The organism is Halopseudomonas litoralis (assembly GCF_900105005.1).
Classification (GTDB): Bacteria; Pseudomonadota; Gammaproteobacteria; order Pseudomonadales; family Pseudomonadaceae; genus Halopseudomonas; species Halopseudomonas litoralis.
In genome coordinates, this window is sequence record NZ_LT629748.1 from 3438801 (window position 1) to 3496471 (window position 57671).

Annotated in this window: 55 protein-coding genes and 1 pseudogene (2 of these 56 cut by a window edge); 31 read left to right on the plus strand and 25 right to left on the minus strand. The window is 58.9% G+C overall.

Annotated features, from left to right (window positions below):
* Together BLU11_RS16390 and BLU11_RS19335 are read left to right on the plus strand one after the other, a co-directional pair.
* Positions 1-1731, plus strand: the 3' portion of a protein-coding gene (locus tag BLU11_RS16390; RefSeq protein WP_090275228.1) for a hypothetical protein. 2067 nt of this gene lie to the left of the window's left edge; only the last 1731 of its 3798 coding nucleotides appear in the window; its start codon lies beyond the left edge, outside the window; its stop codon occupies positions 1729-1731.
* A complete protein-coding gene (locus tag BLU11_RS19335) occupies positions 1731-2762 on the plus strand; it encodes a hypothetical protein (protein ID WP_157718708.1) in 1032 nt (343 codons plus the stop codon). Before BLU11_RS16390 ends, BLU11_RS19335 begins: the two co-directional genes overlap by 1 nt.
* A 263-nt stretch (positions 2763-3025) precedes the next feature.
* Here BLU11_RS19335 and uvrD read toward each other — a convergent pair whose 3' ends face one another.
* Complete coding sequence (gene uvrD / locus BLU11_RS16405; RefSeq protein ID WP_090275234.1) at positions 3026-5206, minus strand: DNA helicase II; 2181 nt, start codon at positions 5204-5206, stop codon at positions 3026-3028.
* Between the two features lie 188 nt (positions 5207-5394).
* On the opposite strand from uvrD, the gene BLU11_RS16410 reads away from it, so the two are divergent.
* Complete coding sequence (locus BLU11_RS16410; RefSeq protein WP_172828697.1) at positions 5395-8220, plus strand: putative bifunctional diguanylate cyclase/phosphodiesterase; 2826 nt, start codon at positions 5395-5397, stop codon at positions 8218-8220.
* Between the two features lie 18 nt (positions 8221-8238).
* On the opposite strand, the gene zwf is transcribed toward BLU11_RS16410, so the two are convergent.
* Entirely contained in the window at positions 8239-9705 is a 1467-nt protein-coding gene (gene zwf / locus BLU11_RS16415; RefSeq protein WP_269433212.1) for a glucose-6-phosphate dehydrogenase, read from the minus strand.
* 94 nt (positions 9706-9799) lie between these two features.
* On the opposite strand from zwf, the gene hexR reads away from it, so the two are divergent.
* The 8 genes from hexR to BLU11_RS16450 all read left to right on the plus strand — a co-directional run bounded on the left by hexR (position 9800) and on the right by BLU11_RS16450 (position 17285).
* On the plus strand, positions 9800-10675 hold the full coding sequence (hexR, locus tag BLU11_RS16420; protein ID WP_090275239.1) for a transcriptional regulator HexR: 876 nt from the start codon (positions 9800-9802) through the stop codon (positions 10673-10675).
* A gap of 4 nt (positions 10676-10679) precedes the next feature.
* Positions 10680-11540, plus strand: coding sequence for a DUF2071 domain-containing protein (locus tag BLU11_RS16425; protein WP_090275241.1), 861 nt, complete (start codon positions 10680-10682; stop codon positions 11538-11540).
* A gap of 38 nt (positions 11541-11578) precedes the next feature.
* Positions 11579-11857, plus strand: a complete 279-nt coding sequence (locus BLU11_RS16430) for a peptidylprolyl isomerase (RefSeq protein ID WP_090275243.1) — start codon at positions 11579-11581, stop codon at positions 11855-11857.
* A gap of 121 nt (positions 11858-11978) precedes the next feature.
* On the plus strand, positions 11979-12104 hold the full coding sequence (locus BLU11_RS19725; RefSeq protein WP_269433213.1) for a hypothetical protein: 126 nt from the start codon (positions 11979-11981) through the stop codon (positions 12102-12104).
* A gap of 12 nt (positions 12105-12116) precedes the next feature.
* Entirely contained in the window at positions 12117-12977 is an 861-nt protein-coding gene (locus BLU11_RS16435) for a c-type cytochrome (RefSeq protein ID WP_090275245.1), read from the plus strand.
* Between the two features lie 57 nt (positions 12978-13034).
* Complete coding sequence (locus tag BLU11_RS16440; RefSeq protein ID WP_090275248.1) at positions 13035-14405, plus strand: cbb3-type cytochrome c oxidase subunit I; 1371 nt, start codon at positions 13035-13037, stop codon at positions 14403-14405.
* Between the two features lie 79 nt (positions 14406-14484).
* Positions 14485-15225, plus strand: coding sequence for a CbbQ/NirQ/NorQ/GpvN family protein (locus BLU11_RS16445; RefSeq protein WP_090276610.1), 741 nt, complete (start codon positions 14485-14487; stop codon positions 15223-15225).
* An 11-nt stretch (positions 15226-15236) separates the two neighbouring features.
* Positions 15237-17285, plus strand: coding sequence for a nitric oxide reductase activation protein NorD (locus BLU11_RS16450; RefSeq protein ID WP_090275250.1), 2049 nt, complete (start codon positions 15237-15239; stop codon positions 17283-17285).
* Between the two features lie 82 nt (positions 17286-17367).
* On the opposite strand, the gene BLU11_RS16455 is transcribed toward BLU11_RS16450, so the two are convergent.
* The 3 genes from BLU11_RS16455 to BLU11_RS16465 all read right to left on the minus strand — a co-directional run bounded on the left by BLU11_RS16455 (position 17368) and on the right by BLU11_RS16465 (position 19427).
* Positions 17368-17856, minus strand: a complete 489-nt coding sequence (locus tag BLU11_RS16455) for a GFA family protein (protein ID WP_090275252.1) — start codon at positions 17854-17856, stop codon at positions 17368-17370.
* Between the two features lie 28 nt (positions 17857-17884).
* The gene (gene sodC, locus BLU11_RS16460; protein ID WP_090275255.1) at positions 17885-18406 is read right to left on the minus strand and encodes a superoxide dismutase family protein; all 522 of its coding nucleotides are present in this window, start codon (positions 18404-18406) and stop codon (positions 17885-17887) included.
* 94 nt (positions 18407-18500) lie between these two features.
* Complete coding sequence (locus tag BLU11_RS16465; RefSeq protein WP_090276612.1) at positions 18501-19427, minus strand: DUF808 domain-containing protein; 927 nt, start codon at positions 19425-19427, stop codon at positions 18501-18503.
* 153 nt (positions 19428-19580) lie between these two features.
* Between BLU11_RS16465 and BLU11_RS16470 the strand changes: the two genes are divergently transcribed.
* Entirely contained in the window at positions 19581-20903 is a 1323-nt protein-coding gene (locus BLU11_RS16470) for a hemolysin family protein (RefSeq protein ID WP_090275257.1), read from the plus strand.
* Between the two features lie 71 nt (positions 20904-20974).
* On the opposite strand, the gene BLU11_RS16475 is transcribed toward BLU11_RS16470, so the two are convergent.
* The 3 genes from BLU11_RS16475 to BLU11_RS16485 form a co-directional block, all read right to left on the minus strand.
* Positions 20975-21496, minus strand: a complete 522-nt coding sequence (locus tag BLU11_RS16475) for a cytochrome b (RefSeq protein ID WP_090275260.1) — start codon at positions 21494-21496, stop codon at positions 20975-20977.
* Between the two features lie 155 nt (positions 21497-21651).
* The gene (locus BLU11_RS16480; RefSeq protein WP_090275262.1) at positions 21652-22446 is read right to left on the minus strand and encodes an SDR family NAD(P)-dependent oxidoreductase; all 795 of its coding nucleotides are present in this window, start codon (positions 22444-22446) and stop codon (positions 21652-21654) included.
* Between the two features lie 29 nt (positions 22447-22475).
* A complete protein-coding gene (locus BLU11_RS16485) occupies positions 22476-23291 on the minus strand; it encodes a DODA-type extradiol aromatic ring-opening family dioxygenase (protein ID WP_090275263.1) in 816 nt (271 codons plus the stop codon).
* A 105-nt stretch (positions 23292-23396) separates the two neighbouring features.
* On the opposite strand from BLU11_RS16485, the gene BLU11_RS16490 reads away from it, so the two are divergent.
* A complete protein-coding gene (locus BLU11_RS16490; protein WP_090275265.1) occupies positions 23397-24296 on the plus strand; it encodes a LysR family transcriptional regulator in 900 nt (299 codons plus the stop codon).
* Between the two features lie 103 nt (positions 24297-24399).
* Here the strand turns inward: BLU11_RS16490 and BLU11_RS16495 are convergent, their stop codons facing one another.
* Both BLU11_RS16495 and BLU11_RS16500 read right to left on the minus strand, forming a co-directional pair.
* Positions 24400-24828 (minus strand): type II toxin-antitoxin system death-on-curing family toxin, encoded by a 429-nt coding sequence (locus BLU11_RS16495; RefSeq protein ID WP_090276616.1) that lies wholly within the window; start codon positions 24826-24828, stop codon positions 24400-24402.
* 7 nt (positions 24829-24835) lie between these two features.
* Complete coding sequence (locus tag BLU11_RS16500) at positions 24836-25057, minus strand: AbrB/MazE/SpoVT family DNA-binding domain-containing protein (RefSeq protein WP_090275267.1); 222 nt, start codon at positions 25055-25057, stop codon at positions 24836-24838.
* A gap of 192 nt (positions 25058-25249) precedes the next feature.
* On the opposite strand from BLU11_RS16500, the gene BLU11_RS16505 reads away from it, so the two are divergent.
* Positions 25250-26839: an ABC-F family ATPase gene (locus tag BLU11_RS16505; RefSeq protein ID WP_090275269.1), complete on the plus strand. Its 1590-nt coding sequence runs from the start codon at positions 25250-25252 to the stop codon at positions 26837-26839.
* Positions 26840-26849: 10 nt separating this feature from the next.
* Here BLU11_RS16505 and BLU11_RS16510 read toward each other — a convergent pair whose 3' ends face one another.
* The 3 genes from BLU11_RS16510 to BLU11_RS16520 all read right to left on the minus strand — a co-directional run bounded on the left by BLU11_RS16510 (position 26850) and on the right by BLU11_RS16520 (position 29879).
* Positions 26850-27233 carry a DUF6746 family protein gene (locus tag BLU11_RS16510; protein WP_090275271.1) on the minus strand — a complete coding sequence of 128 codons (384 nt, stop codon included), beginning with the start codon at positions 27231-27233 and terminating at the stop codon, positions 26850-26852.
* Between the two features lie 148 nt (positions 27234-27381).
* Positions 27382-28521, minus strand: coding sequence for a glycerate kinase (locus BLU11_RS16515; RefSeq protein WP_090275272.1), 1140 nt, complete (start codon positions 28519-28521; stop codon positions 27382-27384).
* A complete protein-coding gene (locus tag BLU11_RS16520) occupies positions 28521-29879 on the minus strand; it encodes a GntP family permease (protein ID WP_090275274.1) in 1359 nt (452 codons plus the stop codon). The genes BLU11_RS16515 and BLU11_RS16520 overlap by 1 nt, the downstream gene beginning before the upstream one ends.
* Before the next feature lie 140 nt (positions 29880-30019).
* Between BLU11_RS16520 and BLU11_RS16525 the strand changes: the two genes are divergently transcribed.
* Complete coding sequence (locus tag BLU11_RS16525) at positions 30020-30220, plus strand: PA3496 family putative envelope integrity protein (protein WP_090275276.1); 201 nt, start codon at positions 30020-30022, stop codon at positions 30218-30220.
* Here BLU11_RS16525 and BLU11_RS16530 read toward each other — a convergent pair.
* The gene (locus tag BLU11_RS16530) at positions 30192-31124 is read right to left on the minus strand and encodes a LysR family transcriptional regulator (protein ID WP_090275280.1); all 933 of its coding nucleotides are present in this window, start codon (positions 31122-31124) and stop codon (positions 30192-30194) included. The two genes, BLU11_RS16525 and BLU11_RS16530, sit on opposite strands and share 29 nt — an antisense overlap.
* Before the next feature lie 134 nt (positions 31125-31258).
* On the opposite strand from BLU11_RS16530, the gene BLU11_RS16535 reads away from it, so the two are divergent.
* The 9 genes from BLU11_RS16535 to BLU11_RS16575 all read left to right on the plus strand — a co-directional run bounded on the left by BLU11_RS16535 (position 31259) and on the right by BLU11_RS16575 (position 42532).
* Complete coding sequence (locus BLU11_RS16535; protein WP_090275283.1) at positions 31259-32674, plus strand: acetyl-CoA carboxylase biotin carboxylase subunit; 1416 nt, start codon at positions 31259-31261, stop codon at positions 32672-32674.
* A gap of 44 nt (positions 32675-32718) precedes the next feature.
* Positions 32719-34530 carry a sodium-extruding oxaloacetate decarboxylase subunit alpha gene (oadA, locus tag BLU11_RS16540; protein WP_090275285.1) on the plus strand — a complete coding sequence of 604 codons (1812 nt, stop codon included), beginning with the start codon at positions 32719-32721 and terminating at the stop codon, positions 34528-34530.
* A gap of 54 nt (positions 34531-34584) precedes the next feature.
* The gene (locus BLU11_RS16545; protein WP_090275287.1) at positions 34585-35271 is read left to right on the plus strand and encodes a carbonic anhydrase; all 687 of its coding nucleotides are present in this window, start codon (positions 34585-34587) and stop codon (positions 35269-35271) included.
* Between the two features lie 354 nt (positions 35272-35625).
* On the plus strand, positions 35626-37269 hold the full coding sequence (locus tag BLU11_RS16550; RefSeq protein WP_090275289.1) for a tetratricopeptide repeat-containing response regulator: 1644 nt from the start codon (positions 35626-35628) through the stop codon (positions 37267-37269).
* Positions 37266-37961, plus strand: coding sequence for a sensor histidine kinase (locus BLU11_RS16555; RefSeq protein WP_090275292.1), 696 nt, complete (start codon positions 37266-37268; stop codon positions 37959-37961). Before BLU11_RS16550 ends, BLU11_RS16555 begins: the two co-directional genes overlap by 4 nt.
* A 111-nt stretch (positions 37962-38072) precedes the next feature.
* Positions 38073-39731: a long-chain-fatty-acid--CoA ligase gene (locus BLU11_RS16560; protein WP_090275294.1), complete on the plus strand. Its 1659-nt coding sequence runs from the start codon at positions 38073-38075 to the stop codon at positions 39729-39731.
* Between the two features lie 281 nt (positions 39732-40012).
* Positions 40013-40591, plus strand: coding sequence for a hypothetical protein (locus BLU11_RS16565; protein ID WP_090275297.1), 579 nt, complete (start codon positions 40013-40015; stop codon positions 40589-40591).
* 3 nt (positions 40592-40594) lie between these two features.
* Positions 40595-40915: a hypothetical protein gene (locus tag BLU11_RS16570; protein ID WP_090275299.1), complete on the plus strand. Its 321-nt coding sequence runs from the start codon at positions 40595-40597 to the stop codon at positions 40913-40915.
* Positions 40916-41563: 648 nt separating this feature from the next.
* Positions 41564-42532, plus strand: a complete 969-nt coding sequence (locus tag BLU11_RS16575; protein ID WP_090276209.1) for an IS5 family transposase — start codon at positions 41564-41566, stop codon at positions 42530-42532.
* Between the two features lie 408 nt (positions 42533-42940).
* On the opposite strand, the pseudogene BLU11_RS19835 reads toward BLU11_RS16575, so the two are convergent.
* A pseudogene (locus tag BLU11_RS19835) lies at positions 42941-43055 on the minus strand (pilin); the annotation flags it as partial.
* Positions 43056-43451: 396 nt separating this feature from the next.
* On the opposite strand from BLU11_RS19835, the gene purE reads away from it, so the two are divergent.
* The 7 genes from purE (at position 43452) to BLU11_RS16615 (ending at position 48161) form a co-directional block, all read left to right on the plus strand.
* Complete coding sequence (gene purE / locus BLU11_RS16585) at positions 43452-43943, plus strand: 5-(carboxyamino)imidazole ribonucleotide mutase (protein ID WP_090275303.1); 492 nt, start codon at positions 43452-43454, stop codon at positions 43941-43943.
* A gap of 10 nt (positions 43944-43953) precedes the next feature.
* Complete coding sequence (locus BLU11_RS16590; protein ID WP_090275305.1) at positions 43954-45033, plus strand: 5-(carboxyamino)imidazole ribonucleotide synthase; 1080 nt, start codon at positions 43954-43956, stop codon at positions 45031-45033.
* A gap of 28 nt (positions 45034-45061) precedes the next feature.
* Positions 45062-45589 (plus strand): DUF3299 domain-containing protein, encoded by a 528-nt coding sequence (locus BLU11_RS16595; RefSeq protein WP_090275307.1) that lies wholly within the window; start codon positions 45062-45064, stop codon positions 45587-45589.
* Between the two features lie 95 nt (positions 45590-45684).
* Positions 45685-46614 carry an alpha/beta hydrolase gene (locus tag BLU11_RS16600; protein WP_090275309.1) on the plus strand — a complete coding sequence of 310 codons (930 nt, stop codon included), beginning with the start codon at positions 45685-45687 and terminating at the stop codon, positions 46612-46614.
* Positions 46615-46617: 3 nt separating this feature from the next.
* Positions 46618-47307: a tRNA (N6-threonylcarbamoyladenosine(37)-N6)-methyltransferase TrmO gene (tsaA, locus tag BLU11_RS16605; protein WP_090275311.1), complete on the plus strand. Its 690-nt coding sequence runs from the start codon at positions 46618-46620 to the stop codon at positions 47305-47307.
* A 1-nt stretch (position 47308) separates the two neighbouring features.
* Entirely contained in the window at positions 47309-47674 is a 366-nt protein-coding gene (locus BLU11_RS16610; protein ID WP_090275313.1) for a DUF3301 domain-containing protein, read from the plus strand.
* Positions 47675-47804: 130 nt separating this feature from the next.
* Positions 47805-48161: a hypothetical protein gene (locus BLU11_RS16615; RefSeq protein WP_090275316.1), complete on the plus strand. Its 357-nt coding sequence runs from the start codon at positions 47805-47807 to the stop codon at positions 48159-48161.
* A 7-nt stretch (positions 48162-48168) separates the two neighbouring features.
* Here the strand turns inward: BLU11_RS16615 and BLU11_RS16620 are convergent, their stop codons facing one another.
* From BLU11_RS16620 to BLU11_RS16665, 10 genes are all read right to left on the minus strand, one after another.
* Positions 48169-48675: a DUF192 domain-containing protein gene (locus BLU11_RS16620; RefSeq protein WP_090275318.1), complete on the minus strand. Its 507-nt coding sequence runs from the start codon at positions 48673-48675 to the stop codon at positions 48169-48171.
* Positions 48675-49502, minus strand: a complete 828-nt coding sequence (locus BLU11_RS16625; protein WP_090275320.1) for a flagellar brake protein — start codon at positions 49500-49502, stop codon at positions 48675-48677. Before BLU11_RS16625 ends, BLU11_RS16620 begins: the two co-directional genes overlap by 1 nt.
* Positions 49503-49593: 91 nt before the next feature.
* Complete coding sequence (gene cfaB, locus BLU11_RS16630; RefSeq protein ID WP_090275322.1) at positions 49594-50778, minus strand: C17 cyclopropane fatty acid synthase CfaB; 1185 nt, start codon at positions 50776-50778, stop codon at positions 49594-49596.
* A gap of 86 nt (positions 50779-50864) precedes the next feature.
* A complete protein-coding gene (gene glmU / locus BLU11_RS16635; RefSeq protein ID WP_090275327.1) occupies positions 50865-52235 on the minus strand; it encodes a bifunctional UDP-N-acetylglucosamine diphosphorylase/glucosamine-1-phosphate N-acetyltransferase GlmU in 1371 nt (456 codons plus the stop codon).
* A 194-nt stretch (positions 52236-52429) separates the two neighbouring features.
* Positions 52430-52852, minus strand: coding sequence for a F0F1 ATP synthase subunit epsilon (locus tag BLU11_RS16640; protein WP_090275329.1), 423 nt, complete (start codon positions 52850-52852; stop codon positions 52430-52432).
* A gap of 44 nt (positions 52853-52896) precedes the next feature.
* Positions 52897-54273 carry a F0F1 ATP synthase subunit beta gene (gene atpD, locus BLU11_RS16645; RefSeq protein ID WP_090275331.1) on the minus strand — a complete coding sequence of 459 codons (1377 nt, stop codon included), beginning with the start codon at positions 54271-54273 and terminating at the stop codon, positions 52897-52899.
* Positions 54274-54324: 51 nt separating this feature from the next.
* On the minus strand, positions 54325-55185 hold the full coding sequence (atpG, locus tag BLU11_RS16650) for a F0F1 ATP synthase subunit gamma (RefSeq protein ID WP_090275333.1): 861 nt from the start codon (positions 55183-55185) through the stop codon (positions 54325-54327).
* 74 nt (positions 55186-55259) lie between these two features.
* A complete protein-coding gene (atpA, locus tag BLU11_RS16655) occupies positions 55260-56804 on the minus strand; it encodes a F0F1 ATP synthase subunit alpha (RefSeq protein WP_090275335.1) in 1545 nt (514 codons plus the stop codon).
* A 15-nt stretch (positions 56805-56819) separates the two neighbouring features.
* Complete coding sequence (locus BLU11_RS16660; protein WP_090275337.1) at positions 56820-57356, minus strand: F0F1 ATP synthase subunit delta; 537 nt, start codon at positions 57354-57356, stop codon at positions 56820-56822.
* Between the two features lie 11 nt (positions 57357-57367).
* Positions 57368-57671 carry the 3' portion of a F0F1 ATP synthase subunit B gene (locus tag BLU11_RS16665; protein ID WP_090275339.1) on the minus strand. 167 nt of this gene lie beyond the right edge of the window, so the window shows 304 of its 471 coding nt (coding positions 168-471); its start codon lies beyond the right edge, outside the window; its stop codon occupies positions 57368-57370.

Below are 57671 nucleotides of genomic sequence, written 5' to 3' on the forward strand. Positions count from 1 at the left end.
GACCGCGCCGCACTGGAGCAAGCCACCGCAGCCAGGGTCAAGCTGCACGGCATGACCGCAGAACACCTACGGCAAACCATGCCTCGGGCGTTTGCCGGCGCGCTGTTTATCGACGCAGGTAACAGCAGCGGCAATCAGCGCTACCTGTTCGGCCTGGAAGATCTGCCTGAAGTCGACCCCCAGGCCGCCAGAGAAAGACTGTATGGCAAATATCTGGACGGTGCCGGCAATCGACTGGCTACCACCAATGGCCACTCGGCACGGCGCTCGGGTCAGCCGATAGTGCCGGAATCAGGCGTCTACTTTGCCATTCCCCGCAACAGCGACACCGCACGCATACTGAGCAACCTCAATCAGGCCCACAACCAGGAAGCACTGGCTGGCTCGACATTACTCGCCTCGCGGGCGAATGCGGAACAGCTGGGTTGGGCCTCGCAGCGGGCTACAGAAAGCGCGCAACGAGCGCAGGAAGGCCGGGTACATAGAGCCTTGAATAGCAGACCTTTCTCTGCCGCTATTTTGATGATGGAGATGTGGAATGTGCAGGTGGCGATGGCAGAGGCGGAGAAAGTCATTCGTGAAAGAGGAGATATCCGATTTATCGCTGGATATGCTGGGGTCGGACTTGACGCCGTTATAGCCCTTGAGGTCTTGTTACGCAAGGTCGCGGGCAACCAAACCATCCTTGGCAGAACCGCTAACAAAGCCTTTTTTGAAATCTCTGATGATTTCGCTAAAAAATTCCTCGGTTCTCGCATAGCGGAAAATATCGTCAAGGCTGTGACTGTAAGAATCGCCGCCCAGATTGTTGCAGGTACTATTTTTGCCGGTCTCAGCGTATCCGATGCCATCCATTCCGCCCAATGGTCCGACAATGCCGTCTGGGGTCATTCCATGATGGCCGTTGGCGGCATAATCGGTGCCGCTGCCCCTCTGTTTACCGGCTCGGCGCTCTTTGGGCCGATGGGCGTTATCGCGGTAACCCTGATCATCGGCGGTGCCATACTCGTCGCACACCTGAGCAATACGTCCTTTGAAGACTGGCTGGCCGGTAGCATCTTCAATCAGGAAGGCGGCTTTAGCGACACACGCAGTGTGCCAGGACAGCGGGTGCCCGAGACAGATTCCAGCGCAAGCCATCTGAAAGCCTCTGATGAGGCGTTCTACCGGCTGGTAGGCTTGCTAACCGGCGTCACCATCCAGATAGCAGATAACCCGGACTACGACCCCCGCGTGCTGAATGATGGCTCCCGCTCTGAGACAGTGCTCCGGAAAAGAGCCAATACACTGATCACCGTCCGCTCCAACGTGAACGGCATGATGTCAGCACTGGATAGTGCAGACAGTATTGTCAGATGTCTGCTGGTACGTAATGAAGTTCATCAGTCAGGCTCTCTCAACATTGAGCGTAATATACGGAGGGACCAACCGGATCGCAGTACACCTTTGTTGCAACACATCACCTCTGATGCCTGGGTGCTTTATGTCAATACGCCCGTCAACCCACCGCAAATCCACGCCTTTCATAAGCCTGACAACTACCATTGGGAAGTACGGGCGCAATTCAGATTTCAGGACCCGCAAAACAACAGAACCTGGATCTTTCCAGCACCGGGCCCCAAGGTCGAGCTAACAGGCGCCGCACGCAAAACAGAACCTGATTTCCAACGGATCAATCAACCACTGTGGGCCGATCAGGAAACCCATGCCGCCAAGGGAGCCGCCGGCTGATGACTTTATCCCGCTACGCCACGACAGCCTATTCACCCGCCGCCCTGAAACGCCAGCCTTCAGGAAGACCCCGTTCAGGATTGAAGCGCCTAACGGGGCAACGCCTGCCCTGGGGTAATACCCAAGAAGTAGTGCCAGATATCTTTATGACACCGACGCCAGAAAGCCTGAGGTTGTGGGAGAAGGCTGCGAAAGAAAAGGCGGAGCAACAGGCTAAAGGCACCTATAAGCCAGCTCCTATGGAGCATATAGACTTTCACGATCGGTGTGATCATGAGCATTATCGACATGCTCCTTGGGCGGCTAGGGCGCAGTTCTGGATATATGTGGCTTCTTTAGGAAAGAGCGGGGTTTTTATTGTCGTCGTGCTTACAATAATTGTGCAATTAATGCTCAGCGCAACACCCACAGCGAGCGCCCCAAGTGCTTTCAGGGCCGCAACGATTATGTTTCTTTATTTTCTGCTCCCATGTCTTTTAGCTTGGGCCCTCGGCTCTCTGGTCATCCACAAATTCCCCCGCCTCTGGGTCAAACCCGGCAAAGGCCCCAAATGGGAACTCAACCGCCGCACCGGCATGGTGACCGTATTCAAGTACCGCCACGGTGAAGCAACCGAACACTGCTTCCCGTTCCATGAGTTCGATGCCTATATCAACACCGCCACCGACCGTCAGGGCCTGCCCATGAACATCCTCAGCCTGGAGCACCGCTACTCGGATATTCACATCCGCTTCGGCGACCTCCAACCACCGGGTCCGACCGTCAGCCAACCCTTTGCGCTCTGGGACTTTATTCAGAACTACATGGACATCAGCCATCCGCTGCCCGATGCGCCGCTGTTTGAAGAACACCGCCACAAGGATCCCACCACGGTAGAGCACGATAAAGCCACCGGGCGTAACCCCCGCTACTGGATAGACATGAGCGACGAGACCTTTAAACAGATCAAGCACGAGATGTTGGGTCAGGTCGACAGGATCAACACCCAGACCCGACCGAATCTGATGGCCCAGTTTGTGGAATATCAGTGAATGAATGACCCTACTCGCGCGGATGCAATACTTTGGACAACTTCTGATGAGACGCAATGCAGTCTACATGAACAGAAAAACAACCGAACCCGGCTCTTTCCAGTACCGGACCCCAAGGTCGAGCTAACAGACGCCGCACGCAAAACAGAACCTGATTTCAAACGCACCAACCGTCTACTGTGGGCCGACCAGGAAACCCCTGCTGGCGACACCGGGACGTTTCTGCACTTCTCAGGCTTAAAAGGAGCTGCCGCACCAAGCGTTCAGATCGCTTCCAACTTCGCATACGCCACCATCAACCACTTGCTGCCTTCATCATCGAAGTTCACCTGAATCCGCGCTTGGGCGCCGTTGCCTTCGTAGTTCAGCACCACGCCCTCGCCGAACAACGAGTGCATGACCCGCTGGCCCAGGGCAAAGCCGGTGCTTTCGGTAGCTTCCTGGGTGAACATGCTGCCCTTGCCCTTGGCGGGGCCGAAGGGGCGACTGACCTGGTTACCCAGGCGCACCTCACGAATGAGTTCGGCGGGAATTTCCCGGACGAAGCGCGAGACCTTGTTGAAGGTTTCGCTGCCGTACAGGCGGCGGGTTTCGGCCCAGGTGATGATCAGCTGCTGCATGGCACGGGTGATGCCGACGTAAGCCAGGCGACGCTCTTCTTCCAGGCGACCGGGCTCTTCCAGGCTCATCTTGTGCGGGAACAGGCCCTCTTCCACGCCGGCCAGGAATACCAAGGGGAATTCCAGCCCCTTGGCGCTGTGCAAGGTCATCAGCTGGACGCTGTCTTCAAATCGATCAGCCTGGGTTTCACCGGCTTCCAGCGAGGCGTGGGCGAGGAAGGCCAATAAGGTATCGCCCTCCTCGTCCTCGTCGGCCATCTCATTTTCGAAGGCGCGGGCGGCGGAGACCAACTCTTCCAGGTTTTCCACGCGGGCCTGGGCTTTCTCGCCCTTTTCCTTCTCATGGAAGGCCAGCAGGCCGCTGTGCTCGATGGTCTGCTGGGCCATGCTGTACAACGGCACACCCTCCACTCGCTCAGTCAGTTGTTCGATCAACTGCATGAAGGTCTGCACTGCATTGGCAGCGCGGCCCGGCAGGCCCTTGTTATCGAGCAGATCGCAGCCGGCCTGCCATAGCGACACATCCTGCTGGCGGGCATGCTGGCGCAGCACTTCCACGGTCTTGTCGCCGATGCCCCGGGTGGGGATGTTGATGATGCGCTCGAGCGCGCCGTCATCGCCGCGGTTGGCGATCAACCGCATATAGGCCATGGCGTTCTTGATTTCGGCACGTTCGAAGAAGCGCTGACCACCATAGATGCGATAGGGAATCGCCGCGCGCAGCAGAGCCTCTTCCAACACCCGTGATTGGGCGTTGGAGCGGTACAGAATGGCGATTTCGCTGCGCGCCATGCCCTCACTTACCGCCTCGCTGATGCGATCAACGATGAAGCGCGCTTCATCCTGCTCGTTGAAACCAGCGTATAGCGAAACCGGCTCGCCATCCTTGTCATCGGTCCACAGCTCCTTACCCATGCGCCCCGCGTTGTTGGTGATCAGCGCGTTGGCGGCCTTGAGGATGGTCGCGGTGGAACGGTAATTCTGCTCCAGGCGGATCAGCTCGGCGGCCGGGTAATCCTGCTGGAACTGCTGGATGTTCTCGATGCGCGCGCCGCGCCAGCCGTAGATCGACTGGTCGTCATCACCGACCACCATCAGGCTGGGATTGTTGCCGGCAATCAGCCGCAACCAGGCGTATTGCACCGCATTGGTATCCTGGAACTCGTCGACCAGCATGTGCTTGAACCGCGCCTGGTACTGCTCGCGCAGGGGCTGGTTGTCACGCCACAATTCCAGGGAGCGCAGCAGCAGTTCGGCGAAATCAACCACGCCGGCGCGGGCACAGGCTTGTTCGTAGGCCGTATAGATTCGCAACATGGTGGTCAGAAACAGATCACCAGCGGCCTGAATGTGCTGCGGGCGCAGGCCTTCGTCCTTCTGGCCATTGATCCACCATTGCGCCTGACGTGGCGCCCACTGGTTTTCGTCCAGCCCCAGTTCGCGGACCACCCGTTTGACCAGCCGCAGCTGATCATCGCTGTCGAGGATCTGGAACTGTTCGGCCAATCCAGCTTCGCGCCAGTGCGCGCGCAGCAGCCGGTGCGCCAGACCATGGAAGGTGCCGACCCACATACCTTGTGGCGAGATGCCCAGCAGCTGCTCGATGCGCTGACGCATCTCGGCAGCGGCCTTGTTGGTAAAGGTGACGGACAGAATGCTCCAGGGCGAGGCTTTTTCCACCTCTACCAGCCAGGCGATGCGATGCACCAGCACCCGGGTCTTGCCGGAGCCGGCACCCGCCAGCACCAGCTGCTGACCGGTGGATGCAGTGACGGCCTGGCGCTGGGCGTCGTTGAGCGAATTGATCAAGTGAGAGATATCCATCGCGGCATTCTACCGCGCCGGCGCCAGCGCCGGAAGGAAGACTGCCGGCGAAGCGGGTCAACCATCCGATTTGTATCAGCCGGGACTGTGCCGGATCGGCGCGCTGGTGTATGGTTTGCCGATGGATTGCAGTCACATGGAAGCGTCATGACAGTAGACTCGAGCCGGCGCACAGGGTGTGCGCCCGCATGACCAACAGTGAAAAGAGTATCGATGCCGCGACTATCCGGCAGCGGCTACACCAGCTCGATCTCCTCTTCGAGTATTCCCGGCTGCCGCAATGGCTGGTCATGCTGGCTGCCTGCGTGGTCACTGTCCTGGTCTGGGAGCATGCGTCGCAGACGCTGGCATTGAGCTGGCTGGTGCTGGTCTGCCTGCTGACCCTGCTGCGTATTCGTCTGGCCCGCTGTTACCAGCGCAGCCCACCCGAGCAGCGCTTGCGTCCGCGCTGGCCTGCGTTGTTCTACATCGGTAATGTCGTGTCCGGGCTGGCCATGGGTCTGGTGCATGTATTGCTGGTGCCGGTGGACACTTTCAACCTGCAGGCTGGCGCCTATGCTGTTACCACGGGTGTGATTCTCTGTGTCAGCATCATCTATGCACACCGCTTCAGCGCATTTCTGACCTTCGCCTTGCCCAGTTGGCTGCCGCCCACGCTGTTTCTACTGGCCCAGGACGACCCTTCCAGCCCGTATTGGGGTTTGATGGGTATCACATTGTTTTCCTGCATGTTGCTGGCAGCGGCCTTTATCAACCGCTCTGCCAGCCATACCCTGCAAAGCAATATTCGCAACGAAGCTCTGCTCTACCGGCTGGATGAGGCACGCCAACAGGCCGAATCATTGAATATCCAGTTGACCCGTGAGATCCAGCACCGCCGCCAGGCCGAACAGCAGTTGCGCGAGAGTCACGAGGCGCTGGAGCATCGTGTCGTCCAGCGCACCACCGAACTGCAGCAGACCCAGGCGCGTCTGAGCATGGCACTGGAAGCCAGCGCACTGGGATTATGGGACTGGGATCTGCGCTCCGATGAGGTACACCATTCCCACCTCAAGGAAATCTTCGGACTGACCGACACTCGCCTGACCATGCACGGCAGCCTAAAGCCACGCGTGCACCCGGAAGATGTCGCGCGCGTGCGTGACGCCATGATCAGCCACTTCAAGCACGCCACGCCATACTGCGTGGAGTACCGGGTGAAGCATCAGGACGGACATTGGGTGTGGGTCGAGGATAACGGCCGCGCGGTCGAGCGGGACGGCGCTAGACGTACCTTGCGCATGATCGGCACCCGCCGCGACATCACTACGCGGCGCCACCGGCATGAACAGGAGCGGTTGGCCGCAACGGTGTTCGAGGCCACCTCCGATGGCATCTTCATTCTGGACCCAGAGCGTCGGATATTGGCGGTGAACCAGGCCTTCAGTGTCATTACCGGCTACCCTGCCCGCGACGTGGTAGGTGAAGTGATGCCTTCTACCAGCAACGACCCGGACACCCTTGCCGCCTACTCGCGCATGCGTACAGCGCTGCTCAGTCATGATCGCTGGGAAGGTGAAATACAGGAACAGCGGCGCAGCGGCGAGCGTTACCCGCAGTGGCTGCAGCTGACAGTGGTACGCAACCAGGTCGGCGAAATTACCCACTATGTGGGTTTCTTCGCTGATCGCACTATCAGCCGGCAGACCGAGGAACAGCTGCGTTACCTGACCGATCACGACCCGCTGACGCATCTGGCCAACCGCAGTCTGTTTACCCGCAAGCTGGGCGAGGCTATCGGTCAAACACGCGCTCAGGGCAATAGCCTGGCGCTGCTGCATATTGATCTGGATCGTTTCAAGAATATCAATGACACGCTGGGCCATGTGCAGGCCGACGCCCTGCTGCGCGAGATGGCCGACCGGCTGAATACCCTGCTGCCGAATGCCTTCATTCTGGCGCGACTGGGCGCCGATGAGTTCGTGGTCGTCAAGCAGAACATGCCAATGCCGGCGCTGGCCGAGCTGGCCAGCCGGCTGCTGCAGACATTCGGTGAACCGGTCCGGATTGGCGACACGGAACTGATTGTTTCCGCGTCCATCGGCATCAGCCAATTTCCCGCGGAGGCGCGTAGCAGCCTGCAGCTGATCAATCAGGCTAGTCAAGCCATGCAACATGCCAAGCATCTGGGTGGCAGCTGTTTCCAGTTCTATTCCGCCGAGTTGCCAGCGCGTAATACCGATCGCCTGCGCCTGGAAAATGAGCTGCGCAAGGCGATTGCCGAAGGACAGCTGCAGATCCACTATCAGCCCAAACTGCACTTGGCATCGGGCACCATCGGTAGCGCCGAGGCGCTGGTTCGTTGGCAGCACCCGACCCGCGGCATGCTGCTGCCGGGAGAATTCATCACCATCGCCGAGGAAACCGGACTGATTCTGACCCTGGGCGAACAGGTTCTGCGGCTGGCCTGTGTGCAGGCCAGCCAATGGTTGCATAAGGGGCCAATGGCCGTGCGGGTGGCGGTGAACATGTCGGTACAGCAGCTGCGCCAACCGCAGCTGGCCACCCAGGTTGAAGACGTTCTGCGCACTACCGGGTTGCCAGCCAGCCTGCTGGAACTGGAGCTCACCGAGAGCATGCTGCTGGAGCACAGCGATACCGTGGAAGCTAATATCGCTGCGTTGCAAAAACTGGGGGTGGAGCTGTCCGTGGACGACTTCGGTACCGGCTATTCTTCGCTGGCCTACCTCAAGCGCTTTCCGATCCACAGCCTGAAAATCGACCGCACCTTTATCAACGAACTGGATGAGCAACCCCGCGATGCCGCTATCGTGCGCGCCATCATTGCCATGGCCCACAGCATGAATCTGCGCGTGGTGGCCGAAGGAGTGGAGCAGCAAAGCCAGCTGAGCTTTCTGCGCAACCAGGGCTGTGACGAAGTGCAGGGTTTCCTGATCAGCAAGCCGGTTTCTGCTTCGGCATTTACCCGGCTGTTGGAGTCACGGCTTTACAGCAGCGCCACAGAGGCGCCCTAGGCTCTGTACGAAAAGTGCCTAGCGCTCATCAAACCAGACATGCCCATTGCGCTCCAACAGACTGTCTGCCGCTTCCGGGCCCCAGCCGCCGGCAGCATAGCGTTTCGGCGAGCGGTAGACCTCGCGCCAGCCACGAATGATCGGATCGACCCAGCGCCAGGCGGCTTCGATTTCATCGCGGCGCATGAACAGCGTGGCGTCGCCCTGAATCACATCCAGCAGTAACCGCTCATAAGCGTCCCAGCGGCGACGCTTGAAGGCTTCGTCAAAATGCAGATCCAGATCCACTTCCTGCAGCGCCATGCCGCGCCCCGGTGACTTGGCCATCAACGACAGGCTGATGCTCTCATCAGGTTGCAGACGAATCACCAGGCGGTTGCCGACCGGCGTGTCATTACCCGGGAACAGACGATGCGGGACGGATTTGAACTGGACGATGATTTCCGACTTGCGCTGGGCCAGGGATTTGCCGGTACGCAGATAGAAAGGCACACCGGCCCATCGCCAGTTGTCGATTTCAGCCTTGAGCGCGACGTAGGTTTCGGTATTGCTGTCGTGGTCGACACTTTTCTCGAAGTAATAGGCCGGCAGCGCTTCCCCGGCTCGCTTGCCCTTGGAATATTGCCCGCGTACGGTCTGGTCCTGCACATCCATGCCGGTGATCGGCCGCAGCGCTTCAAGGATCTTGAGCTTTTCGTTACGTACGGCTTCGGGCTCGAAATGCACCGGGGCTTCCATGGCCACCAGACACAGCAGCTGCAGCAGATGATTCTGCAGCATGTCGCGCATGGCGCCGGCGTGATCATAATAGGCACCGCGGTTTTCCACCCCGACCGTTTCCAGCACGCTGATCTGTACATGGTCGATATGGCCATTGCGCCACAGCGGCTCGAACAGCGCATTACCAAAGCGCAGCGCCAACAGATTCTGTACCGCCTCCTTGCCGAGAAAGTGATCGATGCGGAATACCCGAGACTCGTCGAATACCCGACCGATCCGGTCATTGATATCGTTGGCAGTTTTCAGGCTGTCGCCCAAGGGTTTTTCCAGCACGATACGCGCTTCGTCATTCACCAGCCCGGCCGACTCCAGATGCAGTGCCGTCGGGGCAAACAGATCGGGCAGTGTAGCCAGATAGAACACCCGCACCCGGCCGGGCCGGTCACCCAGGTGCCGGGCCAGGCGGGCAAATTCCACACGCTGGCTGATATCCAACGTCATGTAATCAAGGCGGTCGGCAAAACCGGACCACGCCTGCTCGTTAAAGTCGGCCTTGGCCACATGCTGGCTGACATGCCGATGCACCAGCTTGCGATAGCTGTCGCCATCATGCCGGGCACGGGCGAGCGATAGAATGCGAGTATCCGGGTGCAGATGGCGATCGCGGTGCAGATAGAACAGGGCTGGCAGCAACTTGCGCATGGCCAGGTCCCCGGTACCGCCGAATACCACGATATCGCAGGCTTTACCGTATCGTGCTGACACTTATTATTCTCCTCGGAAAAGCGGCCGGGAGGATTTTGTAGTATAACTACAAGAATTCGCCTCCCCCGATACCGCAGATTAGCATGAAGCCCACGTGAACTTGCTCCAACATATTGCCGCCAACCGCCAGATTCTCCGCAAGTCGGAGCTGAAGGTTGCCGACCATGTTCTCACCAACGCCGCTCAGGTGATGCACTCTTCCATGGCCGATCTGGCGCGCGAAGTCGGCGTCAGCGAGCCCACCATAGTGCGCTTCTGCCGGGCCATCGGCTGCGGCGGGTTCCAGGACCTGAAACTCAAGCTGGCGCAGAGCCTGGCGGCGGGTGCCAGCTTCGGACAGTTCTCGATCAATGAAGAGGATAGCGTCGACGAGCTGTCACACAAGATCTTCGATACCACCCTGGCCACGCTGATGGATGTACGCGAACGCCTGGATGCCGATGCCATGGAGCAGGCCATTCTGGCCATGGCCGAAGCCCGTCGGGTGGAGTTCTACGGCTTCGGTGCTTCCGGCGCGGTGGCCAGTGATGCACAGCACAAGTTCTTCCGCCTGCAGGTGTCTACTGCGGCCTATTCCGATCCGCACATGCAGGCGATGTCCGCGGTGACTCTGGGCCCGTACGATGTGGCCGTGGCCATTTCCCAGACCGGACGTACCAAGGATCTGCTGCATTCCGCCGCCCTGGTGGTGGAAACCGGCGCCACGCTGATCAGCCTGTGCCCGAGTAACACGCCCCTGGCCGACCTGGGTCAGATTCACATCCCCATTGATGTCACTGAAGACACCGATATCTACACGCCGCTGTCATCGCGTATCGCCCATCTGGTGGTGATTGATGTATTGGCCATGGGCATGGCCATGCGCCGCGGCCCGGAGCTGGTCAATCATCTGAAGAGCGTAAAGCGGAGCCTGCGCGGATTACGGTTGTCCAACAAAAGCACTCAACGGAACACAGACACACAGGATTGAGCCGATGCGCAATGTCACTCGCGGCCCGGACCCTGCGGAGTATAATGCCGCTCCTGTGGCTTCCCGGCCATGGCAGACGTTGCGCTTCAAGGATCATCTGGTCCCCCGGCCTCCGGTGTCGGGCATCAACGCCCGCTGTCGTCTGCAGCATTTCGCTATTGTCAGTTACCTTGTCGACACCGACCAGCTGCGGCGGCTGGTCCCGCCCCGTTTCATGCTCGACAGCGTCACCATCGATGGCCAGGAACGCGGGCTGGTCTCCGCCGTACCCTTCGTCAATGTCGACTTCACCCTGGCAGCCTATCCCTTTCCTCGCCTGCGGATGGGCCAGACCGACTATCGCGCATATATAATCGACCGCCTGACCGGAGAGCGTGCCGTCTGGTTCTTTGGGACCACGCTGGATTCCTGGGCGCTGCCACTCCCCCGCCACCTCTGGCAGCAACCCTGGCACAGTGGCCGGCTGCGCTTCGACTGTCAGCTCGACGCCAGCGGCAGCCGTTATCAACGTTACCATCTACATACCGCTTCCGCGGGTGCCAGCGTCGAACTCAGCCTGACCCAGCAAAATGCGCCACCAGCCCGTTACCCGGGCTTTCCCGATGAGGAAACCGCACGGGTCTGTCTGACCCATCCCCTGGTGGGCTTTTTTCATCGTCGCCGGGACGGGCATCTGGGCGCCTATCGGGTATGGCACGATCAACTGCGGGTCGAGCCAGGCCATCTGCTGAACGCACGCTTCGAGCTGTTTGCGCGCATGGGTCTGGTATCCATCGCCGAGCAGCAGTATCCACATAGTGTATGGATGCAGCCGATCAATGATTTCACCGTGTATTTGCCGCCGACCCGCCTCGAGCCCGAGTGAGGCATAATGGTCGCCTTGTTTTTCATCAGGAACGTCACATGCCCGTCGCCATGGCCCGCCACATTCTGGTCAAGACCGAAGCCGAAGCCGCTCAGCTGAAACAACGCATCACCGCCGGTGAGGCGTTCGATGTGCTGGCCAGGAAATACTCCACCTGCCCATCAAAAAAACGCGGCGGTGATCTCGGCGAAGTGCGCCCCGGACAGATGGTTCGGGCGGTTGACCAGATCATCTTCAAGAAACCACTGAAAGTCGTGCATGGTCCGGTGAAAACCCAGTTCGGCTGGCATCTGGTCCAGGTTTTCTATCGCGACTGAGCGGCGAATCACACTTTACTTGCCAACCATGCATCTCTCGCTGCAAAACCCGTAATACCGACTATCCTTGTAGGGACATTCCAATAATGACCCAGCACGGCAACGCATTTCGGGGGACAGCATGCAATTGAAAGATCTCTACAAACCCGTCCGCATCGCGAGTTTCGTGGTCCTCGCGCTGATGGTGGTGTCCGCTCTGTATGCCTTCACCATGACAGTCCTTCATTGGACCGGAATCAATGTCTGACGGGGAGCGACCATGAACAACAGGCAAGCCAGGATCTTTGCGTGGGGCTCGACCATTGCCGCCGCGGTGTTATTCCTCGGAATGACACTCGACAGCCATCGACAGTTTCCCGAGCTGACCAACGCCGACACCATCACCCCGCAGGTCACCCACGGCAAGGATGTATGGCACAAGTACAACTGCATCAACTGCCATACCCTGTTCGGCGAAGGGGCCTATTACGCCCCGGATCTGACCAAGATCACCCAGCACCGCGGCGAGGCCTATCTGCAGGCTTACATGCGCGATCCATCGGCGTTCTACGATGAACAGACCCACCGCCGACTGATGCCGCAGCAGAATCTGAGCGAAGAAGAAATCACTGACCTGATCAAGTTCCTCGACTGGGTCGCCAATGTGGATAACCAGGGCTGGCCGCCCCGGCCGATACTGGTAACCGGTGGCTTTACCGCCGTGGCCGGTTCCGGCGGCGCCGGGGATGCCGAAGCGGTGCAGAGTGGTTCCACCTCGGTTGGAGTGCGCCCGGTGGATGCCAACGATGATATCCGGGCACTGGGCGAGCATGTGTTCCGCACCGCCGTACCAGGTTGTATAGCCTGCCATTCATTGGCCCAGGGTGCTGATGGTGCCGGTCCCAGTCTGGCCGGCGTCGCTACCCGCGCGGAACTGCTGGTGGGCACATCCGATTACAGCGGTCAGGCCAGCGATGTTGAAGGCTATCTAAGGGAGTCCATTCGCGAACCCAGTGCGCATCTGAGTACCGGCGGCATGTATTCGGCCAATGGCGTGTCCTTCATGCCCAATACCTATGGCGAGAGCCTGAGTGAAGAACAGATCGAGCAACTGGTCGCGTTTCTTGCCACGCTCAAGTGACCCCTGCGACTGCCGCGCCCAACGGGCGCGACAATATGGATAAGACGGAGAACAACAATGCGCTACAAGTCACAGTCAGTCGCCTATTGGTACTTTGCCGTGGCCATGGTGCTGTTCGGTCTGCAGCTGGTATTCGGTCTGCTGTCGGCCACCAAATACCTCGGCCCCGACCCACTGCTGTACATCCTGCCCTTTGATGTCACCAAGGTCATCCATACCAACCTGCTGATCGTCTGGGTGTTGACCGGTTTCATGGGGGCGACCTACTGGTTGATCCCCGATGAATCACGTACCGAGCTGCACAGTGTCAAACTGGCTTATATCCAGCTGATCCTGTGGACGCTGATGGGCGTGACCGCGATCATCGGTTATCTGTTCCGCTACGGCACCGGCAACAAGCTGCTGGAGCAACCGCTGCCGCACAAGATCGTCATCGTCATCTGCATGCTGATCTTTCTCTACAACATCGGCATGACGATCAAGAAGTCCGGCCGCTTCACCACCACCGAAGGGGTGCTGGTGCTCGGCCTGGTCAGCTCGGCAGTGCTGTTCCTGCCGGCGCTGCTGCATTACGAGAACTACACCGTCTCGATCTTCTACCGCTGGTGGACCATTCACCTATGGGTGGAAGGCGTGTGGATGATGATCATGGGTGCCTTCCTCGCCTACCTGCTGATTCGCCTGTCCGGCGCCGACCGCGAGGTGATGGAAAAGTGGCTGTACGTGATTGTCGGTCTGGTGTTCCTGGCCGGGATTCTCGGCACCGCTCACCATTATTACTGGGTAGGGGTGCCCTATTACTGGCTGCCGATCGGTGGTTTCTTCAGCGCCCTGGAGCCGCTGGCGATCGTCGGCATGGCCATGTATGCCTATGGCGCCATGCGCCGCGCGGGACTGTCGCATCCCAACGTACTGGCTCTGCACTGGACCCTGGGCAGCACCATCTTCACCCTGTTCGGTGCTGGCCTGCTGGGTCTGGCACATACCTGGCCGAGCATCAACAAGTGGACTCACGGCACTCTGATCACCGCCATGCATGGTCATGCGGCCTTCTATGGCGCCTACGCAATGATCACCCTGGCGATGATCAGCTATGCCCTGCCCTCGCTTACCCACGGTCGCCCGGAAAAAGGCAGCAGCATAGGTTACTGGGCCTTCTGGCTGCAGTTGGGCGGCATGTTCGGCATGACCCTCTCCTTCGCCACGGCGGGGATCGGCCAGGTATATCTGGAGCGGATCATGGGCATGGGCTATCTGGATGCACAGCTGAAGATCCAGATCCACTTCGTCATGCTGATCGTCTGTGGCAGTATCTTCGCCACCGGGGTCGGATTGTTCATCTTCGATTTCTTCCGCTACCGACCGCGCTTCGAGGTCACCGAGCCGGATGTAGCCGATAACGAGATCGCCGTTGGTCGAGTAGTCTGAGGTGGGGATACAAGAATCCGTGTCGGACCTGACCCCGAACACTGGCGAGGCGCCCTGGTATCACCCGACCGGTAACGAGATGGCACTGTTCGAACAGTGCCACGCCCGTGGCCTGGCGGTGATGCTCAAGGGGCCAACCGGGTGTGGCAAGACCCGCTTTGTCGAGCACATGGCCTGGAAGCTGGGCCGCCCGCTGATCACCATTCCCTGCCATGACGACCTGGCGGCCAGCGATCTGATCGGTCGCTTTCTAATCCAGCACAACGGCACCGTCTGGCAGGATGGCCCGCTCACCCGCGCCGTGCGCGAAGGCGCCATCTGCTATCTTGACGAAGTGGTCGAAGCCCGTCAGGACACCGTGGTGGTACTACATGCGCTGACCGACCACCGCCGCATTCTGCCGATCGACAAGACCGGTGAAACCCTGCAGGCCGCCCCCGGTTTTCAATTGGTGGTGTCCTACAACCCCGGCTATCAGCGCATGCTCAAGGACCTGAAACCCAGTACCCGGCAGCGCTTTGTCGCGATGGACCTGGACTTCCCCACGCCGGAACTGGAAGCGCGGATCGTGCAACATGAAGGCGGTGTCGATTCAGCCACCGCCAATGGTCTGGTGGCGCTGGCCGGGCGCATCCGGCAGTTGCGCGACCGGGGACTGGCCGAGGTGCCCAGCACCCGATTACTGATCGCCGCCGCAGCGCTGGTCATGTCCGGCATTCCGCTTCGGGACGCCTGCTATGCGGCCATTGTTTCTCCGCTGTCCGATGAGTCCTCGATGGTCGGGGCGCTGCGCGATCTGGTCGACGCCACCTTTGTCTGAGGTAGCAGTTCGTGGCTGAAGCTGAAGAACTGGTCAGCGATGCGGCGCGCCATGCCACCATCTTTGCACGCAAGATGTGGCTGCGTTACCGCCCACCACCGGCCGCCCCACCGACCGCCGTGCTGATGGATAACGCACCGCGTCTCGATCTGCTGATCACTGCATTGACCGGTAACAGCCTGCCGATCCGTATCGCCCAGCTGCCGGCGCGGCCGACCCTGTTGTCGCGTCTATATCGGCGCAACCAATTTCCCTGGCTGAAGCAGCCGATACCCGCCACCAATGGCCACCGGCTGTGGCTGCCCGCCGATTCCGGCATCGAGAACATCACTCTGGGCAATGAGCTGTATCGGGTCATGGCGTTGCAACAGGCGATACGGGCTCAACGCGGCAGTGCCGATCCGCTCGATCCGGGCTGGCCAGCGCTGCAGGCCGATGCCTACCTGTTACTGGAAGCCTGGGCGGCCGATGCTGAGCTCACCCTGCGGCTGCCCGGTATGGCTGCCGCCGTCACCCGATTGCGCCAGCACGCGCTGCGGGCGCGACCACCGCTGAGCGCATTTTCCGGTCCGCGCCAGCCCCTCGAAATACTGTTGCGAAAACTGCTACAGATCCCCGGCGGCATGCCATGCGATGACTTGCCGCTCAGCCCGACACCGCAGGATTCCGTGCCACTGGCTATGTCGTTACTGAGCCGCCTCGGCCTGTCGTCCGAGGACAGATCCGCTGGTAACGCGCCCCTGCTCAAGAACTGGTGGACGGGCGAATTGCGCCAGCCGAGTCCCAGCGAGCGCAACGAATCCGCCAGCGGCGCGCTGAGCGAGCCGGAAACGGTCAGCGAGCCCTCTGATGCGCCTGTTCGCAGCTCCCATCTGCTGCGCCGCCCAGAGGTACGTGAGGCCAAGGAGGACGAGGACGACAACAGCGATGCCGGCATTTTCATGGTGCAGGCTGACGAGCCGCATCAGCATGCCGAAGATCCCTTCGGTCTCAACCGGCCTGTGGATAAGGATGAGGACATCAGCGCCGATGAATATGGCGACATGTTATCGGAGCTGTCCGAGGCCCGGCTGGTATCTACCCCGGGCCGTTCGAAGGAGGTCCTGATTTCCGATGACCCTCCGGATACCAACACCGCGATGCAGCTGAAAACCGCTATCCGCGAACAGCAGGGCCTGCGTTACCCGGAATGGGATTACCGCATCCAAGCTTATCGTCAGCCTGGCACCACGCTGCATGTGCTGCCCAATCTGCCCGGCTCGCAGCAATGGGTCGACGCTACCCTCGATGAACACCGCAGCCTGCTGAACCAGATCCGCCGCCGCTTCGAAATGCTCAGCGCCCAGCGCGTCACCCGGCGCAAGCAGCTGGATGGCGATGACATCGACCTGCAGGCCTATATCGACAGCTACGCCGATTTCCGCGCCGGCGGCAGTCTGTCCGATGCCCTGTACCAGACCCGCCGCACCGCCGAACGCAACCTGGCCGTCACCCTGCTGATCGACATCAGCGGCTCCACCGACAGCTGGGTATCAACCAACCGGCGGATCATCGACGTGGAACGCGAAGCCCTGCTGCTGGTCAGCGTCGCGCTGGATGGCATGGGTGAGCCCTGGTCGATCCAGGCCTTTTCCGGCGAAGGGCCGGACGCGGTCATCGTCCGTCAGATCAAGTCCTTCGACGAAAACTTCAGCAACGAGGTAGCATTGCGTATCAGCTCGCTGGAACCGGAACACTACACCCGCGCCGGCGCCGCCATACGCCACGCCAGCCGCGACCTGCTGCAACAACCGGCCAGCCACCGCCTGTTGCTGGTGCTGTCCGACGGCAAGCCCAACGACAAGGATCTCTATGAAGGCCAGTACGGTGTCGAGGACATGCGCCAGGCCGTCACCGAAGCCTCCCTGCAAGGCATCTCGGCCTTCTGCCTGACCATCGACCGCCAAGCCCCGGCCTACCTGCCGCGCATCTTTGGTGCGCAACATTATGGACTGCTGCCGCGCCCGGAGCTGTTGCCAACGGTATTGCTGGATTGGATGAAGCGGTTGGTGGCGCACTGAGCGGGACTTTGGGAAAGCGAACTGCCGGGCCACGGACGCTGGATCGGTAGGGTCGGTCTTTGTGTGCGGGAAACCCTGCCCACTAGGCCTTGGTTAAACCCAGCCGCTCATGCCACTCCGTCAGCGACTCCTGTGGATAACCATCAAACTGTTGATCCGCCGATGCTGCGTCCACTTCCACCCAGCCGGCCTTCGAACCCAACATCATATGGGTATGTTCCGGCGGTACCGGCAACTCGGTATCAATGGCCGAGGCGAAGGGATGAATCAGCTCCGGCCATTCCGGACTGAATAGCCATAACCCGCTGCCGCACTCTCGACAGAAATGCCGTTCGCCGCTGCTGGTCTGGATGCTGCCATCGGGCTGTTCGATCCGCGCACGGTAGATCGAAATCGATTCACGTCCACTGACCTGAAGGCTGCGGGCATCGCCGCCCAGGTTGATGGCATAGCCGCCACCCCCCTGGGTCTTACGACAGATCGAACAGTAGCAACGCTGGTACGGAGAGGGTTGGGCGCTGTCCAGACTGAAGCGGACAGCGCCGCAATGGCAGGAACCTTCAAGATACATGGCTCTTCCTCCCCTCGTCAGGCGGCTATCAGATCACCCCGCAGCCCATCCGCGCTCCACCACCGCCCAGCGGTTCGGGTGAATCGGCATGGTTATCACCACCGGCATGGATCATCAGCGCGCGGCCCTCGATCTCATCGAGTTTCTTGATACGCGGCGCCAATACCGGATAGTCCGCGCTGCCATCGCTGTTTACGTATAGCGCGGGCAGGTCGCCCAGATGACCTTCGCCGTACGGCCCGTGGTGCTCGCCGGTTTTCTGTGGGTCGAAGTGCCCACCAGCTGCCTGCGCAGCAGTCGGCTTGCCATCCTTCTCCGCTGCCTCGCAACTGCCGTTCTCATGCACATGGAAGCCATGTACGCCGGCTTCAAGAGATTTCAAATCGGGGGTGAAAAGCAGACCGTGATCGGTTTCGCTGATCTCGATGGTGCCGATGGACTCCTGCTTGCCATCAGCGTTGACCTTATTGATGGTCACTTCCTGCGAAGCAGCATAAGCGGTACCCGCCATCAGCGCGGCGGCAACTATCAACCATTTCTGCGATTTCATACCTGTCTCCTGGATAAGATGATCCTTTGCATGGGACAAAGCAGTATCAAGGTCGTTCAGGATTTCACCCGACAATAAGGAATAGCACTGGCGCTCAATGCGCAGCCCGTCTGTTGAATACTTTTGTGCCCAGCGTGATCACGGCAAAAATCAGCGCGCCGGCCAGAATACCTACCCCGGCCGACATCAGTGTCGGCAACAGACCGCCCAGCACCGAACCGATCCAGGGCAGATCCACGGTGTGTTCAGCGGTATCCTCGATCCAGTGACTCACGGCATGAAAGCCATGGGTAAGAATACCGCCGCCGACCATGAACATGGCGGCAGTACCGATGATCGACAAGGCTTTCATCAACCAGGGCGCCAGCCACAGCAAGCCGTGGCCGATCTTGTCCAGCATCGGGTTGTCGCGCTCGGTCAAAGCTAACCCCAGGTCATCCAGCTTGACTATACCGGCGACCAGGCCGTAAACGCCGACGGTCACCACCACAGCGATGATGCTCAGTACCGCTACCTGAGTGAAGAAGGATACCGCTGCGACAGTACCGAGGGTGATGGCGATGATCTCGGCCGAGAGAATGAAGTCGGTACGCACGGCGCCGCTGATCTTTTCCTTTTCATAGGCAACCATATCCCGGGAGGGGTCGGCCAGCGCTTCGAGCTTCTGCGCGCGTCGCTCGCTGTCATCATGCAGAAACCGGTGCGCCAGCTTCTCGAATCCCTCGTAACAGAGAAAGGCGCCACCCAGCATCAACAAAGGGGTAATCAGCCAGGGAATGAAAGCGCTGATCAACAGCGCTCCCGGCACCAGAATGAACTTGTTGCGGAACGAGCCTTTCATCACCGCCCAGACCACCGGCAATTCCCGATCCGCTTTGACTCCGGTGACCTGCTGCGCGTTGAGCGCCAGGTCATCACCCAGCACGCCAGCCGTTTTCTTGGCCGCCACCTTGCTCATGACCGAGACGTCGTCAAGCAGGGTAGCAATATCATCAAGCAGGGCGAGTAGACTGGAAGCCAAGGGTGACACCTCATAATGAACCGGAAGTTCGACAGAGTATTGACCCTGCTGATCCATTGAGCCAACCATTACCTGCGTCCCACACCATCAACCCGCTGCCAGGGACCGCAACATGCTAATCTGCCAAGGTTATCCTTACCCCAAGATTATTTTATGAGCTTCAGCCAAAGTCTGCTGCTACTCGCAGCCATCATTCTCGGCGGCGCCTTCCTGTCCATCGCCGAGATCTCCCTGGCCGCCGCGCGGCCGCTCAAGCTGCGCCAGATGGCCGACAACGGCACTACCCGGGCCCTGCACGTCATCGCGGTGCAGCAGAATCCGGGCAATTACCTGACCGTTGTTCAGATATCCATCAATGCCCTGGCGATTCTCGGGGGCATCGTCGGCGAGGAATTTCTGACCGCCCTGTTTACCCAACTGTTCCTGCTGGTCTTGGAGCCGCCGTTGGCGACAACGCTGGGCTTTGCGATGTCATTTCTGATATTGACCTCGCTGTTCATCGTGGTGACCGACCTGATTCCCAAGCAGGTGGCGATGGCCTTGCCCGAGCCGCTGGCGGTGTTTTCTATCGGTCCGATGCGTGTTTTGAATATCCTGTTGCGCCCCTTGGTATGGTTTTATTCGCGTCTGGTCAGCGGCCTGATCAAACTGCTGCGCCTGCCGGCCCGCCGCGATGACGAAGTCACTCCCGAGGATATCCTTGCCCTGACCGAGGCCGGTGCCCGCTCGGGGCTGTTGGCACCCGGCGAACAGCAGGCGATCGAGAATATCTTCGAGCTGGATACCCGCACCCTGCCCAGCGCCATGAGCACCCGCGACGAGATAGAGTTTTTTCTGGTGGATGACTCCGATGCGCTGATCCGCTCGCGTATTGCCGACACGCCACATTCGGCCTATCCGGTATGCGAGGGCGATATCGATCACATCATCGGCTACGTATCGATGAAAGACCTGTTCAAGCGCGTGCTGCATAACGAACCCATTTCCCTCAGCGACCCGACCATGCTGCACAAGCCGCTGGTAGTACCGGACCGGCTGACCCTGGCTGAATTGCTCAAGCAATTTCGTCAGGTCGGTGAGGACTTTGCGCTGATCGTCAATGAATACAGCCTGGTGGTGGGCTTGATCACAGTCAACGATGTGATGAGCATCGTCATGGGCGATCTGGTGCCACCGTGGTATGAGGAACAGATCGTGCGCCGTGATGATAACTCCTGGCTGATCGACGGCATCACGCCGATCCAGGATGTACGCCGTGCGCTGGAGATCGAGGATATTCCCCAGGAAGAAGGCTATGAAACGCTGGCCGGCTTCATGATGGCCATGCTGCGCCGCGTGCCGCGCCGCACCGATCGGGTGATCTGGGGCGAATACACCTTCGAGGTGGTGGATGTGGACAGCTACCGTATCGATCAGGTGCTGGCCACGCGTACCCTGGCCAGCGGTGTTCCGCTGGAGCCGCCTGCGCCGCAGTAGCCATTCGGGCTGAACACACAGCGCCCCGTCGATCGGGGGCGCTGTGGTAGTTGCTCAGGATAGCGGCTGGATCAGATCATGCGCCGCAGTACACCATCCTTCTTCACGAAGTGGTGCAGCAGGGCGATGCCGATATGGCCGATGATCATGACCAGCAGCAGCCAGGCAATCGGTGAGTGCAGGCTGCCCATGCTGACCATCCAGGGAATCTCGTCACCCTTGGCGACCAGCTGAATGCCGAAAGGGGTCCAGCCATAGCCGTTGCCGATCATGTACAGGGCGCCAGTGATGGGCATCATGACCATGCCCGCGTACAACAGGAAGTGGCCGAGCTTGACCTGCAACGCGGTGGCCGGATCTTGCACCGGACGGTTGTTCTTCTGCTTGGCGGCCCAGATGATACGCAGCACCACCAGCACCAGCAGCAGGGAGCCAATGGAAATGTGCCACGGCACCAGAGTCTGGCCGACCCAGTGTTCGCCATCATTGATGCGATCGAATAACTTCAGTAGCTGCCAAATGATCAGCAAACCCATTCCCCAGTGAAAAAACCGGGAAATGCTGCCATAGCGTTCTTGGGTATCACCTTTCATGTCCTGCTCCTATCTCACAATCCATCAGTTTCAATCACGGTTATTGCCGTTCGATTTGTGGCGTCAATGCTTGCACAAGCGGATCATCAAGCGCTTCGGCTTTTGTGTCTGAATGTGTGCGAACGTCATCGGCGCCCATAATTTCTCTGTCCGAGTCAGGCAATGCTCTCGACAATACCGCCTTCCACGCGCAATGCCGAACCGGTTGTGGCGCTGGCCTGGGGCGAGGCGGCGTAAACGCAGAGATTAGCCACCTCTTTCGGGCTGGCAAAGCGGTGCAGCAAGGTGGAAGGGCGGTTCTCCTTGAGGAACAGGCCTTCCATTTCCTCGGCGGTGACACCGCGCTCGGCCGCCAGATCAGCCATCATCTGGGTCGCACCCTCGGTACGGGTCGGCCCCGGCAGAATGGTATTGACCGTCACACCGGTGCCTGCGAGTACCTTGGCCAGGCCACGGGACAGGCCTTGCAGCGCACTCTTGCTGACGCCGTAGTGCACCATTTCGGTTGGAATATTCAGCGCCGATTCACTGGAAATGAACTGGATCCGACCCCAGCCGCGCTCACGCATGCCCTTGGCATAATGACGGGACAGACGCACACCGCTCATGATGTTGACCTGGAAGAACTCCTCCCACAGTGCATCATCGATATCGAAGAACTCCCGCGCACCGTAGATGCCCAGGCCGTTGACCAGAATGTCGGCCTGCGGCTGGGCTGCAATCAGTGCTGCGGTTCCCTCAAGGGTACCGGGATCACATACCACGCCGCGGGCATCATCTCGGTGAGCAGCGGAATTGACCTTCTCCACTGCGACATTCACCCGGCCTTGGTCACGACCGACCACGGTCACCTGAGCACCCGCATTGGCCAGGCCACTGGCAATTGCCAGTCCGATACCACCGGTAGAACCAGTGACAATGGCGGTCTTTCCGGAAAGATCAATAATCATGCTGTAGCTCCTCTGAATGACGCCGGCGATCAACCGAAGCGAAATGCTGAAATGGTGGTCTGCATGACCCGTTCTGAATAAATCTTCTGACCCGGCCCATCCCCGCCGGCGCCAGCGGCGACCAGCAAGGGAATCAGGTGTTCCTCGTCGCCCTGCGGATGGCATAGATAGGCATGGGGGGCCTTGGCCCAATCCCGCAACAGTTGCTCACGCTCTGCCGCCGGGCTCTGCACCGCCTGGGTCAGCCAGCTGTCGAATTCGTCAGAAATGGTCGAAAAGCGGCTATCGCCATAGGCGCGCATGTTATGGAAGCTCATGCCACTGCCGACAATCAGGATATTGTCGTCCCGCAGCGCGGCCAGTGCCCGGCCTGCCTGCAGGTGTGCCTGTGGGTCCAGGTCGCGACGCAGGGACAATTGAATCAATGGAATGTCCGCTCCCGGAAACATGAGTTTCAGCGGGATGAACATGCCATGGTCAAACCCGCGCTCGGCATCCACCTGCGCCGGCACACCCTCTGCATTGAGCAGTTGGACTACCTGCTCGGCCAACTGCGGTTGGCCGGGCGCCGGATAGGTCAACTCGTAGGTGTGCGCCGGAAAGCCGTAATAATCGTAGATCAGCTGCGGGCGGGCATGGCCGGTAACACGGAACTGCGGCTCCCGCCAATGCGCGGATACCATGACAATCGCCTTGGGACGCTGCGGCAGAGTGCTGGCCACCTGCTTGAGAAAATTGCCCATACCCTCCCAGGTATTCGCGGGATCCCAATCCATGAAGAAACAGGGTCCACCCCCGTGGGGGATGAACACCACGGGCTGCCGCGCAGATTTGTCATTGCTCATAGAAATACCCTCCAACCTTGTATGGCAATAGTATCGTTGCTGCCCATGAGTAAGAGAACCGGCTAATATTCACCAACACTTGTTACCATCAGTAGGAAGTGAAGCATGGATCGTATTACCAGTATGCGCGTGTTCGTTCGCGCTGCCAGTGCCGGTAGCCTGTCCGCTGCTGCCCGTCATCTGAGCATGTCACCGGCCATGGCAGCCAAGCATGTGAATGCGCTGGAGGCTCGCTTGGGGGTCAAGCTGTTTCACCGCACCACAAGGCGCCTGAGTCTGACCGAGGCCGGCAGCAATTATCTGGAAGCCTGCCAGCGCATCCTGCCGGAGATCGATGAAGCCGAAGCCGTTGCCGCCTCCCAGCGGATCAAGGCCACCGGCCTGTTGCGCATGAACGTACCGCTGTCGTTCGGCGAGCGGTTCGTCGCGCCGCTGATTCCGGCATTCAGCCACCGGCATCCGGAGGTGAGGATCGAGCTGGGCCTGAGCGATGCCCAGGTGGATCTGCTGGCCGGCAACTGGGATCTCGCCATCCGCATCGGCCGGCTCAGCGACAGCAACCTGCAGGCGCGCCGCCTGGGTGACAGCGCCATGCTGGTATGTGCCGCACCCAGCTATCTGGACCAGCGCGGTGTACCCCGCCGGGTGGCCGAGCTGACCCAGCACAACTGCCTGAGCTACACCCTCTCACCCATGCAGGGCGCCCGCTCCTGGGCATTCGGCCCTGACGGTGAGATACGCGTTCCGGTGAGCGGCGATCTGCTCGCCAATAACGGCAATGCCCTGCTGGCTGCCGCCCTCGGTGGCCAGGGCATCATCTATCAACCGCATTTCATCGTCGGCGAGGCGCTGGATGCCGGCCGGCTGGTAGCGCTGGAGCTGGACAAACCGGTGATCGAACTGGGCGGCATCCACGTCCTCTACCCACCGGATCGCAGACCGCCGGCCAAGGTGCGGGTGATGATCGATTATCTGGCGGAGGCGTTTTCCCACTCGCCGCCCTGACCGGTATCGAATAATTGCGGGGGAGTGTTCCAGCGGAGTGTCGCGCACCCTCTCGCCACCACATACCGATAGCGGGGCTCGGCCCACCCTCGCGGCATACGCCCTAGGCCCCGTAACCTTCTGCGGACTCCTGCAACTCATCCGGTCGATCAATCACGATGCGCTCGCGCAGCCAGCTGGCGAACTCCGCTTCACTGATGGAACCTTCGGCGAGGCCAATATATTGTGGGTAGAGCTCGACATCATCCGCTTCCAAATGACCATCGTTGAGTTCGATAAACACTTCGCACATGACAGCCGCGGCGCGCTTGTTGCCATCGACAAAGGGATGATTACGGGCCAGACCATGGGCCAGGCTGGCAGCCAGATCGGCCAGATCCGGTGGCGGCTCGCCGTAAGCGAACAGTTGATGCGGCCGGGCCAGCGCCGAATCAAGCAGACCTTCATCCCGAGCCCCGCTGCTGCCGCCGTGCTCAGCCAGTTGCCGGTCATGAATGGCCAGCGCGAGCACCTTGTTGATCCAGACAATCATATCCACTTCACTGTGCCAGTTTATGCAGCAAATTACGCCGTTTGCGCATGACCTTATCAGCCACGGCCATTTGCTCCGCCAGCGTCGGATCAAAGGTGGTCAGCTTGATACCATCCGGTGTTTCCAGCACATACAGTTCGTCGCCTTTCTCCAGGCGCAAGCGGGCGAGAATCTCCTTGGGGAGGATGACGCCGGAAGAATTGCCGATGGAAGTGATCTTGAGTTTCATGGGGACCTCCGCAGTCAAGTTATAACGAATGGTATAACCCAGTATGGGATATGTGCAAGTATTCCGACGAAGAGCGCTGCCACCATCCATCCGGCTTATTGCCCACTGCTGTTACTCAGGTGCCATAGCCAGTACAATTTGCCGCCGCTTTATACAGAGCGCACTCTCTCATTTATTCCCCAGGATACTTCCTTGATCTCCACCGCTAACATCACCATGCAGTTCGGCGCCAAGCCGCTTTTTGAAAACGTTTCCGTCAAATTCAACAACGGCAACCGCTACGGTCTGATCGGCGCCAATGGCAGCGGCAAGTCGACCTTCATGAAGATCCTCGGTGGCGAGCTGGAACCCTCCGGTGGGCAGGTGATGCTGGAGCAGAACGTGCGCCTGGGTAAGCTGCGCCAGGATCAGTTTGCCTATGAAGAGTTCAGCGTGATCGATACGGTGATCATGGGCCATGAAGAATTGTGGAAGGTCAAGGCCGAGCGCGACCGTATCTATTCGTTAGCGGAAATGAGTGAAGAAGACGGCATGGCCGTGGCCGAGCTGGAAACCGAGTTCGCCGAGATGGACGGCTATACTGCGGAATCACGCGCTGGCGAACTGCTGTTGGGTCTGGGTATTTCACTGGATCAGCATTTCGGCCCGATGAGCGAAGTCGCGCCCGGCTGGAAGCTGCGGGTGTTGCTGGCCCAGGCCCTGTTTTCCGATCCGGATGTGTTGCTGCTCGACGAACCTACCAACCATCTGGATATCAATACCATCCGCTGGCTGGAAGATATTCTCAAGGTCCGCAACAGCACCATGATCATCATTTCCCACGACCGCCACTTCCTCAACAGCGTGTGCACGCACATGGCGGATCTGGATTACTGTGAGCTGCGCCTGTTCCCCGGCAACTATGACGAATACATGACGGCGGCGACCCAGAGCCGCGAGCGCCTGTTGTCGGACAACGCCAAGAAAAAAGCCCAGATCGCCGAACTGCAGACCTTCGTCAGCCGTTTCTCGGCGAACGCCTCCAAGGCCAAGCAGGCTACCAGCCGGGCCAAACAGATCGACAAGATCCAGCTGGACGAGGTCAAGCCATCCAGCCGGATCAGCCCGTTCATTCGCTTCGATCAGCACAAGAAACTGCATCGTCAGGCATTGACACTGGAAAACCTCAGTCAGGGTTATGACGGTGAAGTGCTGTTCAAGAACCTCAGCCTGCAGATCGAAGCCGGCGAAAGAGTGGCGATCATCGGTCCCAACGGTATCGGCAAGACCACCCTGTTGCGCACCATGGTCGGTGATATGCAACCGCAGGGCGGTGCAGTGAGATGGGCCGAAAGCGCTGATGTTGGTTATTTCGCCCAGGATCATGCTGACGATTTTGAGTACGACTACACGCTGTTCGACTGGATGTCCCAGTGGACCCAGGGTGGCGAACAGCTGGTACGCGGCACTCTGGGCCGGATGTTGTTTTCCAACGACGACATTCTCAAATCGGTGAAGGTGATTTCCGGGGGGGAGCAAGGCCGCATGCTGTTCGGCAAGCTGATCCTGCAGCGCGCCAACGTGATGATCATGGACGAACCGACCAACCACCTGGATATGGAATCCATCGAAGCCCTGAACCTGGCGCTGGACAACTACCCCGGCACACTGATCTTCGTCAGCCATGACCGCGAGTTCGTCAGCTCCCTGGCGACACGCATCATCGAGTTGTCGGAGTCCGGTATCAAGGACTTCTCCGGCACCTATGACGATTACCTACGCAGCCAGGGCGTGCTGGTCTGAACTGATACGGTTATTTCACCAGCGTCCGGGTCGTTTCCAGGTAGATTTGCCCTTTGGTCTTCACCACTTCGGGTTTGCCTGTCTCGGACGCTATGTGTACCTCTTCCAGCACCTCGGCGGTCTCCACCAGATCCGCCTGGATTTTCTGCAAGGCGTTTTCCAGGGTATAGGTCAGCTGATGCACTTCGTGCATATCCATCGGCGTCAATTGATCCTTGGCCAGAAGCTCATCCAGCTTGATGTTGTACTCACTGAGGTTGGAAACCGCTTGCTGCAGGGTTTCTGCGGGCTCGCCTTTGAAATGGGCGGGGCGCTCGGCGTCGTTCTGGGCCCAGCTTGCAGCGCTCAGACCGAGAACGATAATACCGGCGAACAGGCGAAATGGCGTTTGCATGAGTGATCCTCCTGGAAAGCCCGACATGGGCGGTTCAACAGGACGATACGCCTGATGATAATCAGTCGCAATTGATAACGTATTACATCCCTGCGGCAGAGCGACGCATCCCATTACGGCTGCAGCCACTTGGGCATGCAGCGATTTACTAGCGGCTACCTGCTCCCAGCTGCCATAGGCGGGCGATGTCCGCCGCCCTGGACTGCAATTGAGTACCGGCTTCACGCATGGCTTGCTCCAGGCTGATCGGGCCCGGCGCGAGACTGAAAGCCGCGGCGATACCGATGTCGTAGACACCTTGATAACCTTCAGCAAGGCTGCCTGCCAGCGCAATCACCGGCACACCCGCTTCGCGGGCGACACGGGCAACACCGGCCGGGGTCTTGCCATGCAGGGTCTGACCATCCAGCTGTCCTTCGCCGGTAATCACCAGATCCGCCCCCTGCACCGCCTCAGCCAGACCGGACAGCTCGGCCACCAGCTCGATACCGGGGCGGAAAGTAGCACCCAACACCGCCTTGGCAGCAAAGCCCAGGCCGCCAGCCGCACCGACGCCAGGCAGATCGCGGAAATCCTCGCCGAGCACCTGGGCCATGACATCGGCAAAATGCGCCAGCGCGGCGTCCAGCTGCTCGACCTGCTGCGGATCAGCACCCTTCTGCGGGCCAAATACATGGGACGCGCCGCGTGGGCCGCATAGCGGGTTATCCACATCTGCAGCCACCAGCATCTCGATCTGCGCCAGCCGCGGATCCAGCTCTGAAAGATCTATACGTTGCAGATCAGCCAATGCTGCACCGCCCGCAGCCAGCGGCTGATCGTGCGCATCCAGCAGTTGCGCGCCAAGCGCCTGCAGCAGACCGGCACCGCCGTCATTGGTCGCGCTACCGCCGATCCCCAGAATAATGCGCGTGGCACCGGCATCCAGCGCTGCGCGAATGAGTTCACCGGTGCCATACGTCGTGGTGATGCAGGCGTTGCGCTGATCCGAAGCGACCCAGTGCAGCCCGCTGGCTGCAGCCATCTCGATCACCGCCTGCCCATCATCCAGCCAACCCCAGTGCGCGGATACCGCCTCACCCAGGGGACCGCGCACGCTCAATTCACGGCGCTGCCCTCCGGTTGCTGCGAGTACCGCATCGACCGTGCCTTCACCGCCATCGGCCATGGGACACAATTGCAGATCTGCATCGGCAAATACACTTGCCCAACCACGGGCGATGGCCGCAGCCACTTCCGGCGCAGACAGGCTCTCCTTGAAGGAATCCGGAGCGATGACTACCTTCATTACAGCAATACCAGACTGAGCAGCCAGACAGTGGTGATACCGACGAGGCCCTGAATCAGCGTCGCTACCGTCTGCGTTTTGTAACCGGTTGCCACGCTCATGCGGCTGAATTGAGTGACTACCCAGAAGAAACTGTCGTTGGCATGGGAGACAGTCATTGCGCCCGACCCGATCGCCATGACTGTCAGCACGCGGCCCATGTCGCTGTCCAGACCAAGCTGGGTGAGCATGGGCGCAACCAGTGCCGAGGTGGTGACCAGCGATACGGTGGACGAGCCCTGAGCGGATTTCAGTGCGGCTGCCACCAGGAATGGCATGAACAGACCGATGCCCAGGGTCGACAAGGTATTACCCAGATAATCCCCCAGCGGAGTAGCGCTGAGCACGCTGCCAAAGGCGCCACCGGCACCGGTAATCAGCAGGATGGGCGCAGCGGCGAGAATGCCCTGGGTAACCCTGTCCTCGAACTGTTCACGCTTGTTGCCGGGTTTGAGCAGGGTACAGGCCAGCGCCAGGCCGACCGCCAGCGCAATCACCGGCTGACCGAGAAATGCCAGTACAGCATGCAGCAGGCCTTCTCCGATCGGGCGTGCCGGCAGATTGACGATAGTGCCCAGGCAGATCAACAGAATCGGCACCATGATGGGTGCAAACGCCTTGGCTGGAGATGGCAGCGTGCCGTAGCTGGCGCGCATCTGTTCATAGTCTTCGGTTTCCAGCGTCGGCACGGCGCTTTCGACCAGCGGAATATCCTTGTGGGCGAAACGACTGGCCCAGAACAGCCCCGCCAGCGCAGTCACCATGGCAACGGACAAGCCAACCAGGATAACCAGACCGAGCTGCGATTCCAGCCCGAGGTTACCGGCGGCGGCGATCGGGCCGGGTGTGGGCGGCACAAAGGTATGCGTCGCGTACAAGCCGGTGGCCAGCGCTACGCTCATCGCTACCACCGATACCTTCATGCGCGCTGCCAACGCGTTTTTCAGGGAGTTGAGAATGACGTAGCCCGAATCACAGAACACCGGAATGGATACCAGATATCCGATGATCGACACCGTCAGCGTCGGGAAACGTTCGCCGAGCAACTTGATAACAGTCTCGGCCATGGTGATGGCCGCACCGCTGCGTTCGAGAATGATCCCGATGATGGTACCCAGGGTGATGACGATACCGATATAACCCAGGATATTGCCGAAGCCACCGGTGATGCTCTTGACGATATCGTTTGCCGGCATCTGGTAGGCAAAGCCGGCCAATAACGCAGCGCCCAGCAACGCCAGAAAGGGGTGCAGTTTGAGCTTGGTGGTAGCCACCACGATAAACGCGATCAATACGATCAGAATCAGTACGAGTCCCATTGCCTACTCCCTTGGTGCGGGTCATTTAATTCCGGTTAGTGTAGGGCATCGGCAAGCGGGCGGCACCATTGTCATCAACCGGTCATCCTTTGCGCGTAAACATGGCTGCGTAGTCACCCATTGTCACAGGAGATGCCCATATGGCCTTCAATCCGGACTTTGCCAGTGAAACAATCAGCAGCGTGCGCAGAGAGAAGCGGCGGCTGGAAGATAAGAGACGCATGGCCTTTCGCCGAGCCATTGAGGATTATCGCGAAAGCCAGGCGCTGCACGCGCAGTTGCGGGATTACCCCGAGCTGCATGGCAATGACTTCAATCAAAGGGTTGGGCCAGCTCTTTGATCACTCCCCGCTCTTCCTTGAGGAAATCCTGAAAGGCCTGTGCCACCGGGCTGAGCCGCTTGCCGCGAGCGTGCACCACACACCAGCTTCGAAAAAATGGCAGCTCGGCAAAGCCCAGTTGCACCAGTTGGCCATTCTGCAGCCAGGGCGCTGCACCATGGGCCGAGACCAGACCGATACCCAGCCCGGCAATCGCGCCTTGCGCTATGGTCTCGCCTGACCCCAATTGCATGACTTGCTGCAGGTGCACACGCTTCTGCTGAAAATACTCATCGCAGGCCTTGCGGATACCCGAGCCAGGTTCGCGCTGCAACACCATATGGTTTTCCATAGCCCCCAGTGGCAACCCCGTGCGTCCGGCCAATGGATGGCTCGGCGCTGCCACCGCAATGATCGGGTTGTTCAGAAAAGGGTAGAACTCCAGTGCCCGATCTGCCGGCACCATGCCCATCAGCACCAGGTCGTCCCGATTATCCCGCAGGCGCTGAATAATCTGCGCCCGGGTGCAGACCTCCAGACGAAAACTCACCTGCGGAAAGCGCTGGCGGAACGCGGCAAGAATATGCGGTGTGAGGTATTGAATGCTGCTCACCACCGCCAATCGCAACTCACCCTGGAGAGTGCCCTGCAGAGCCGATAGCTGCATGTCGAGATTCTCGATGCGCTGGAAGATATCCTCCGACGCCGACAACAGGCTGGACGCCGCTTCGGTGATATACAGTTTGCGGCCGACATATTCAAACAGTGGCTGCCCGACCACCTCTTCCAACTGCCGCATCTGCAGACTGACCGCCGGCTGGGTCAGAGCCATGGCGTCTGCTGCTCGACTGTAGGAGCGGTGCAGGCATACTGCTCTGAACACCTGCAGCTGTCGCAGAGTCATACGTAAGAGTGATTGAGCCATGCTGGAGGTCCGATAATGGCAAAGTTCATTGATATTAGTATTTACTTATACATAATCCAACAATTACTCATTTCCAAAATAGCAACCCGTCGAGTTAAGTTCTGGTAACCGATCACCCAACAGAGGAAAGGGATGTGATCAAGAAAATCCTGATTGCCAACCGTGGCGAGATTGCTGTCCGAATTGTCCGCGCCTGCGCGGAAATGGGCATTCGCTCGGTGGCCATTCACTCGGATGCGGACCGCTATGCGCTGCATGTCAAACGCGCCGATGAATCCTACAATGTCGGCAGCGACCCACTGGCCGGTTATCTGAATGCTCGCCAACTGGTCAACCTGGCGGTCGAGACCGGTTGCGATGCCTTGCACCCCGGTTATGGTTTCCTGTCGGAGAACGCCGAGCTGGCTCGTGTCTGCAGCGAACGCGGGATCCGCTTCATCGGCCCGTCGGCGGAAGTCATCAGTCGCATGGGCGACAAGACCGAAGCCCGGCGCAGCATGATTGCCGCCGGTGTACCTGTCACCCCCGGCACCGAAGACAATCTGAAAGACCTGCAGGATGCCCTGAGTGAGGCCGAGCGAGTCGGCTATCCGGTCATGCTCAAGGCCACCTCCGGTGGCGGCGGCCGCGGTATCCGCCGCTGCAACAGCAAGGAAGAGCTGGAACAGGCCTGGCCGCGGGTGATTTCCGAAGCGACCAAGGCCTTCGGCTCGGCCGATGTGTTCCTGGAAAAGTGCATCGTCAATCCCAAGCACATCGAAGCACAGATTCTGGCCGACAGTTTCGGTAACACCGTGCACCTGTTCGAGCGCGACTGTTCGATCCAGCGGCGCAACCAGAAGCTGATCGAAATCGCCCCCAGCCCGCAGCTGACGCCCGAACAGCGTGCCTATATCGGCGATCTGGCAGTGCGTGCGGCCCAGGCCGTCGGTTACGAGAACGCCGGCACCGTGGAATTTCTGCTGGCGGACAACGAAGTCTATTTCATGGAAATGAATACCCGGGTGCAGGTGGAGCACACCATAACCGAGCAGATCACCGGGATCGACATCGTCCGTGAGCAGATCCGCATCGCCTCCGGCCTGCCGCTATCGGTCAAGCAGGAAGATATCGAGCACCGCGGCTTTGCAATCCAGTTCCGCATCAACGCCGAAGACCCGAAGAATGACTTCCTGCCGTCCTTCGGCAAGATCACCCGCTATTACGCACCGGGCGGCCCGGGCGTGCGGGTGGATACGGCGATCTATACCGGTTACACCATTCCGCCCTACTACGACTCCATGTGTCTGAAGCTGATCGTCTGGGCGAACAACTGGGAAGATGCCATGGACCGGGGTTACCGGGCGCTGGACGACATGCACCTGCACGGGGTCAAGACCACCGAGGTGTATTACCAGCAGATCCTCAAGAACCCGGACTTCCGCAGCGGCGTGTTCGACACCAGCTTCGTCGATACCCACCCGGAATTGACCAACTATTCGACCAAGAACAAACCTGAAGCCCTGGCCCTGGCCATTGCCGGCGCCATCGCCGCTTACGCCGGTCTTTGATTTCAGCCGCAGGCTGCGCGCTTGCCGCTAATGAGGAATGCACCATGAGCAAGAAACGCATCAACGTTACCGATACCATCCTGCGCGATGCCCATCAGTCGCTGCTGGCTACCCGCATGCGCACCGAGGACATGCTGCCGATCTGCCCCAGGCTGGATCAGGTCGGCTATTGGTCGCTGGAAGTCTGGGGTGGTGCCACCTTTGACTCCTGTGTGCGCTTCCTCAAGGAAGATCCCTGGGAGCGTCTGCGCCAGCTGCGCGCCGCCCTGCCCAATACCCGCCTGCAGATGCTGCTGCGCGGGCAGAACCTGCTCGGCTACCGTCATTACAGCGATGACGTGGTCCGCGCCTTCGTTGCCAAGGCCGCAGTCAACGGCATCGATGTGTTCCGCATTTTCGACGCGATGAATGACGTCCGTAACCTGCGTACCGCCATCTCTGCGGTCAAGGCCGCCGGCAAGCATGCCCAGGGCACCATCTGCTATACCACCAGCCCGGTGCATACAGTTGAACTGTTCGTCGAACAGGCCAAGACTCTGGAAGCCATGGGCGTCGATTCCCTGGCAATCAAGGACATGGCCGGTCTGCTGACGCCCTTTGCCACCGGTGAGCTGGTCGAGGCGCTGAAGGCGGCCACCAGCCTGCCGGTATTCATCCACTCCCATGACACCGCCGGCCTGGCTGCCATGTGTCAGCTGAAAGCCATCGAGTGCGGTGCAGATAACATCGATACCGCCATCGGTTCCATGGCCTGGGGCACCAGCCATCCGGGCACCGAGTCCATGGTCGCGGCGCTCAAAGGCACGCCCTATGACACCGGGCTGGATCTGGAGCTGATCCAGGAGATCAGCATGTACTTCATGGAAGTACGCAAGAAATACCACCAGTTCGAAAGTCCCTTCACCGGTGTGGATACCCGCGTGCAGATCAACCAGGTGCCGGGCGGCATGATGTCCAACCTGGCCAACCAGCTGAAGGAACAGGGCGCGCTGAACCGCATTCAGGAAGTGTTCGACGAGATTCCGCGGGTGCGTGAAGACCTCGGCTTCCCGCCGCTGGTGACACCGACCTCGCAGATCGTCGGCACGCAGGCGGTGTTCAACGTGCTGGCCGGCGAACGCTACAAAACCATCACCAACGAAGTGAAGCTGTATCTGCAGGGCCGCTACGGCCAGGCACCCGGCACCATCAACCCGGAACTGCAGGTGCGCGGAATCGGTGATGAGCACGTCATCGACGTGCGCCCGGCGGACCTGCTCAAGCCCGAGATGGACCGGCTGCGCAATGAAATCGGCAATCTTGCCAAGAGCGAAGAAGATGTACTGACCTTCGCCATGTTCCCGGATATCGGGCGCAAGTTTCTCGAAGAACGCGCCGCCGGCACCTTGGAGCCGGAAGTGCTGCTGCCGATTCCGGATGGCGACAGCAAGCCCGCTGCCGCCGAAGGCGTGGCCACCGAGTTCATGATTGACGTGCACGGTGAAAGTTACCGTATCGATATCACCGGTGTGGGCGTCAAAGGGGACGGCACTCGCCATTTCTACCTCAGCGTGGATGGCATGCCGGAAGAAGTCGTTCTCGAAGAGCTCAATCAATTCGTCGGTGGCGCCGGTGGCAAGGCCCGTCAGCATGCGACCAAACCCGGTCACGTCACCACCAGCATGCCCGGCAACGTGGTCGATGTGCTGGTGGCCGAAGGCGACAAGGTCAAGGCCGGTCAGGCGGTGCTGATCAGCGAAGCGATGAAAATGGAAAGCGAAATCCAGGCAGCAATCAACGGTACTGTGAAAGCCGTGCATGTCGCCAAGGGTGATCGCGTCAATCCAGGTGAGATATTGATCGAGATCGAGGCCTGAACAAAGCGGGGAGCCAGCCGGCTCCCCGTTAACACCGAAACAGCGAGCGTGCCCATGCCCTATAAAAAACTGAAGAGTGCTGACGATGCCATTCAACAGATCGTTGATGGTTACAAGCACTTCCATGAAGAGGTGTATCCCCAGCAGGAAGAGTTATTCCGGAAACTGGCCTTCGAGCAGACCCCCAAGGCCATGTTCATTACCTGCGCCGACTCCCGCGTTGTGCCCGAGCTGATCACCCAGAGCTCGCCAGGCGACCTGTTCGTCACCCGCAACGTCGGTAATGTGGTACCACCCTACGGCCAGATGCTCGGCGGTGTCTCCACTGCCATCGAATATGCCGTGGTAGCCCTGGGTGTGAAACACGTGATTATCTGCGGTCATTCCGACTGCGGCGCCATGAAAGCCGTGCTTGACCCAGCCCAGTTGAAGGGAATGCCCACGGTAAAATCCTGGCTGCAGCATTCGGAAGTCGCCAAGATAGTGGTGCAGGAAAACTGTGGCTGCGCCGATCACACTACCCTCGGCATCCTTACCGAGGAGAACGTGGTTGCCCAACTCGGTCACCTGGCCACCCATCCTTCGGTTGCTTCACGTCTGGCCCGCGGCGATCTGTTCATCCACGGTTGGGTTTACGATATCGAAACCAGCCAGATCCGCGCCTACGATACCGAGAAGGGCGAATTCCGCCGCATCGGTGATGGTCCGCTGCCGATGGCGACGCCCAGACCACGCTACTAGCAGCCGGCTCCTTCAAGACATGAGCAGAGCCTCAGGGTGTAGCGCACCTGCGCTACGCCAGTGACTGTGCAGGCTACTTGCCCCCTCCTGTCGTCGAGCAGGCGCTCGACAACCCTGCCCCAGGCTCAGCCACGCAGCGTACTACCCGCCTGGACCGATCCGCGTATAGCTGATCTTTTTCCTATGGCCGGAAACAGCAATCCCCGGTGAGCCGGAGATTGCTGTAAAGCCTGGGAAAACCAGCTCAAGTTACGACAATGTGGAAATGTACCTGACCCCATTTTCACCATTAAAGGCGGACACCTGTGATGGCCATTTGCCCTGTCGGCCCTTGCCCCGTCCAGCTACAATAAGATGGCTGCCAACAGGCGCAGCATCGAACCGGGCCGCGACATGATCGAATACAACACCAAGCGTTTTCTCATAGTGGATGACTTCACCGACTTCCGTTCGGCGCTCACCGGTATGCTCCGCCAGTTGGGGGTTGCCGATGTCGATGCTGCGGTCAGTGGTGAGGAAGCCCTGGCTCTGTGCAGGAAGAAGAGTTATGACGTCATCCTGCATGACTACAATCTTGGCAAGGGTAAGAACGGCCAGCAGGTGCTGGAAGAGTTGCATCACGACCAACTGATCAGCCCACATTGCATATTCATCATCATTTCCGCAGAAAGCAGCCAGGCCATGGTCATGGCCGCGCTGGAATGCGAGCCGGACAGCTATCTGACCAAACCCTTCAATCTGGCCAGTCTGCAGCAGCGGCTGGACAAGTTGATCGCCATGAAGACCGCGCTCAGGCCGGTGTTGGAGGCTGAAATTCGGGGTGAGCATGTGGCGGTGCTTGAGGCCTGCGCCAAGATCATCGCCGCGCATCCACGTTATGCTCCACAATGCCGGCGCCATCAGGTTTCTGCGCTGGCAGCGCTGGGCCGGCAGCCGGACCAGGAGCGTCTGTTGCAATCGTTGGTCAGCGAGCGGCCATTACCTTGGGCGCTGGTAGCCCTGGCAGATCTCTGGCGGGAAACCGGTAAGCTGGATAAGGCGCACGCGCTGTACCAGGACGGCATCCGTCAGTTTCCGATGATTCCGGCGTTATATGACGGGCTGGCTGCTACCGAGCTGGCCCGCGGCAACCTGGAGGAAGCGCAGCAACATCTGCAGCATGGGCTGCGCGTCTCGCCCAACTCGCTGCAGCGTCAGGAGCGCATGGGCCAGATCGCCCAGCGCAACAATGATCACGAACAGGCCACACGCGCCTTCCGCCATGCTGTGGACCTGGGGCGCAATTCGCTGTTTCGCAATCCCGAGAACCACTTGAGTCTCGCCTCCAGCCTGACTGCCCAGGCCGGCGATACCGTGCTTGGCCCAAGGGCGCTGGCGGAGGTTCACCAGACGCTGAGCGAGCTGGACAAGACCTGGCGTAGTGATCCTGCCCTGTCGGTACGCTCGCGGCTGCAGCAGGCGAGTACTCTGGACAAGGCCGGGCAGGTAGCCCAGGCATACAAGTTGGCGGAACAGGTGGCGAGCGAGATCGCCGAGCTGGATAGTTTCTTTGCCGCCGACGTGGCACTGCAGGCCGCGCAGCAACTACGTGGCTTGGGCCAGGCTCAGCAAGCCGACGGGGTGCTGGCCACCTGTGCGGAAATGTATGGAGACGACCCCGCGGTATTGGCCAATATCGCTCGGCATACCGATAACCCGGACATTCTCGCCGCAGGCTCGCAGGCCCTGGAATGGAATCGTCAGGCCATCCAGTTCTATCAGCAGAAGAACTACTCCAAGGCACTGGAGCTGTTCCGCCAAGCCTTGGCCAGCCAGCCGCGCAATATCAGCTTCGCCCTGAACACGGCCCAGTCGCTGCTGCGCCTGGTTGTTGCCAGCCCCAAGCCGGAACTGCTGGCCGAGTGCGAGCGCTGCCTGCAACAAGCCGCCACCATGCCCACCAACGATCACCGCCGCGAGCGTTACCGTAAACTTCGCGAGCGGCTGGAGCAGCTATGAACAACAATGACCATGAGGGTCTGGACTTCTCCACGGTGCTGGCCTCCACCGTCCACGACATGAAAAACTCCCTGGCCCTGCTGATGCAGAGCTGGAGCCAGTGGGTCGAGCGCTTGCCGCCGGAGCTGGCGCAATCTGGCGAACGTGGCGTGATCGAATATGAGTCGCTGCGGCTCAACGGCATGCTCATGCAGATGCTCGGGTTGTATAAACTACAGATCAACGCCCTGCCGCTACACCCCGACTGGGTGGAAGTTGACGATCTGTTGCAGGCGCAGCTGGCGCGCCATGCGGAGATTCTGCAGGCGCGCGATATCAGCAGCAGCTACAGCATCGATGATGCTGAACTGTTGCACTTCATGGATGCGGAACTGATCGGCTCGGTGATCGCCAATGTCATCAACAACTCGATCCGTTACACGCGCTCGGCCATCCATCTGCACGCCGCGCTGGAGGATGATCTGCTGATGATTTCGGTGAGCGATGACGGCAGCGGCTATCCCGCCGACATGCTGGGCCGCTACAGCACCGGCACCCGCGATGCGGACGTCAGCAACGGCAGCACGGGATTGGGCCTGTATTTTGGTCAATGCATCGCCAGATTGCATCAGCGCGAAGGCCGCCAGGGGTATATAGAGCTGAGCAACGACGGACGGCTTGGCGGCGGCGAGTTCCGTCTGTACCTTCCCTGAACGCTTATGACCTATCAACACCATAGGTTTTGACGGTTTTCTGATTGTCTGATCCGTGCTTATCTGGGCTGTTTCTATAATTAAAAAGATCGTCTGAACGGAGTCCTGCGCATGTTTGATCGTCATTACGCCGCCTGGCCTGATCTGGTACCGCATTTTCTGGATCTACCGGCCACCAGTCTGTACTCCAACCTGAGCGTTTCTGCGCTGCGCTATCCGACGCACCCGGCCATCATCTATTACGGCACACCGCTGACCTATACCGAGCTTGAGCGTCAGGCCGAGGCGCTGGCCGGTTATATGCAACGTGCTGGCGTAAAAGCGGGTGACCGTGTCTTGCTGTATATGCAGAACAGTCCGCAATTCGTTATCGGCTTCTACGCCATTCTGCGTGCCAATGCGGTGGTGGTGCCGGTCAACCCGATGAATCGCCAGGCCGAACTGGAATATCTGATCGCCGACACCGAGGCGGAAGTCGCTCTGTGTGGCCGCGAATTGCTGGATAACATCAGCGGACTGGTCGAAAGCACCGGGCTGCGTGAAGTGGTGGTCAGCGCCTACGGCGAATATGTGCTTGAGCCCACTGACCTGGACCTGCCGGAAGCCGTGACCCTGTCCAGCGATATCCCGGATATCCAAGGCCTGACTGGCTGGCAACAGGCACTCACCGCAGCCTACGAGCCGGGCCCATTGACCGCAGGCCCGAATGATCTCTGTGTGATTCCCTATAGCTCCGGTACCACCGGCAATCCCAAAGGCTGCGTACACACCCACCACAGCGCCATGGCCACCACGGTGTATTGCTCGGTGTGGGGTAATGCTCAGCACAACAGTGTGCAGTTGGTGTCGGTACCGATGTTCCATGTCACTGGCATGCAGGTCTGCATGAACGCAGCCATCTATCTGGGTTCGACCCAAGTCATCATGACCCGCTGGGACCGCCGCACCGCTGCGAAGCTGATCGAGCGTCACGGCATCACCTCCTGGCGCAATATTCCGACCATGGTGGTGGACCTGCTCTCCGATCCGGATATCGACCAGTACGATATCAGTAGTTTGAAAGCCATCGGTGGCGGCGGTGCGGCGATGCCGGCAGCCATAGCAGCCAAACTGGAAAACAGGCTGGGTCTGCGCTACTCGGAAGGCTATGGCCTGTCGGAAACCCTCAGCGCCACCCACATGAACCCGCCACAGGCACCCAAGCCACAATGCCTGGGTATCCCGATCATTGGCGTGGATTCACGAATTATCGATGTGGACAGCCTTCAGGAAGTCGGCGTGGGCAAGGTCGGTGAAATCGTCCTGCAAGGTGAGCAGTTATTCCAAGGCTATTGGCGCCGCCCCGAAGCCACAGAAGAAGCCTTTCTGGAGCTGGACGGCAAGCGCTTCTTCCGCACCGGTGATCTGGCCTATTACGACGAAGAAGGCTATTTCTTTCTGGTCGACCGGGTCAAACGGATGATCAACGCGTCCGGTTACAAGGTCTGGCCAGCGGAGGTGGAATCCCTGCTTTACGGCCATCCCGCTGTGCAGGAAGTCTGTGTGATCTCGGTGCCGGATGAACGCCGCGGGGAAACGGTCAAGGCGGTGGTGGTGCTGGCTGCGGGACAGGCCGACACCAGTGCTGAGGACATCATCAGTTGGTGCCAGACCAACATGTCAGCCTACAAATGCCCGAAATTGGTGCAGTTCACCGACGCCCTGCCCAAATCCCCCGCCGGCAAGATCATGTGGCGGGCATTGCAGGAACAGGAGTGGGCCGAGAGCTGAGTGACACGTGGGTGTAGCGCAGGCGAGACTGGACATGGTAAGGAAACCTGTCGTCGAGCAGGCGCTCGACAACCTTGCCCCAGGCTCTACTACAATCCCCGGCGAGCCGGGGATTGTAGTAGAGCCTGGGAAAGTCTGGAAATGTACCTGACCCCAATTTTCCTCTCTCGAAAAGTGTGTTTCTCCTCCCAATTCTTAACGTCGGCTGTTGCCCAGTTGCACGGAGCGAGTACCATCCTCGCCCTACTATCTGAGCGGACTTGGTAATAGGACGTAAATGTATGTCTAAATGGATTGGACTGTTATTACTGACAGTTGCCGTTGGAGCAAACGGCCATCAAACCTGCAACAACTCGGTCCTTGAAACCGAGTTGCCCGTATCCAAAACCGTAGAAGGTCAAACTCTGGTTCTCGCTGGACCAGCGAGGCTTGAATTGAACCCGGGCGAGACGGCAATGACTATCGCCCACCTTCCGGAAATGCTGATCGTCAAATATCCGGATGGCGCTTCCCTTTCGCACCGCTGGATGGACGAATCAGAAATGCGCAAGAATCACTCCAGTAAGCTTGCCTTCGCTGATTTTATTCGCCTGGTATTCCGGATGAACATGCATGATGCCTCAAATGCCGATCGCAAAGAGGCTGACGCCGTCTGGGACGCTATGACTTCGGGATGCATAAACGCCAGGCATTACCATCTTTCAGACACCGATATTTTCACCTACTCGCAGACCCGAGCGAGCGGGGAACGCTACCACGCATTTTTCATTCTCGATGACGGTATCGTTCATTACCTCGATATCCGCGGTAACGATGCGCTTGCAGATAATGTCTTAACCACTTTCAATAAACAGGATTGAGCCATGAGTCCTTATGAACAAGACGACATCCGCTATATTCTCAATCGCATCTATTCCCCTGCAATTGCTGGCCGCTGGGAAGTAAACGAACGCGTCGCGGAGACTCTGCTTGAGATGAGTAGCGCGCTGAGCAATTGTTCAAAGCTGATGGAGCTGGCGCCCCGGCCGATGCCACCCGGCGCCAGACCGCTCCGATATCTTTCAAAAGAGGCGCGAAAGGCACTGATGCGCCAGTTGAAAGAAGATGACACTTATATTTCCTGCGTTAAGGTTGGGGCGATCGCTTATCGCTCACAATTCGAAGCTGCAAGCCGGGGTCTATGAGTAAACAGCCGTTAAGCTGACGTAACTCCTCTTGGCAGAATAGCCACCTCTTCCTACATGCTAGTCGCCGAGTTGGTCGTCCGGAACGCGCCACTGATGCCGACCCTTTGTACTTGGCGCAATAAAGCCAAATCCGAAGGACGCTCCGTGCCAGGTCGCTCAGCCAAACCCGCAGGAAGATGTACCTGGACTCCTTTTTCCCAAAACTAATGGGCCTCCACGAAGGCTCAGGCGCCACCCAAGCCAAGCAGATGATCACCGCACCGGAGTGTAACGCGCCTGCGCTACGCCAGCACGCCGGCACGCCAGCGACTGTAATGGCTGCTCATCCTCCTGTCGCTCGACAACCTGCCCCAGGCTCGGCCACGCAGCTAATACCCGTCTGAACCAATCTGTATATACCTGACCTTTTCCTATGGCCGGAAACAGCAATCCCCGGTGAGCCGGGGAAAGTCAGATCAGGTTATGGAAATGTACCTGACCCCATTTTCCTTCTTAAGGAGTGGTAGTCGCCTTAAAACTACCAGTCATCCAGTTTGCGCGGGTATCTGCGCACGACCATGCAGTCACAATACCGGCGTTAGGGAAGGTCTGAAAAAGACTTCCTGAAAAGGTAAAATGCGTCAGCGCCATTTTCGAGACCACCGCATGAAACAGATGAGCTTTGCAGACGCCGAATACGCTGGTAAACGTAAGCAGACCCGCCGTGAGCGCTTTCTGCTGGAAATGGATCAAGTGGTTCCCTGGAAGCCATTGCTGGCGCTGATCGAGCCGCACTATCCCAAGGGCGAAGGTGGTCGACCTGCTTACCCGCTCGACGCGATGCTGCGAGTTCATCTGATGCAGAACTGGTTTGGGTACAGCGATCCAGCGATGGAAGAAGCGCTGTATGAAACCACCATCTTGCGACTCTTCGCGGGCCTTCAACTTGATCGCATTCCGGATGAAACCACTATTCTCAAATTCCGTCGGCTGCTGGAACGCTACGGCCTGTCCACGGCGTTGTTCGAAGTGGTCAATCGTTACCTGGGTGAGCACGGGCTAATGCTGCGCCACGGCACCGTGGTCGATGCAACCATCATTCATGCACCCAGTTCGACCAAGAACAAAGAAGGTAAGCGCGATCCCGAGATGCATCAGACCAAGAAGGGTAACCAGTATTATTTTGGCATGAAGGCCCACATTGGCGTTGATGCTGAGTCAGGGCTGGTTCACAGTCTCGTGGGGACGGCGGCCAATGCGGGCGATGTTACTCAGGTAGACAAGCTTCTGCATGGCGAAGAAACCCATGTATGCGGTGACGCCGGCTATACCGGCGTTCAGAAACGGGATGAACACAAAGGGCGCAAGCAGGTGGTCTGGTCGATTGCGATGCGCCCAGGCAAGCTCAAGACATTGAGCAAAACCAAGCTGATCGAGAAAGGCTTGCGCCGAATCGAGCGGGCCAAAGCCAGTACACGAGCCAAGGTCGAGCATCCGTTTCGAGTGATCAAATGCCAGTTCGGATTCACCAAGGTGCGCTACAAGGGCCTGGCGAAGAACACGGCCCAGTTGCATACCTTGTTCGCCCTGGCCAACCTATGGATGGCCCGAAAACAGCTGTTAAGTGCAGGATAAATCCGCCCGGAGTACTGGGTACAGCGGCCTGGATGGCCGAAAAGGGGCTGCAACGCGCTGAAAACGCGACTGAGGGCGATGAAATCGTTCCTGAAATGTTTTTTTTGTGAGTCGAGGTCATAATCGCCGCCCATATGGCCGGTATTTCAGACCTTCCTTAGCAAGCGGATCAGGTGTAAGTACAACTTCCGGTTGAGTGCTGCCACCTAAAGCTGCGCCCCGTTGCAGTAACTTTGCCGGTTCCATCAACAAACACTGTAGCCACATATTGACTTAATTCATTGGCGGTTGCCGCCGTCGCTGTGCAAGAGGCATAGTCAGCGGCTGTATGATCCGCTGCTCCTTGGTTTATCTCTTGGACGCAAGTCCGGGCAGCACTCGCAGCGAATACTATCTCAGATATCTTAGCCTTATTCTTATAATCCTGATAAGCCGGCAACGCTATCGCCGCCAGAATCCCAATAATCACCACCACGATCATCAGCTCAATAAGAGTAAAACCTTTCTGCATTTGAGCTTTCATTTCTCAACTCTATTGTTTGTAAGATAGCTGATCAGGAGCATCCGGACGCCATGCACAACCTCGCCAAGTTGCATATAAAGGGTATAGGCTGCCCAGGGATGAAACCAAGAGGCTGATGTGGCTGGCCAAGGCGGCTTCATGCGGTCATCCCATCGCTGCGCAGCAGGTGGCGGCGCTGCATTCGCGGCAAAAGCCGGAGCAGGGCGAGTAGCGCACCGGTCCACGTTTGAGCCTGCGTCTGCCGCCGCTCGGCCAGGCATCGTCGCTCTGTCGGTATCAGGCTGGTTCGGCGGGCACTTTAGGTTATAATTGCCCGTTTCCGGCCACCGGCCGATCTGTCCAATCTCGAGCCACGCCTATGCGTGGCTTTGTTTTTCGTCATCAAGAGGCACGACAATGACCGCACTGGTTGGCGTGATCATGGGCTCCAAGTCCGACTGGTCTACCATGAGCCACACGGCAGACATGCTGGAGCAGTTGGGCATCCCCTTTGAAGTGAAGGTGGTCTCCGCACACCGCACTCCCGACCTGCTGTTCGACTATGCTGAACAGGCGGACGGTCGGGGCATCGAGGTGATCATTGCCGGTGCCGGTGGCGCAGCCCACCTGCCGGGTATGTGTGCGGCCAAGACCCACCTGCCGGTGCTGGGCGTGCCGGTGCAATCGTCCATGCTCTCGGGCGTCGACTCGTTGCTGTCCATCGTGCAGATGCCCGGCGGTGTGCCGGTGGGTACACTGTCGATCGGCAAGGCCGGTGCAATCAATGCGGCGTTGCTGTCAGCCAGCATTCTGGGCGCCAAACATCCGCAGTATCATCAGGCGTTGAAGGATTTCCGTACCCAGCAGACCGATACCGTGCTGGATAATCCGGACCCACGTCAGGCTTGAGGAAGCAATCATGAAGATCGGCATCATCGGTGGTGGTCAACTCGGACGCATGCTGGCCCTGGCCGGCACGCCGCTGGGTCAGCAATTCGCCTTTCTCGATCCGGCACCCGACGCCTGCGCGGCGGCGCTGGGCGAACATCTGTGCGCCGCCTATGACGACCGCGAGCAGCTGCGTCAGTTGGCGGAAGACGCCAATGTGGTGACCTTCGAGTTTGAAAGCGTCCCGGCCGAAACGGTGGCTTTCCTGGAGCAGTATGTGCCGGTATTCCCCAATGCCGAATCGCTGCGCATTGCCCGAGATCGCTGGTTCGAGAAGTCCATGTTTCTGGAACTGGGCATTCCCACTCCTGAATTCGCTGATATCCAGTCCCAGACCGATCTGGATGCGGCCGTCGAGCGAATCGGCCTGCCCGCCGTAATGAAAACCCGCACCCTGGGTTACGATGGTAAGGGCCAGAAACTGCTGCGCCAGCCGGAAGACGTGACTGGCGCCTTCGCCGAACTGGGCAATGTGCCCTGCATCCTGGAAGGCTTCGTGCCCTTCACCGGCGAAGTCTCATTGATTGCAGTACGCGGCCGCGATGGCGACACCTGCTTTTATCCATTGGTGCACAATACCCATGAGCAGGGCATCCTGCGTCTGTCAGTAGCCAGCACTGCCCACCCACTGCAAATCCAGGCCGAGAACTATGCCGGCCGCGTGCTGGACAAGCTGAATTACGTCGGCGTGCTGGCTTTCGAGTTCTTCGAGGTGGATGGCGGTCTCAAGGCCAACGAGATTGCCCCGCGTGTGCATAACTCTGGTCACTGGACCATCGAAGGCGCCGAGTGCAGCCAGTTCGAGAACCATCTGCGGGCCATTGCCGGATTGCCGCTGGGCGCCACCGACAAGATCGGTGAAAGCGCTATGCTCAATTTTATAGGTGAAGTCCCGCCGGTGGCCAAGGTCACGGCTATTGCTGATTGCCACCTGCACCATTACGGCAAGGCCTTCAAACCCGGGCGCAAGGTCGGACACGCCACTCTGCGTTGCGCCGATGCGGCGGTGCTGCAATCACGTATCGCCCAGGTCCAGGCCCTGATCGACTGATCAGGGTCATGCCACATCGGAAAACTCCATGTTGCGTCTGCTGATTACTCTGCTACTGCTTTGTCCCGCTCTGATTCTGGCCTCACCGCGAGAGGTGGACTGGCTCGACCTGCTGCCCGAAGAAGACTACCAGGCCATGCTCGACATGCCCGAAATCAGCCATGATTGGGGCGCCGAGGCCCCTGGTGACTTCTCCAGTAGTTTGCGCTCACCTGACCGCAACCTGCCCGAGGTCATGTACTCCACTCGCGTGGTCAATGAGATGGACGGGCAGCATATCGAGCTGGGCGGCTATCCGGTCCCCCTGGAAACCGACGAGCAAGGCCGCTATATCAGTTTCTTCCTGGTGCCTTACCCCGGCGCCTGCATCCATGTGCCTCCGCCCCCGCCGAACCAGATCGTTCTGGTTGACTATCCTGCCGGCATCGCCATCGCCGATATCTACCAGCCTTTGCTGCTGACCGGGGTATTGCAGATAGCGCAAACCAGCAATGAACTGGCTGATGCCAGCTATCGGCTACAGGCTGACAACGTGGAAAATTACCCTTACGAATAGTACTGGCTTTATGCGATCGCCCACACGGGTGAGCGCTCTGAAATGGGGTTTACGTTAAGCTCACGGCTCTCAGCGAATCATGCATTGGAGGCAGGATGGGCGTTCTAGGAGTGCTGGCACTGGTATTGCTGGCAGGTTGGTATGCCCGCAACTGGTTGCTTAGTCGGCAGGTGCCGCAACGACAACAGGTGCACATGGATGCCGAGGTCTACCGTGCAGGCGAGGCCTTTGTTATTCGCCGCCGAGCTCAGAATCCGTCCTGTTCTGTTGTGGTCATGCACGGCTTTCTGGAAAACCCGCTGTATTTCACCCGTTATTACGATGACCCCGCTATCGAGCTGATCATGGTCACCTGTGCAGGCTATCATCTGCCACTTCGTGCACCGCTTTTTCAACAACCTCCCTGGAACGCCTCGGCAACCATGGCCACAGGGACTATCGCCAGCGATGCACAGGTATTGAATCTGGCCCTGGAGCACTTGATCAGCATGCCCAATGTGCGAGTGCATGGTCATTCCCGAGGCGGCGCCGTCACTCTCGAAGCAGCACGGCAGCGACCCGACCTGTTCGAATCGGTCGAAGTATTACTGGAGGCCCCCGTATTACCTCAGGGCCAGCCATATCGACCACCGTCTCGCATTGTCCATTGGCTGATGCCGCTGGTTCATCTACTATGGCAGCGCAAGCCGAGCAGGATGTTGTCCAGCCCCATATGGGGCCCGTTGAATGATGCCGCCAAGCGCGAGTTGATCACGGCTATGCCGTTCAATCCACGGCGCAGCCAGGTGTTGATGACCAATGTCGAGGATATCGGTGACTGGATGAACACCACCGGGCCGGATATCTATCGTCACGTCAAACGCGGAGCGGTGTTGGTACCCGGCAAGGATCGTGTACTGGACTGCAATGCCATGTTGGACAGCGCCCGGCAGGCCGAGAACCTGCAGATAATTGAAGTGCCTGAGGGCAGTCACTTTGTATTGCTGGATAACCCTGAGGCAATACCACCGTTACTCCGGAACTGATACATGTCCTATAGCTTCGAGCCGATTGGTCTGGTGCATTCCTGTTTTGCCGAGAAGTTCGCTATCCCCCGTCAGCCCCAGCTGGCACCTGCCGCGCGCGGCGTGCTCGAGCTATTCCCTCCCTATGACAAACCCGAAGCAGTGGCCGGGTTGGAAGGTGTCAGCCATCTCTGGCTGCTATTCGTATTTCACGCTGCCGCCTCAGGCGAACAACATCTGCGGGTACGGCCGCCAAGACTGGGCGGCAATCAGCGCATCGGCGTATTCGCCAGCCGCTCGACCCACAGGCCCAATCCCATTGGCCAATCCGTGGTCAGGCTGGACGGCATTGAGGATGGTCGTCTGCTGCTGTCCGGTATAGATCTGCTCGACGGCACGCCGATTCTGGATATCAAGCCCTATGTGCCCTATGCCGATGCCTTGTCTGATGCCAGCAATACCCTAGCCGAAGCGGCTCCCGCTCAGCTTGTGGTGGATTGGAGCGAGCCGGCTCTGCAGCAGGCGCGCGCGCAAGCGCTGCGTCTGCAACAGCCGGTCATTGAGCTGATAGAACAGTGCCTGGCACAGGACCCCAAGCCCGCCTATCAGCGGCCTGATACAAATCGGGAGTATGGTGTGCGCTTCTGGGATATCAATGTCCGCTGGCATTATCCACAGGCGGACCGTATTCGCGTGGTGGCCGTGGAGCAATGACATGATCGATCTGGGACATGTAACACTGATGCTGCTGGCCGCGCTGGCCGGCGCCTGGGTCTGGCGCGGCCTGGGGTTGCGGGATCAGGCGCTGCGTATGGTTCGTCAGCATTGCCAGCGCACCAGTGTGCAGCTTCTGGATGAGAGCATCGCGCTGAATCGCTTGCGCCTGGGCCGTGGTCGCCATGGCAGGCCGGGCATAATCCGACGTTACGGGTTCGAATTCACAGTAACCGGTGAGCGCCGCTATGCCGGCTTTATTGAATTGCACGGCAGCGCACTGCAGAAAATCGAGCTGGCGCCACACCCCTTTCCCGGAGAAGAACCAGAGCCACCGCCGCCCCGAAATAACGTGCATTACTTGTAATAACCCGTTATCAAAATAAAGCCAGCTATTCCTTTTCGTTCCACGTGGAACACAACATAGGGACTCCTCTTGCTTGCTGCGAACCCCGCCGGCGGATTAAGGTAGCGTTTTTATCCAGGGACCGGAATACATGAACCGCTGTCTATTTCTGCTCATACTTCTGTGCATCAGCACTGCCGCACAGTCAGCGGCGTGCCTGATCGAATCCAATGACGATGCGTTACCGATTCGTATGTGCCAGCAGAACATCAGTATCCCGCCACAGCTATTCACTGACAGTTTCTGTCAGCCGCAGATTGCCGAGCGCAGCTTTGATATCAGTTTCCTGGAGCAGTGTCCCGAGGGCGCCTATGGCATCTGCGATGACGCTCAGAGCGAAGGCGTCGGTTACCGGCAGGCCATACATTATTACAGCGAACCCGGCGATAAGCCGGTGTTGAAGGCGTATTGCGAACAGTTCAGCCAAGGCCGGTGGCGTAGCCCCTGAGTCTGGCTCAGTAGGCTGGCGGCGGCGTCAGGTTATGGTCGGCCAGATCCAGATGATCGCCGGGCTGCAGCCCCAGATCTTCGGCAGTCCCTGGAGAGACCTCTATGACAAAACGCAGCGGCTGATCGGCCTGGTAGATGACACAGGGCGATGCGGTACAAGGCGGTACATCAGCAAATATCTGCAGCAGACGAGCATGCTCATCGACGAACAGCAGATCCAGCGACATCTGCATGTTACGCATCCAGATCGCCGGGCGGGTGCCCTCGGGAAAATCGAACAGCATGCCCGTTCCCGGCGCCAACTCGGTACGCCCCATCAGCCCCTGACGGCGACTATCCGGATCGGCGACCAGTTCCAGTTGGTATGATCGATCGCCGAGCGTGGCTTCTATAGTGTGCGCCTGCAGCGGAAAGGCAATCAGCAACCATAACGTGAGTGCATACCAGCAAGGACGCCCCTGGCTTTGTTGAGGTTGCATCGCGTACTGAGCTGCTGCGCCAGAGCCATCCATCAGAGTTTTTCCTTGAGCAAATTCTGATAAACCATGTTGGTCAGATATAGCCGGTCCGCTTCACTCAGGCGGATGAACTCCACTCCGGTGATCACCTGATCGCCATCCTGGCTGACAGCCCGCACCAGCGCCGCAACATTGAGGTATACCTCGACTCCTCCCGGATTGATGCGAAACGCCAACTTCAATTCATCACCGGAGGCAGCGAAAGGCACAGTTGATACCACCCGCGCGCCACCGGGGCTCAAATCCGCAATACGCGCCGCACTTTGCCCCTGCTCGCCCGTAACCATGCATACCAGATCAACCGACACCCGGGATGAGCTGCGAATACGCATGGTCTGCACCTCATCTGGCCAGGCCAGATGCAGATACGCAAAGGGCGCCAGACTGGATTTCAGCACCCGGGTGTTATAGGCCACTGCATCCTTGCCGATGAAGCCCCGAGCCAGGAAGCGCTGACCTTCCTTGATGAAGACCAGACGGCCATTGAGCGTGGGTGCCGTGACCAGCAGACTGATCGGCGCATGGAAGCCGATCACCCGCACCTGATAGCGTTCGCTGTGGTTGGGGCTGAGCACTTGCAGCTGCAACATGTCGCCGGGTGCCAGCGACAGTTGCGACAGACTGACAGGAGCTTGGTCCTGTAACTCAGCTGTCGCCTCGGCACGGCGGTAAACTCCCTTGTCTATCAGCTTTTGCAACAGCGGGCCGCTGTCAATACGCTGGCTCTGGCGGAATAGAACCTTACCCTCGGCATCCAACAGATCCCACGGCAGCGGTGCACCAAGAACAAAATCATCAGAATCAAGCAGCTTCAGTAGCACTCCAATCTCCGCAGAATCCCGAGAATCAGTCAATCTAGCAGGCTGGCCATTACTGCGCCATTAAAGAAACGCCTCGCCTTGTGCCAATTTGTCATTGATAGATATCCTCACGGGTCCAGGGCACATGATGACTACCGTCAGACAATGGTTTGACCGCCAGGATCTGATGAATATTCATCCAGTTGCGGCGGAAGCCGTAGGCACATCCCGCCAGATAGATACGCCAGATACGCAGCGCCTTGTCCGATACCAACTGACTGGCCTGCTCCAGGGATCGCTCCAGATTACTGCTCCAGTGCTCCAGAGTGCGCGCATAGTGCAGGCGCAGGCTCTCGACATCCAGCACCTCCAGACCCTGTTCGCTCATGCGCGCGATCGCCATCGACAGATGCGGCAACTCACCATGAGGAAAGACATAGCGGCCAATGAACTTGCCCGCCCCCCGGCCGACCTGACGTCCATCGATATACTTGGCGGTAATCCCGTGGTTCATTACCAACCCGCCCGGCTTGACCTGCTCATGCAGAATCTTGAAATAGGCACCCAGATTGGCATGACCGACATGTTCGAACATGCCGACACTGACAATCTTGTCGAAATTTTCCCGGCCGGGAAGGTCGCGATAATCAAGCAACTCGAAAGTCACCCGATCTGACAGTCCTGCTGCATCACACCGCGCCCGGGCCAATTCCAGCTGCGCCTTGCTCAGAGTAATACCATGTACCTGAACGTCGTAGAAACGCGCCGCATGGCGGGCCAGACCGCCCCATCCGCAGCCGACATCCAGCAGGCGCTCTCCCGGCTTGAGCCTTAATTTGCGGCACAGGTGATCAAGCTTCTGGGTCTGCGCGGTCGCCAGGCTGTCTTCGGGATTTCGGAAGTACCCGCAGGAGTAGACCATCTGCGGGTCCAGCCATAGGGCATAGAAATCATTGGATAGATCATAGTGGTAGGAGATGGCTTCGGCGTCCATCCGCTTGTCATGCTCGGTGCGCTCGACGGCAGGCTCGGTATTATCCCCAAGCAAGCCCTTGCTCAGCCGATCCGCGACGGCAATGACATCCATGATGTTGCCCTGGATTTCCAGCCTTTGGTCGATATAGGCCTCACCCAGCTTATCCAGTGTGGGGTTCTGCATTTCCTGCAGCAGCTTCAGATCATTGATCTGCAGGGTGACTCGAGGCTCTGGACCGAGATCAAGCGTCGGCCCACCCTTGACCACCACTCGCAGGGGCAATTGGAGCTCACCCAACGTTTCAGAAAATTGTGCAAACATCCCTCATCTCCGGTGTCCATCGGCCAAGACTCAAACCAATATAGGACACAGGATCGGAAATTGCCTGTTGCTGAAGCGCGTTGCCCCTAAGGCTTGAACTGCTTGACCGGCCGGTTCCAGCCCTGAATGTTGCGCTGGCGGCCCCGCGCGACGCCCAGATTGGCATCGGGAATATCCTGGGTGATAGTCGAGCCTGCCGCAGTAGTTGCCTGATTACCCACAGTCACCGGCGCCACCAAGGCAGTGTTGGAGCCGATAAAGGCGCCATCGCCAATACGGGTGACGAACTTGTTCACGCCATCGTAATTGCAGGTAATGGTGCCAGCACCGACATTGGCGCCTTTACCTATCTCCGCATCACCCACATAGGAAAGGTGGTTGATCTTTGAGCCTTCGCCGACAACAGCCTTCTTGGTTTCAACGAAGTTGCCGACCTTGGCAGCGGTGTGCAGCACGGTGCCCGGACGCAGCCGGGCGTAAGGGCCAACATCGCATTGCTCGCCCACCTCGGCGCCCTCAAGGTGACTGAACGCTTTGATAGTACTGCCCGCCTTGATGACCGAGTCCTTGATCACACAATGCGACCCGATAACCACGTTGTCCTCGATCACCACTCGACCCTCGAATACCACGTTGACATCGATACTGATATCACGGCCGATACTCACCTCACCGCGCACATCCAGCCGTGCCGGGTCAGCCAGCGACGCGCCCAGAGTCATCAGTCGCTCGGCTTCACGTTGCTGCCAACCGCGTTCAAGCACCGCCAGCTGCAATCGGTTATTGGCACCCAGCACTTCCAGCTCGTCGCCCGCTTGCGCCACTTCCACCGCTATCGAACCGGCAACCGCCAGGGCCACCACATCGGTCAGGTAATACTCACCCTGGGCATTGTTGTTGGACAGGCTGGACAACCACTCAATGGCTTTATCTCCCGGTAATACCATAATCCCGGTATTGCCCTCATTGATCAGCAACTGTTCCGGCGAAGCGTCTTTCTGTTCAACAATCGCCTGGACCTGGTCATCCCGGTTGCGGATGATACGTCCATAGCCGGTCGGGTCCTGCATCAGAACCGTCAGCAATCCCAGTGACTGGCGGCCTGCCTGATCGACCAGAGCACGCAGCGTCTCGACCCGAATCAAAGGGACGTCGCCGTACAACACCAGAATCTGATCAGCATCGCTGATATGGGGCAGTGCCTGTGCCACTGCGTGACCGGTACCCAGTTGCTCGGTTTGCTGCACCCAGTTGAGGTCATTGCTCTCCAGCGTGTCACGCACCTGCTGTGCACCATGCCCGATGACCACATGAATGCCCGCAGGCAACAAGGCACGCGCGCTGTCGATGACATGCTCCAACATGGGCTTGCCCGCTACCGGATGAAGTACCTTGGGAAGCGCAGAACGCATGCGGGTGCCTTGGCCGGCGGCGAGGATGACAACGTGGAGATTCATGAGAAGGAGTCCTGGAAATATGCTTGGGTTGGGATGATAGAAGCAGGTAACGATCAGCTGCAAGTATACAAAGGATATGCCGGAAAGTTCCTGATACGCCTGCTCTGAGCGACAACACGGAACCCCGAAAAGAAAACACAAAAAAAGCAGCCGAAGCTGCTTTTTTATCGAACAGATCAGCGAATAATCGCCGATCAGCCGTATTTCTTGCGCAGTTCCTGCACGGTCCGCAATTGTGCTGCGGCTTCGGCAAGGCGGGCCGAGGCCGCGCCGTAGTCGAACTCGGCGCCTTTCTCGTTGAGCGCCTTTTCCGCGGCTTTCTTTGCGTCTGCTGCAGCTGCTTCGTCAATATCGCCGGCACGGAGCGCCGTGTCAGCGAGAATCTTGACCATGCTCGGCTGAACTTCCAGGAATCCGCCGGAGATGTAGAACACCTCTTCGCTCTTGTCCTGTTTGATCACCCGAACCGGGCCTGGCTTGAGGTCGGTCAGCAGCGGCGTGTGACCCGGCAGAACGCCGATGTCACCCATGTTGCCGTGTGCCACGACCATCTCGACCAGGCCGGAAAACAGCTCTTCTTCCGCGCTTACGATATCGCAATGCACTGTCATAGCCATTTGAGTTGCCTCGGTTCTGCGCCCGCTTGCGCGGGCGCGGCCCATTACATGTTCTTCGCTTTCTCTACCGCTTCGTCGATGGTGCCGACCATGTAGAAAGCCTGCTCTGGCATGTGATCGTAATCACCATTCAGAATCCCCTGGAAGCCACGGATGGTTTCTTTCAGGGAAACATACTTGCCAGGAGCACCGGTGAAGACTTCGGCCACGTGGAAAGGCTGCGACAGGAAGCGCTGGATCTTACGAGCGCGGGCTACCAGTTGCTTGTCTTCCTCGGACAGTTCGTCCATACCCAGGATCGCGATGATGTCCTTCAGCTCTTTGTAGCGCTGCAGAACATACTGTACACCGCGAGTCACATCGTAATGTTCCTGACCGATAACCAGCGGATCCAGCGAGCGGCTGGTGGAATCCAGCGGATCAACCGCAGGGTAGATACCCAGGGAAGCGATGTCACGGCTCAGTACCACAGTCGCGTCAAGGTGGGCGAAGGTGGTGGCAGGCGATGGGTCAGTCAAGTCATCCGCAGGCACGTATACGGCCTGGATGGAGGTGATGGAACCGGTCTTGGTGGAGGTAATACGCTCCTGCAGGACACCCATCTCCTCAGCCAGCGTCGGCTGATAACCTACCGCAGACGGCATACGACCCAGCAGAGCAGATACTTCGGTACCGGCCAGGGTGTAACGGTAGATGTTGTCGATGAACAACAGTACGTCCTTGCCTTCCTCACGGAATTTCTCGGCCATGGTCAGACCAGTCAGGGCCACGCGCAGACGGTTACCCGGCGGCTCGTTCATCTGACCATAGACCATCGCAACCTTGTCCAGAACGTTGGAGTCCTTCATCTCGTGATAGAAGTCGTTACCTTCACGAGTACGCTCACCAACACCGGCGAATACGGACAAACCGCTGTGCGCCTTGGCGATGTTGTTGATCAGCTCCATCATGTTCACGGTCTTGCCGACACCGGCGCCGCCGAACAGACCGACCTTGCCGCCTTTGGTGAACGGGCAGACCAGGTCGATAACCTTGATGCCGGTTTCCAGCAGATCGGTGCCGCCAGCCTGTTCGGCATAGCTCGGCGCCGGGCGGTGGATGCCCCACAGTTCTTCATGCTCAACCGGGCCAGCTTCGTCGATCGGCTCGCCCAGAACGTTCATGATACGGCCCAGTGTGCCAACGCCAACCGGTACGGAGATAGCCTTGCCGGTATTGTTGACGTCGAGGCCACGCTTGAGGCCTTCAGTGGAGCCCATGGCGATGGTACGGACAATGCCGTCACCCAGCTGCTGCTGGACTTCCAGGGTGGTTTCCGCGCCGCTGACTTTCAGTGCGTCATAGACTCGCGGCACCTGATCGCGCGGAAATTCCACGTCGATAACGGCACCGATGATTTGAACGATACGTCCGCTACTCATTGTTGGTTCCTCTAAGTGGTATGAAACCGTTTCGTCTGGCCGGGGTCATGATCAGACCGCCGCGGCGCCGCCGACGATTTCCGAAATTTCCTGGGTGATCGCGGCCTGACGTGCCTTGTTGTAGATCAGCTGCAGGTCATCGATGATATCGCCCGCATTGTCAGTCGCATTCTTCATCGCGATCATCCGTGCCGCCTGCTCACTGGCACTGTTCTCGACGACAGCCTGATAAACCTGTGATTCGATATACCGCTTCAACAGGCCATCCAGCAATGCCTGGGCATCCGGCTCGTATACGAAGTCCCAACGCTCCTGCAGTTCTGCCGTGTCCGACGGAACCAGTGGAATCAGTTGCTCCACCTTGGGCTTCTGCACCATGGTGTTGACGAACTCGTTGGAAACCAGATACAGGCGATCGATGCGACCTTCGTGGTAGCCATCAAGCATTACCTTGACGCTGCCGATCAGGTCGTTCAATGCCGGCTGTTCACCCAGATTGCTGATTGCCGCGACAACGTTGCCACCGTAGCTGCGGAAAAACGCAGCTCCCTTGCTGCCAATCACGCACAGCTCGGTTTCGACGTTACGGTCACGCCACTCTTTCATGTTTGTTACCAGTGCCTTGAACAGGTTGGTGTTCAAACCACCGCAAAGACCACGATCCGTGCTGACCACGATATAACCAACCCGTTTGACTTCACGCTCTTGCATGAAGGGGTGGCGATATTCGGGGTTGGCATTGGCCAGATGGCCAATGACCTGACGGATCCGCTCAGCGTAGGGACGACCGGTAGCCATGCGCGCTTGTGCCTTGCGCATCTTGCTGACCGCCACCTTTTCCATGGCGCTGGTGATCTTCTGAGTACTCTTGATACTCGAAATTTTACCGCGAATCTCTTTTGCGCCTGCCATGTCACACCTTTCAGGTTAGCCCGTGGCCGTATCGCACGAAGCGGGACGGGGCATAGCCCTGTCCCGCCCTCGGCTTACCAGCTTTGGGTCGCCTTGAAGTTCTCGATGCCAGACTTGATACCGGCTTCGATCTCGTCGTTGTAGTCGCCCTTCTCGTTGATCCGGGACAGCAGAGCAGACTGCTCACGCTTGAACCAGGCGAGCATGGCCTTCTCGAACGCGCCGACCTTGTTGATCGCAACGTCGGTCAGGAAGCCTTTCTCGGCGGCGTACAGGCTGATCGCCATTTCGCCAACCGACATGGGCGCATACTGATCTTGCTTCATCAGTTCGGTGACGCGCTGACCGTGCTCCAGCTGTTTGCGGGTAGCTTCATCCAGATCCGATGCGAACTGGGCAAAAGCCGCCAGTTCACGGTACTGAGCCAGTGCAGTACGGATACCGCCGGACAGTTTCTTGATGATCTTGGTCTGTGCCGAGCCACCTACACGGGATACCGATACACCGGCGTTGACCGCCGGACGGATACCCGAGTTGAACATGTCGGATTCGAGGAAGATCTGACCGTCGGTGATCGAGATCACGTTGGTCGGAACGAATGCGGACACGTCACCGGCCTGGGTTTCGATGATCGGCAGTGCGGTCAGGGAACCAGTGCGGCCTTTCACTTCGCCCTTGGTGAACGCCTCAACGTACTCCTCGGATACGCGGGATGCGCGCTCCAGCAGACGGCTGTGCAGATAGAAAACGTCACCCGGGTAGGCTTCACGGCCCGGCGGACGACGCAGGAGCAGGGAAATCTGACGGTAGGCAACGGCCTGTTTGGACAGGTCATCGAATACGATCAGCGCATCTTCGCCGCGATCGCGGAAGAATTCGCCCATGGTGCAGCCAGCGTACGGAGCCAGATACTGCAACGCGGCAGATTCGGACGCCGAAGCGGCTACCACGATGGTGTTGGACAGAGCGCCGTGCTCTTCCAGCTTGCGCACCACGTTGGCAATGGTCGACTGCTTCTGACCGATAGCCACGTAAACGCATTTGATGCCGCTGTCACGCTGGTTGATGATCGCGTCGACAGCCAGGGCAGTCTTACCGATCTGGCGGTCACCGATGATCAGCTCACGCTGGCCACGGCCAATCGGAATCATCGCGTCGACGGCCTTGTAACCGGTCTGCACCGGCTGGTCGACCGATTTACGCCAGATAACGCCCGGCGCCACTTTCTCAACGGCGTCAGTCAGCTTGGCATTGACCGGACCCTTGCCATCAATCGGGTTACCCAGCGCGTCAACCACGCGACCCAGCAGTTCCGGACCAACCGGGACTTCCAGGATGCGGCCGGTGCACTTGGCTTCCATGCCTTCGGCCAAAGTCAGGTAGTTACCCAGGATTACTGCACCGACGGAGTCTTGCTCCAGGTTCAGTGCCATACCATAAACACCATCGGGGAATTCGATCATCTCCCCGTACATCACGTCAGCCAGACCGTGAATGCGAACGATACCGTCAGATACGCTGACGATAGTACCGACATTGCGAGCCTGTGAGTTCACATCGAGCTTCTCGATGCGCTGCTTGATAATTTCGCTAATTTCGGAAGGATTCAGTTGCTGCATGCCATGTCCCTCAAATCAGGATTTCAACGCCTCGGCCAGCTTTTCAAGCTTGCCGCGGACCGAACCGTCGATGACCAGGTCACCCGCACGAATCAACACACCGCCAATAAGGGCCGGGTTGATGGTCACATGAGGAGTTACTGTGCGGTCTAACCGCTTGGTTAAAGCGGTTGCCAGCGTTTTCTGTTGATCGTCAGTCAGTTCGAAGGCCGATTGCACCTCTACTGTGATACTGCGATCGTGTTCCGCCTTGTATTGCTCAAAGAGCTCGGCGACTACTGGAATCAGGGACAGACGATCGTTGTCAGCCAGGGTCCGGACAAAGTTGCCGAACGCCTGGTCGACCTGACCGTCGCACACCATGAGCAGATCGTCGGCCTTGCGCTCCCAGGTCAAACCGGGGTTACGCAGCCTCTGGGCAAAAGCCGGATCGGAGACTGCCGCTGCTGCCAATGCCAGCATGCCTGACCAGGCATCCAGCGTATTGGCAGAAGAAGCAAACTCGAAAGCCGCTTTTGCGTAAGGCCGAGCTAGCGTAGTGATAGTAGCCATGCTCGCCTCTCTTAGAGTTGTGAGGCCAGTTTGTTGACCAGCTCACTGTGGGCCGCGGAATCCACTTCGGACTCCAGAACCTGCTCGGCACCCTTGATGGCCAGTACGGCGACCTGGGCGCGAAGTTGATCCTTGGCGCGGTTTACTTCCTGCTCGATTTCAGCTTTGGCAGCTGCAATCAGACGATCACCTTCGGAACGTGCCTGCTCGCGAGCTTCCTCGACGATGAGGGTGGCACTCTTGTTGGCCTGCTCGATGATCTGAGCAGACTGCTCCTTGGTCTCACGCAGGGTCTGGGAAGCTTTTTCCTGGGCG

Excerpts from the sequence above, each read along its gene's own strand:
- BLU11_RS16570 (WP_090275299.1), top strand. The coding sequence starts at position 40,595 with ATGAGTCCTTATGAACAAGACGACATCCGCTATATTCTCAATCGCATC.
- BLU11_RS16595 (WP_090275307.1), top strand. The coding sequence starts at position 45,062 with ATGTTGCGTCTGCTGATTACTCTGCTACTGCTTTGTCCCGCTCTGATT.
- BLU11_RS16575 (WP_090276209.1), top strand. The coding sequence starts at position 41,564 with ATGAAACAGATGAGCTTTGCAGACGCCGAATACGCTGGTAAACGTAAG.
- BLU11_RS16610 (WP_090275313.1), top strand. The coding sequence starts at position 47,309 with ATGATCGATCTGGGACATGTAACACTGATGCTGCTGGCCGCGCTGGCC.
- oadA (WP_090275285.1), top strand. The coding sequence starts at position 32,719 with ATGAGCAAGAAACGCATCAACGTTACCGATACCATCCTGCGCGATGCC.
- BLU11_RS16410 (WP_172828697.1), top strand. The coding sequence starts at position 5,395 with ATGACCAACAGTGAAAAGAGTATCGATGCCGCGACTATCCGGCAGCGG.
- atpD (WP_090275331.1), bottom strand. The coding sequence starts at position 54,273 with ATGAGTAGCGGACGTATCGTTCAAATCATCGGTGCCGTTATCGACGTG.
- BLU11_RS16425 (WP_090275241.1), top strand. The coding sequence starts at position 10,680 with ATGCGCAATGTCACTCGCGGCCCGGACCCTGCGGAGTATAATGCCGCT.
- atpA (WP_090275335.1), bottom strand. The coding sequence starts at position 56,804 with ATGCAGCAACTGAATCCTTCCGAAATTAGCGAAATTATCAAGCAGCGC.
- BLU11_RS16470 (WP_090275257.1), top strand. The coding sequence starts at position 19,581 with ATGAGCTTCAGCCAAAGTCTGCTGCTACTCGCAGCCATCATTCTCGGC.
- uvrD (WP_090275234.1), bottom strand. The coding sequence starts at position 5,206 with ATGGATATCTCTCACTTGATCAATTCGCTCAACGACGCCCAGCGCCAG.
- BLU11_RS16600 (WP_090275309.1), top strand. The coding sequence starts at position 45,685 with ATGGGCGTTCTAGGAGTGCTGGCACTGGTATTGCTGGCAGGTTGGTAT.
- BLU11_RS16435 (WP_090275245.1), top strand. The coding sequence starts at position 12,117 with ATGAACAACAGGCAAGCCAGGATCTTTGCGTGGGGCTCGACCATTGCC.
- BLU11_RS16530 (WP_090275280.1), bottom strand. The coding sequence starts at position 31,124 with ATGGCTCAATCACTCTTACGTATGACTCTGCGACAGCTGCAGGTGTTC.
- BLU11_RS16480 (WP_090275262.1), bottom strand. The coding sequence starts at position 22,446 with ATGATTATTGATCTTTCCGGAAAGACCGCCATTGTCACTGGTTCTACC.
- BLU11_RS16550 (WP_090275289.1), top strand. The coding sequence starts at position 35,626 with ATGGCTGCCAACAGGCGCAGCATCGAACCGGGCCGCGACATGATCGAA.
- BLU11_RS16525 (WP_090275276.1), top strand. The coding sequence starts at position 30,020 with ATGGCCTTCAATCCGGACTTTGCCAGTGAAACAATCAGCAGCGTGCGC.
- BLU11_RS16475 (WP_090275260.1), bottom strand. The coding sequence starts at position 21,496 with ATGAAAGGTGATACCCAAGAACGCTATGGCAGCATTTCCCGGTTTTTT.
- BLU11_RS16455 (WP_090275252.1), bottom strand. The coding sequence starts at position 17,856 with ATGTATCTTGAAGGTTCCTGCCATTGCGGCGCTGTCCGCTTCAGTCTG.
- BLU11_RS16640 (WP_090275329.1), bottom strand. The coding sequence starts at position 52,852 with ATGGCTATGACAGTGCATTGCGATATCGTAAGCGCGGAAGAAGAGCTG.
- BLU11_RS16615 (WP_090275316.1), top strand. The coding sequence starts at position 47,805 with ATGAACCGCTGTCTATTTCTGCTCATACTTCTGTGCATCAGCACTGCC.
- BLU11_RS19725 (WP_269433213.1), top strand. The coding sequence starts at position 11,979 with ATGCAATTGAAAGATCTCTACAAACCCGTCCGCATCGCGAGTTTCGTG.
- BLU11_RS16430 (WP_090275243.1), top strand. The coding sequence starts at position 11,579 with ATGCCCGTCGCCATGGCCCGCCACATTCTGGTCAAGACCGAAGCCGAA.
- BLU11_RS16620 (WP_090275318.1), bottom strand. The coding sequence starts at position 48,675 with ATGGATGGCTCTGGCGCAGCAGCTCAGTACGCGATGCAACCTCAACAA.
- BLU11_RS16545 (WP_090275287.1), top strand. The coding sequence starts at position 34,585 with ATGCCCTATAAAAAACTGAAGAGTGCTGACGATGCCATTCAACAGATC.
- BLU11_RS16555 (WP_090275292.1), top strand. The coding sequence starts at position 37,266 with ATGAACAACAATGACCATGAGGGTCTGGACTTCTCCACGGTGCTGGCC.
- BLU11_RS16520 (WP_090275274.1), bottom strand. The coding sequence starts at position 29,879 with ATGGGACTCGTACTGATTCTGATCGTATTGATCGCGTTTATCGTGGTG.
- glmU (WP_090275327.1), bottom strand. The coding sequence starts at position 52,235 with ATGAATCTCCACGTTGTCATCCTCGCCGCCGGCCAAGGCACCCGCATG.
- BLU11_RS16510 (WP_090275271.1), bottom strand. The coding sequence starts at position 27,233 with ATGCAAACGCCATTTCGCCTGTTCGCCGGTATTATCGTTCTCGGTCTG.
- tsaA (WP_090275311.1), top strand. The coding sequence starts at position 46,618 with ATGTCCTATAGCTTCGAGCCGATTGGTCTGGTGCATTCCTGTTTTGCC.
- BLU11_RS16590 (WP_090275305.1), top strand. The coding sequence starts at position 43,954 with ATGAAGATCGGCATCATCGGTGGTGGTCAACTCGGACGCATGCTGGCC.
- BLU11_RS16485 (WP_090275263.1), bottom strand. The coding sequence starts at position 23,291 with ATGAGCAATGACAAATCTGCGCGGCAGCCCGTGGTGTTCATCCCCCAC.
- atpG (WP_090275333.1), bottom strand. The coding sequence starts at position 55,185 with ATGGCAGGCGCAAAAGAGATTCGCGGTAAAATTTCGAGTATCAAGAGT.
- BLU11_RS16445 (WP_090276610.1), top strand. The coding sequence starts at position 14,485 with ATGGCACTGTTCGAACAGTGCCACGCCCGTGGCCTGGCGGTGATGCTC.
- BLU11_RS16490 (WP_090275265.1), top strand. The coding sequence starts at position 23,397 with ATGGATCGTATTACCAGTATGCGCGTGTTCGTTCGCGCTGCCAGTGCC.
- BLU11_RS16565 (WP_090275297.1), top strand. The coding sequence starts at position 40,013 with ATGTCTAAATGGATTGGACTGTTATTACTGACAGTTGCCGTTGGAGCA.
- BLU11_RS16560 (WP_090275294.1), top strand. The coding sequence starts at position 38,073 with ATGTTTGATCGTCATTACGCCGCCTGGCCTGATCTGGTACCGCATTTT.
- BLU11_RS16440 (WP_090275248.1), top strand. The coding sequence starts at position 13,035 with ATGCGCTACAAGTCACAGTCAGTCGCCTATTGGTACTTTGCCGTGGCC.
- cfaB (WP_090275322.1), bottom strand. The coding sequence starts at position 50,778 with ATGTTTGCACAATTTTCTGAAACGTTGGGTGAGCTCCAATTGCCCCTG.
- BLU11_RS16515 (WP_090275272.1), bottom strand. The coding sequence starts at position 28,521 with ATGAAGGTAGTCATCGCTCCGGATTCCTTCAAGGAGAGCCTGTCTGCG.
- BLU11_RS16500 (WP_090275267.1), bottom strand. The coding sequence starts at position 25,057 with ATGAAACTCAAGATCACTTCCATCGGCAATTCTTCCGGCGTCATCCTC.
- BLU11_RS19335 (WP_157718708.1), top strand. The coding sequence starts at position 1,731 with ATGACTTTATCCCGCTACGCCACGACAGCCTATTCACCCGCCGCCCTG.
- purE (WP_090275303.1), top strand. The coding sequence starts at position 43,452 with ATGACCGCACTGGTTGGCGTGATCATGGGCTCCAAGTCCGACTGGTCT.
- BLU11_RS16495 (WP_090276616.1), bottom strand. The coding sequence starts at position 24,828 with ATGATTGTCTGGATCAACAAGGTGCTCGCGCTGGCCATTCATGACCGG.
- BLU11_RS16660 (WP_090275337.1), bottom strand. The coding sequence starts at position 57,356 with ATGGCTACTATCACTACGCTAGCTCGGCCTTACGCAAAAGCGGCTTTC.
- sodC (WP_090275255.1), bottom strand. The coding sequence starts at position 18,406 with ATGAAATCGCAGAAATGGTTGATAGTTGCCGCCGCGCTGATGGCGGGT.